Here is a 55132-nt window from a genome sequence, read left to right as displayed (position 1 = left end):
CGAACGCGCGGTGCGGATAGAGATCGACGAGCGCGTTCGCGAGGGCGTCGGCGTAGGCCGGCGTCAGCTCGGTCAGCATCACCACATCGGCCGGCTGCGCGCGCAGCCAAGCCGCCAGAGGCGCGGGATCGCGGTTCGCGAGATTCACGTTCGCCGCGACGATCACCAGCGAAGGCCCTTCGCCGTCGGACGCGGGCAGCATGCGCGTCGCGGTGAACAGCGGCAGCGCGGCGAACGGTGCGAGCAGCAGGTATCGCCGGTCGCGCATCGCGCAGAGCAGGCACAGCGCGAACCACACGACCGCGTACTCCCACTGCCAGTGCGCGGCCAGATCGAGCAGCCAGCCGAGGGTACCCGGGGATGCGGGTTGCAGCCGGTTGAGCAGGGGCAGCATCAGGGCGAATGCGCACGGCCACAGCAGCCAGCGCGCGATCGCGGCGATGCGCCGGGCCGCGCGCGGTGCCCGGCCTGCGGTCATTGCGCGCCGAGCGTGAGTTCGATCGGGGCGTTCGCCGGCAATGCGACGCGCACCGGCTTCGATTCCAGATCGCCGTCCTGGCGCATCGGGTTGCCGCTTGCGGAGATGCGCGCGATCACTTCGACTTCGCGCAGTGCGGACAGCTTTGCGGTCGGCATCGGGCCGTCGGCGTCGTCGAGCGTGATGCGCAACGGCAGATCGGCCACGGTGTGCTTCTCCACCGCGACCGGCATCGGCGGGCCATCGGGGGCGCGTGCGATCACGAACACGGTGGCGTCGCCGCGCAGGCGTACGCGCGCGGCGAAGTCGGGATCGAGCGCGACCTGCACCGTGAGCGCACCGGCCGCGGCCGGTGGCGGTGCATCCGGCAACGCGGGCAATCCGGCGTCGATGCGCGCGGCATCGATTTCGGCGCGCAGGGTGACGGCGTTTCCGGCGTCGATCTCGGCCAGCAACGGCTCCCACGTCCGCGCGGCTTCTGCGGGCTTGCCCTGCTGCCGTAGGGCGATGCCGAGGAAGAACCGCGCGCGCTGGTGGCGCGGGTCGGCCTTCAGCGCGCGCTGCAGATAGCCGACGGCTTCGGCATCGAAGCCGCGCTGGGCGTCGGCCTGCGCGCGCGCTTCCGCGGCGGCGGCGAGCACGTCGGCGTTGTCGGGCGCGCGCTTCAGCGCCTCCCGCCACGCATCGCGGGCCTGCGCGGCCTTGCCGAGACGGCCGTACGCGGTGGCCAGCATCACCCAGCCTTCGTGATCGGGAAATTCGTCGCGCTTGCGTTCCAATTGCGCGACCGCTTCCTCGAGCGTGTCCGGCCGCTCGACCATGGCGGCGTCGAGCGCGACCGGCGTGCCAACGAGGTGATACAGCACCGCCGCCAGCACGCTGAAGCCGGCGAGCAGGGCGGCCGCGGAACGCGGTCGCGCGCGCCACAGCGGGCGCAGCACGAAGCCGAGGGCGACCAGGGTGGCGGTGGCCGCAATCAGGGCGAAGACGAGCGCAGCGGAACCTTGCATCACCACTCCTGGGAATCGTCGCCGTCGACGTTGGCCGGCGGCGGCAGTGCGCCGCGATTGCGGCGCAGCAGGCGCCAGACCACGATGCCGCCGCCCAGCGCGAACAGCAGCGGGCCGAACCACAGCAGCCACGTCTTCGCGGTGATCATCGGCCGGTACAGCACGAACTCGCCGTAGCGCGCGACCAGAAAATCGCGCACTTCCTGATCGCTGCGGCCTTCGCGCATGAGCGCGAGCACTTCGCGGCGCAGATCGACCGCGATCTGTGCGTTGGAATCGGCCAGCGACTGGTTCTGGCACATCACGCAGCGCAGTTCGGCGACGAGGTCGTGGAAGCGCTGTTCTTCGGCGGTGTCGTGGAACTGCAGCGGCGTGCCGTCGACCGCCTTCTGCGCGAAGGCCGCGCCGCAGCACAGCGCCAGCAGCAGCGCGCAGATCGCGATCCGGAGGCGCGTCGCGGTCATCGTTCGCGCTCCAACGCGTCGAGCAGCGGCAGCAGTTCGTCGCGGACGATGTCGTCGGTCATCGCGCCGACGTGTTTCCAGCGCACGACGCCGTTCGCATCGACCAGGAAGGTCTCGGGCGCGCCGTAGATGCCGAAATCGATCGCGGTGCCGCCTTCCTCGTCCGCCAGCACCAGCCAGTACGGATTGTTGAAGCGTTCCAGCCACGCCAGCGCGTCGGCGCGTTCGTCCTTCCAGTTGTAGCCGATCACGCGCACCCGCTTGGTCTCGGCGAAGCGGGTGATGACCGGATGTTCGACCTGGCATTCGGGGCACCAGCTGCCCCAGACGTTGAGCAGATAGGGCTGGCCGCGCAGGTCCTTCGAGGACACGATGCGGTTCGGCTCGTGCAGCACCGGCAGCGCGAATTCGGGCGCCGGTTTGCCGATCAGCGGCGAGGGCAGGGCGTCGCGGTCCGGGCGGCGGCTCATCCACACGCCGACGGCCATCAGCGCGGCGATCAGCAGGAAGACGAGGAAGGGAAGCCAGCGTTTGGCGGACATCAGGCGGTGCCTCCCGTCGCGACAGGCGTCGTGTCGTTCGCGTCGTTCGCGCTCTTCCGGCGGAACCGTCGATCCAGCGCGGTCACGAACCCGCCCAGCGCCATCAGCACCGCGCCCAGCCAGACCCAGCGGATGAAGGGCTTGATGTGCACGCGCACCGCCCAGGCGCCGCCGCCGAGCGGTTCGCCCAGGGCGACGAAGACATCGCGGGTCACGCCGGGACGGATGCCGGCTTCGGTCATCACCTGACCGCCGCTGGCGTATTCGCGCTTTTCCGGGTGCAGCACGGTGACGAGGCGGTCGTCGCGGTACACGTGCACGGTGCCGCGGCTGGCGACGTAGTTCGGGCCCTGCAAGCGCTGCACGCCGTCGAAGCGGACGCTGTCGCGGCCGAGCGTCAGCGTTTCGCCGGGCTTCATCGCGATCTCGCGCTGCTGCACCTGCGCTTCGACCAGCAGGGCGCCGATGAGGAACACCGCGATGCCGCCGTGCGCGAGCACCATGCCGAACATTTCCGCGGTGAGCGGACTGCCGAGCGTGCGCACGCGCTGCCACACGAAGCGCGCGGTGCCGAAGGCGATCCACACCGCGCCGGCCACGCCGGCAGCGGTCTTCAGCGGGCCCTGCGGCGCCATGAAATACGCGATGGCGCCGGCGACCAGCGCCAATCCCGCCCAGGGCAGCAGCAGGCGCAGCGGGCGGCCGAGTTGATCGCGCTGCCAGCGGATCAGCGGGCCCAGCGGCAGCAGCAGCACGATCGGCGTCATCAGCACGATGAACAGCAGCGAGAAATAAGGCGGGCCCACCGAGATCTTGTGCTCGCTGCCGACCGCGTCCAGCAGCAGCGGGAACAGGGTGCCGAGCAGCACCGCGGTGCAGGCCGCGGTGAGGAAGACGTTGTTGATCAGCAGCAGCGCTTCGCGCGAAGCGCCGGCGAAAGGCTTGCCGCCGTCTTCGTCGGTGACGCGCAGCGCATACAGCACCAGCGACGCGCCGATGACGATGCCGAGGAAGATCAGGATGAACAGGCCGCGGCCGGGATCGGCCGCGAACGCGTGCACGCTGGTGAGCACGCCTGAGCGCACCAGGAAGGTGCCGAGCAGCGACAGCGAGAACGCGGCGATCGCGAGCAGCAGGGTCCAGCTGCGGAAGCTGCCGCGCTTCTCGGTGATCGCCTGCGAATGCAGCAGCGCCGCACCGGCCAGCCAGGGCATGAAGGATGCGTTTTCGACCGGATCCCAGAACCACCAGCCGCCCCAGCCGAGTTCGTAATACGCCCACCAGCTGCCGAGCGCGATGCCGAGGGTCAGGAAGGCCCAGGCGACATTCGTCCACGGTCGCGTCCAGCGCAGCCAGCTGGCGACCATCGCCTTCGACGACGATCCGCGGTCCAGCAGCGCGGCGATCGCGAAGGCGAACGGCACCGCGAAACCGACGTAGCCCATGTAGAGCATCGGCGGATGCACGATCAGGCCGAAATCCTGCAGCAGCGGATTGAGGTCGCGGCCTTCGGCGGCGGCCGGCAGCACGCGTTCGAACGGATTGCTGGTGAAGATCAGGAAGGCGAGGAAGCCGAGGCTGACCACGCCCATCGTGCCGAGCACGCGCGCGACCACCGCGTCCGGCAGGCCGCGCGAGAACGCCGCCACCGCCGCGGTCCACACCGCGAGGATCAGCGCCCACAGCAGCAGCGAGCCTTCGTGCGCGCCCCACACCGCCGAGTAGCGGTACACCATCGGCAGCAGCGAATTGGAATTCTGCGCGACGTAGCGCAGCGAGAAATCCTGGGCCACGAATGCCCAGGTGAGGATGGCGAACGCCACGCCGACCAGCGCCAGCTGCGCCCATGCCGCGGGCCGCGCCACCGCCATCCACGGCGCGAGGCCGCGATGCGCGCCGATCAGCGGCAGCGTCGACTGCAGGCACGCCACCAGCAGCGCGAGGATCAGGGCGATCTGGCCGAACTCCGGAAGCAGATGCATGCGGATCAGCGCTCCGGCACCGGTGCGGCCGTCGCGGCCTCATCGCCTGGGGCCGGCGCGCCCGCGGAAGGCATGTCCGTGGCAGGCAGGCTCGTCGTCTGCACGTTGTGCTTCTTGTGCGCCAGACCCATCTTGTCCGCCACTTCCTTCGGCACGTAGGTCTCGTCGTGCTTCGCCAGCACCTGCTCGGCCATGAACACGCCGTCGCGCATCCGGCCCGTCGCCACCACCGCCTGCTTCTCGCGGAACAGATCCGGAAGAATCCCGGTGTAGCTCACCGGCAGTTCGGCATCGCCGTCGGTCACCCGGAACCGCGCCTCCATCGAACCTTCGGCGCGCTCGAACGAATCCGCCGCCACCATCCCGCCCAGCCGGAACATCACGTCGCCGGTCATCACCTTCGCGCCGGCATCGCCGCCCAGCACTTCCCGCGGCGTGTACAGATAGGCGACGTTGCGCTGCAGCGCCAGCGTCACCAGACCGGTCGCGACCACCGCCGCGGCCAGCACCGCCAGCACCAGCCACATGCGCCGTTTGCGCGAAGGATTCATCGTTGCAGCTCCGGAGGAAGAGGGGCGTCCTTCGCCGCCGCGCGTCGCGCGCGAAGACGCACGTTGCGCAGCACCCGGCGGATGCGCAGCAGCGGCGCGGCCAGATCCCACAGCAGCACCACCGCGAACACCGCGTAGGCGGCGACGACGTAACCGAGATAGGTCATGCCGGTGGCATTCATCGTGCGGACGCCTGCGCCGCGGCGCGCTCGCGCACCCAGTCCTTGCCGGCCTCGCGCTCGAGATTGTCGGCGCGCGCGCGCAGCAGCAGCGAACCGAGGAACCAGAACTTGGTGCCGATCACCATCGCGATCAGCGGCGGCAGCATGCTCGGGTCCATGCTCGACTCGCCGAACACCTTGATCGTCTGGCCCTGGTGCAGCGAGTTCCACCATTCCACCGAATAGCGGATCACCGGCAGCAGCGCCACCCCGACGATCGCCAGCAGACCCGCCGCGCGCGCCGCGTTGCGGCGGTCGTCGATCGCCTGATACAGACCGATCACGCCCAGATACAGGAACAGCAGCACCAGTTCGCTGGTCAGCCGCGGGTCCCATTCCCACCAGGTCCCCCACATCGGCTTGCCCCAGATCGAACCGGTCGCCAGCGTGATCACCGTGAACCCGGCGCCGATTGGCGCGCAGGCCATCGCCAGGATCTCGCACAGCTTGATCCGCCAGATCAGCGCGATCGCCGAATAGAACGCCATCAGCGCGAAGATGAACATGCTCATCCACGCCGACGGCACGTGGATGTAGAGGATGCGGAAGCTGTCGCCCTGCTGGTAATCCGCCGGCACCCCGAACAGCGCGCCCCAGATGCCCCAGGCCATGACCAGCAGCGCCAGCCCGAAGCACCACGGCGCCCAGCGCGCGGCGAAGCGGTCGAAATACGGCGGCGAGCCGAGTTGGTGGAACCAGCGGACGACCGGATTCATGGGTGGGTATCGCGTGTCTTCGTCGGGGTGGCGGGGTGGAAGGCGTGCAGGATTGTCGTCGCGGGGGGAATGCGGGGCATTGACCTGTCTCAAGCGCGTCGCGATGCGCTCAGTTCACCGCGATCCGGATCGCCGCCGCCGCGGTCAGCGGCGCCAGCACCATCGCGACGACCAGGCCCGCCGCCAGCAGCAGCATCGGACCGACCGCGTCGAGCCCCTGCGCGCTGGCGGCGACGCTGCCGGCACCGAACACCAGCACCGGCACGTACAGCGGCAACGCGAGCAGTCCCACTAGGATACCGGAGCGGCGCATGCCCACGGTGAGCGCCGCCACCACCGCGCCGATCAGGCTCAGCAGCGGCGTGCCCAGCGCCAGCCCGGTCATCAGCACCGGCAACTGCGCGTGCGGCAGATGCAGCAGTTCGGCCAGGAAAGGCGTGGCCAGCAGCAGCGGCCACGCGGTGGTGGCCCAGTGCATGAACGTGCGCACCGCGACCAGCCACGCCAGCGGCACCGGCGCCAGCATCCACTGTTCCAGCGAGCCGTCCTCGGCGTCGCCGCGGAACAGCGTGTCCAGCGCCAGCAGGCCGGCCAGCAGGGCCGCGACCCACAGCACGCCGGCGGCGACCTGCGCCTGCAGCTTCGGCTCGTTGCCCAGCGCCAGCGCGAACAGCACCACCACGATCAATGCGAACAGCGCGGGCTGCAGGGCATCGCCGCGGCGGCGCCACAGCAGGCGCAGATCGCGGGCGAGCAGGGCGCGGGCGGACCGCAGCAGGGATGGCGGGTGGCCGGCGATACCCATGCGCGGCGGAGGCGACGTGTCGTTCATGCCGCACGCCTCAGCAAGAGCTCGCGGGTGCGCACCGGCGGCGCGGCGTAGGCGCCGTGGGTGGTGACCAGCGCGGCGCCGCCCTCGCGCAGATGCGCCTGCACCATGCGGTTGACCAGTTCGATGCCGTCGAGGTCGAGATTGGCGTAGGGCTCGTCCAGCAGCCACACCGGTGCCGGCGACAGCCACATCCGCGCCAGCGACAGCCGCTTCTTCTGCCCGGCCGACAGTTGGCGGGCCAGCGCGTCCTGGTAACCGTCCAGGCCGACGATGCGCATCGCCGCCTCGGCCGACTGACCTTCGCGGCGACCGTGCAGACCGCAGAGGAATTCGAGATTTTCGAGTGCGCCGAGGTCGGCCTTCAGCGCCGGCAGGTGGCCGAGATAGGCCAGGGCGCGGGTGCGTTCGGGCGTGACGGTGGCGTGGCCGTCGATCTCGATGCGCCCGTCTTCCGGTCGCAGCAGGCCGGCCAACACCCGCAACAGGGTGGTCTTGCCGGCGCCATTGTCGCCGCGGATCAACAGCGCTTCGCCGGCATCGACCTCGAAATCGAGCGGTCCGAACACCGGTTCGTCGTTGCGCGCGAAGCGCAGGCCGCGGGCTGACAGAAGCGGCACGGAAGGGGAAGGCGCGGTCATCGCGCCGATTTTACGGGCTGGCGGCCGGCTTTGCTGCGATCGTGCCGTCGCGCCGGTCGATCTGCGGATGCGGCGCCGCGACGCCGGGGCACCGGGCGCTTCAGCCCCGAAGCCAGTCGATCGCGGGATGTTCGGGAAACGCGGCGGGCCGCGCGGCGTCCACCCGCATCCGCACCGGCGCTTCGGCGTTCCAGTACAGCGTGGCCAGCTGGCCATAACGGCGCGACAGCGCATCGAATTCGGCCGCCGCCATGTCCACCACCAGCCAGCTCGGTTCGCGCCAGGAGCGGTTGGCGGCCGATGAAAACGCCGGCCGGAAGATGCGCCGGCTGTCCAGCAGATCGTCCTGCAGCGCGTCGTCGGCATCGCGGTTGACCGATTCGGGGCGCTGGATCGAAAACGGGTCCCAGGCCGAGAGCAGGCCGAAGCGGGTCGCGTCGGGATAGCGGCGCGCGACCTCGGTGGCCGGCGTGCCGATCCGCAGATTCAGCCACTCGCCGTCCAGCTCCCAGCGGTATTCCGCGACGAGGTACGCCCGCACGAGTTCGGCGATCCGGGCCTCGCCGGCGGACAGAAGGGACGGTTGCATCATGGGCGACAGGTTTAACCCGGACGCGCGGCCCCGTAAACTCTGGCGCCCGCCGCGAAGGATGTGCTAGGCCAGCGTCGAATGCGCCGTCGCACCGTCTTCGCCTCCCCCCCGCGTCATCGCCGCCCATTCCACGGATCCCCGCATGCAGCACAGCAAGTTGCCCAAGGTAGGCACCACCATCTTCACCGTGATGTCGCAGCTCGCGGCCGAACACGGCGCGATCAATCTCGGCCAGGGCTTTCCCGATTTCCCGGTGCCGCAGCGGCTGGTCGACGAGCTCGACAAGGCGATGCGCGCCGGCCACAACCAGTATTCGATGATGACCGGCATTCCCGCGCTGCGCCGCGCCATCGCCGACAAGACCGAACGGGTCTACGGCGTCCGTCCCGACGAGAACGCCGAGATCACCGTCACCAGCGGCGCCACCGAGGCGATCTTCAACGCGATCCATGCGGTGGTGCGCGCGGGCGAGGAAGTGATCGTGCTCGATCCCTGCTACGACTGCTACGAGCCGGCGATCGACCTGGCCGGCGCGCGCGCCGTGCACATCCCGCTCGACCCGCAGACCTTCGCCCCGGACTGGCAGCGGGTGCGCGACGCCATCGGCCCGAAGACGCGGATGCTGATGATCAACAGCCCGCACAACCCGTCCGGCGCCATGCTCGGCGAGGACGACATGCGCACGATCGCGGAGATCCTGCGCGACACCGGGATCTGGCTGCTGTCCGACGAGGTCTACGAGCACATCGTCTTCGACGGCGCCCGCCACGAATCCGCGCTGCGCTACCCGGAACTGCGCGAACGCGCCTTCGTGATCTCCAGCTTCGGCAAGACCTATCACTGCACGGGCTGGAAGGTCGGCTACTGCATCGCGCCGCCTGCGCTGAGCACCGAGTTCCGCAAGGTCCACCAGTACAACGTGTTCTGCACCTTCCATCCGGCGCAGCACGCCTTCGCGGCGATGATCGACGCCGAACCCGAGCACTACGAGCAGCTCGGCGCCTTCTACCAGGCCAAACGCGACCGGTTCCGCGCGCAGTTGCTCGATACGAAGCTGGTGCCGGTGCCGGTGCCGGGCGGCTACTTCCAGCTCGTCGACTACTCGGCGGTGAGCGGTCTGGACGATCTCGAATTCTGCCGCTGGCTGACCATCGAGAAGGGCGTGGCCGCGATCCCGCTGTCGCCGTTCTACGAGACCCCGCCGGCCGGCCAGCGCCTGGCGCGGTTGTGTTTCGCCAAGAACGAGACGACGCTGGACGCCGCGATCGAACGCCTGATGAGGCTCTGACATGGAAGACTTGCGCATCACTCTCGTCCAGGGCGCCACCCGCTGGCACGATCCGGCCGGCAACCGCGAGTACTACGCCCATCTGATCGCCGGCCTGCGCGGCACGACCGATCTCGTGCTGTTGCCGGAGACCTTCACCAGCGGCTTTTCCAACGAGGCCGTCGCCCAGGCCGAGACGATGGACGGGCCGACGGTCGCGTGGATCCGCGAACAGGCGCATGCGCTCGATGCCGCGATCTGCGGCAGCGTGCAGCTGCGCGACGGCGACCGGGTGTTCAATCGGCTGCTGTTCGCCACGCCCGACGGCGATCTGCGCACCTACGACAAGCGCCACCTCTTCCGCTACGGCCGCGAGCACGAACGTTACGCCGCCGGGCGCGATCGATTGATCGTCGACTGGCGCGGCTGGCGAATTTGCCCGCTGGTCTGCTACGACCTGCGTTTTCCGGTGTTTTCGCGCAATCGTTACGACGTGGAGCGCCCGGGGCAACCCGATTACGACCTGCTGCTGTATGTCGCCAATTGGCCGTCGGCGCGCGCGTACCCGTGGAAGACCCTGCTCCGCGCGCGCGCGATCGAGAACCTGTGCTACGTCGGCGGCCTGAATCGCGTCGGCACCGACGGCAACGGTCTGCACTATTCCGGCGACAGCGCGGTGATCGATTTCCTCGGCCAACCCGTGAGCGAATGCGGCGAGGAGGAAGTGGTCGTCACCACCACGCTGCAGGCGAAGGAACTCGCGGCGCACCGCGAGCGCTTCCCCGCGATGCTGGACGCGGACGCCTTCGAACTGCGCTGAGTCGCGCGTCGCGCCGGCGCATGCCCGCGACCGGAGTCTTCGGCGAGGGCAGGGGCGACGCCATCACGCCGCATGTCTCCGCCCGAAGTAGATGTGCTCCGCCGCCCAGCGCATCGGCGCGGAGCCCAGCATCAGGTCGAACGGCCAGTCCATCTGCGCATGATCGAAGGCCCAGCGCAGGGCGCGTTTGATCCGGTAGCGCGGTGCCGCGCGTTCGACCACGCGCTCCGGCGACGGGCCGCCGTCGCGCAGATGGCGGGCGACCGCCTCGCCGGTGGCCCAGCCGTGCTGCCAGGCCGAATGGATGCCGCCGGCGGTGACCGGCGAGACGATGCCCGCGGCATCGCCGGTCAACAGCACGCCGGGCTGCGCCAGCGGAGACACCGGGCCGCCGCAGGGAATCAGGCCGGCGCGGATCGCGCTGGGCGTCAGCGCGTCGGCGATGCCCAGCGCGTGGCCCACGCGCGCGCGCAGCGCGTCGATGTCCGGCGCGCCGCTGCGCGAAGGGCGATGCCGGAACGCGAGGCCGAACTGCACGCCGGTGGGGTTCTGCGTCGCCCAGCCGATGTAGCCGGGCGCCAAGCGTTTGTCGACGAAGCAGTGCAGGGCATCGGGTTCGCGCAATTCGAGGCCCGCGAACTCGTATTCCACGCCGTAGAGGAAATCGCGGACGTGGCCCAGACCGAAGCGCTGCGCGACCCGCGATTTCGCGCCGTCGGCACCGACCAGCCAATGGGTGCGACCGATCCCCGGCAGATGCCAGCGGCCGCGGCGCGCATCCGGTTCGCGCGAGGCGTGCAGGAACGACTGCGACAGGCGCAGGTCCACGCCCTGCGCACGCATTTCGTCGGCCAGCCAGCGCATCAGGTTCGGCGTGTCGGTGGTCAGGAAGTAATAGTCCGGCACCTGCAGCGCGACGTTGCGCAGGTTCGGCGCGTACAGACGCACGCGTTCGACCCGGCGCACGAGATCCGCCGGCATCCGGTTCAGCCAGGTGCGTTCCGCGGCTTCCTTCACGATGATCCCGGTGGTGTGCAGCTTCAGGCCGGGGTCGCGCTTGCGCTCCAGCACGCAGACGCGCAGGCCGTACTGCGCCGCGGCGATGGCGCAGGCGGCGCCGGCGAAACTGGCGCCGACGATCAGTAGATCGTATTCGCGTTCGGGGACTGCGGCCATGCGGGCTCCTGCGGGGAAGTCGGGCGCAGTCTGGGCGGCCGGGGCGGGCGCAGGATGGCGTCTGTGTGAAGTCGGGGTTCACACGGCGTTTCCGATGGGCATCGATGCGGGTCGGCTGGCGCCGCATCGTTTCCGCATGCGCCGGCGCCGCGCGTTCGCGGATGCCATCGTTCTGACATCTGCCGCTGTTACAAGCTTGCGGACCCATTTGCATGGACGATGACGATGCGCGTGTTCCAGATTCCGGTGTTGGCGGTGTGCGCGATGCTCTGCACGATGGGTTCCGCGACGGTCTCCGCGTTCGCGGCGACGCCGCGGTCCGGCTGGGTGGTGTCCGAGATCTACGCGTACAACCATCCGTATGCGGCCGCCGCAACCGGCGAACTGGAAACCAAGATGGCGACGATGGCGCAGAGCGCCTACGGCTTCTATCGCGGGACCGATCATCTTTTCTTCCGCGACATGACGACGATGCCGGCGTCGGCCTATGCCACCAGCCAGACCGGATATGCCTGGATCGGCGGCGACACGCACCTGGGCAATTTCGATGCCTCGCGCGACAGCGGCGGCAAGGCCGTATTCGCGGTCTCGGATTTCGACGAAGGCCAGCTCGGCCAGTACGTGTGGGACCTGCGGCGGCTGGCGGTCGGCATGGTGTTGGCCGGGCGAGAGAACGGTCTTGCGGATACCGACATCCGTACCGCGATCGAGACCCTGGTCGGCGCGTACGCCGACAAGATGAGCGATTTCAAGGGTTCCGGCGCCGAGCTGAGCTTCCAGCTCACCCCGGGCAATACCACCGGCGTGGTGGACGACACCATCGTCGAGGCCGACGGCAAGACCCGCGCCGCCCTCTTGTCGAAATACACCCGGCTCAGCGGCAGCGCGCGGTCTTTCCAGGACCTGCCGAACCTCGTGCCGGTGCCGGCAGCCACCTACAGCGCCATCGTCGGCGCGGTGGGCGGTTATGTGAATTCCATCGCCGCATCGAAGCGATATGCCGCGAGTTATTACGCGGTCAAGGATATCCGTCAGAAACTCGGGTCCGGCGTCGGCAGCCTCGGAAAACTGCGCTACTACGTGCTGGTGCAGGGGGCGTCGACGGCTACCACCGATGACGTGATCCTGGAAATGAAGCAGGCGTCGACCAGCGTGGTGGCGATCGCGAACGGTGGCCGGTTGCCAGCGTCGTCCTATGGCGCCCACGAAGGCGCGCGGGTGGCGAAGACTGCGAAGGCGCAACGCATCAACGCGGATGTGCTGATCGGGCACGCGAGCGTCGCCGGCAGGCCGTACTACGTGCACGAGAAATCGCCGTATCAGGAAGACTTCGATTACACGCTGCTGAGTACCGCCGGCAGGATGAATACCGCCGCGACCTATTTCGGGCAGGCCCTGGCGTCCGCGCACGCCATCTCCGATCAGGATTACGACGCGACGATCGTCACCTACAGCATCGACAAGCAGGTCGCCGATGCGATCACCAGCAAGAGCGGCCTGAAGGCGGAGATCTCCGCCTTCGCGTTCGAATACGCCGCGCAGGTGCAACTGGACTGGCAGGCATTCGTCGTCGCCTACGACAACGGCACGCCGCTGTACTGACGATGCGCGGCCGGCGGCCGCGCATCGGTGGCTTTCAGCCGGCCAGTCGCCCCCGCAACGAATTGCTCATCGCTTCGGTGACGACCACGTCGACGAACTGTCCGATCAGGTTCGCGCCGACGGGCGCCGGAAAATTCACGAAGCGCATGTTTTCGGTGCGGCCGGTAAGCTCGTTCGGATTCTTCTTCGACGGGCCTTCGACCAGCACGGTCTGGGTGGTGCCGACCATCGCCTGCGCGATCCGCTTCGCGTTGTCGTTGATCGCGGCCTGCAGCCGCGCGAGGCGCGCGTGCTTCTCGTCGTTGCTCACGGTGTCTTCGATGTCGGCCGCGGGCGTACCCGGGCGGCGCGAATAGATGAAGGAGAAACTCTGGTCGAAACCGACGTCCTCGATCAGTTTCATGGTCTTCTCGAAATCGGCGTCGGTCTCGCCGGGGAAGCCGACGATGAAGTCCGAGCTGATCGAGATGTCGGGGCGCACCGCGCGCAGCTTGCGGATCTTCTGCTTGAACTCCAGCGCGGTGTAGCCGCGTTTCATCGCCGAGAGGATGCGATCGCTGCCGGACTGCACCGGCAGATGCAGGAAATTCGCGAGCTTGGGTACGTCGCGGTAGGCCTCGATCAGCGAGTCGCTGAATTCGAGCGGATGCGAGGTGGTGAAGCGGATGCGTTCGAGGCCGTCGATCTCGGCGAGGGTGCGGATCAGCAGGCCGAGGTCGGCGATCTCGTTGTCTCCGTAAGGCCCGCGATAGGCGTTGACGTTCTGGCCGAGCAGGGTGACTTCGCGCACGCCCTGGGCGGCGAGCTGGGCCACTTCGACCAGCACGTCCTCGAACGGCCGGCTGACCTCTTCGCCGCGGGTGTAGGGCACCACGCAGAAGCTGCAGTACTTCGAGCAGCCCTCCATGATCGAGACGAACGCGGTGGGGCCTTCGGCGCGGGGCTCGGGCAGGCGATCGAACTTCTCGATCTCCGGGAAGCTGATGTCGACCTGCGGTTTGCCGGTCTCGCGCTTGGCGCGGAGCAGGTCGGGCAGACGGTGCAGGGTCTGCGGGCCGAACACCAGATCGACGTACGGCGCACGCTTGATGATGGCTTCGCCTTCCTGGCTGGCGACGCAGCCGCCGACGCCGATCACCACCGGTCGCTCGCGGCCCTTCAGCGCGCGCCAGCGGCCCAGCTGGCTGAAGACCTTCTCCTGCGCTTTTTCGCGGATCGAGCAGGTATTGATCAGGATCACGTCGGCTTCGTCGGCGTTCTCCGTCATCACCATGCCTTCTTCGGCGCCCAGGACTTCGGCCATCTTGGCCGAGTCGTACTCGTTCATCTGGCAGCCGTGGGTCTCGATGAAGAGTTTTTTCGGAGCGGTTGCGGTGGCCGGCGCGGCGGCCTGCGAAGCGGGAGTGTCGGTCATGGCGGTGTCCGGGGCGCGGCGGTGATTCCGGGCCGGAGTCGTGAAAGGGCGCACAGTGTAGCCGCGGCCGGCGGCGGTCGGCGGCGATGGCCGGAATCGATGCGGCTGCCGCGTTCGTCGGCTCAAGCCGATCAAGGACTTGGCAAAGCTTTCGAATCCGGGGACACTCCTCGGCCATGACCCGGGGCTCCGTCATTCTCTTTATCGGCATGCTGATGGCGGCGACGCTGGCGGCGCCCGCGGCGCATGCCGGCACGGTCTATCGCTGCGAGAGCCCGGACGGCAGCCGCACCTACGCCAGCAAGCGGGTCAAAGGCGCCAAGTGCACCGTCGTCAGCAGCTACACGCCATCCACCGCGGCCGCGCGCAGTGCGCCGTCGTCGGCGAGCACCGCGCGCTCGGCCAGCGAGCCCATGACCGCCGCCGTCCTGCCTGCGCCCGCGATCGGCGCGATCTCGACGCCGGTCGCCGGGGTTGTCGGCGCTCCGATCGCACCCGCCGTCCCGCTGCAGCCGATCGCACCGCCGCCGGCCGCGCCTCGGCAGGGCACGACCCGGCGGGTGGAAGGACAGGTCTATTCGTATATCAAGGATGGCGTGCGCCACTACACCAGCAAGCCGCCGCGCGGCGTGGCCGGCGCCACCGCCGTCCGCTCGATCCGCTACAGCTTCCTCGAGACCTGCTATGCCTGCGCCCCGCTGCCGGGCGTGAATTTCGGCACCCTGCGCCTGAACATCGACGCCTACGCCGCCGAGATCCGGGCCGCCGCCACCCGGCACGGGGTCGACGAGGCCATCGTCCGCGCCATCATCCACGCAGAATCCTCGTTCAACCCGAACGCCCGTTCGCGGGTCGGCGCGGAAGGCCTGATGCAGTTGATGCCGCCGACCGCACGCCGCTTCGGGGTCGGCAATTCCTACGATCCCGCGCAGAACATCCACGGCGGCGTCCAATACCTAGCTTGGCTGCTCAAGCGCTACAACGGCGATCTGACCCTGGCCGCCGCGGGCTACAACGCCGGCGAAGGCGCGGTCGACCGTTACAAGGGCGTTCCTCCCTACAGCGAGACCCGGCGCTATGTCGAGCGCGTCCGCGTTCTCGCCGAGCGCTACCGGGGCGTGCTCGGCGGCCGCGGCTGACCGGTCTGTCCGGCCCGCCGTCACCGGCGGCCGACGCTTTTTCGCCCGCATCCGCGGCCCTTTCCCGGCCCTCGGCCCCGCCCGCGTCCGGCGCGGCCAAGCCAAACATTGTCGGCCGATTCAGCGTTCCGTTACACTTTGTCGTCTTTGCCGGCCGGCTTCGGAAACGGACCCTGCCCGCAACCCAAGTATCCCAATGCTTTCGCGGAGTGCCGGATGGCAACAAAAGTCGTAGGCGGGTCGGATCACCAGCATGGTGACGGCGCGCAACCGGTTGACGCGGGTCGTCGCCGCTTCCTGACCGCCTCCACCGCCGTGGTGGGTGCCGTCGGTGTCGCCGGCGCCTCGGTCCCCTTCATCAAGTCCTGGTTCCCGAGCGCCCGCGCGAAACTCGCCGGCGCCCCGGTGATCGCTGACATCAGCGGGCTGCAGGAAGGCCAGCGCCTGATCTTCGAATGGCGCGGTCAGCCGATCTGGATCGTCAAGCGTTCCAAGGCGACCCTCGACGCGCTGCCGACGCTCGATGGCGAACTGCGCGATCCGAAGTCCGAGAACCTCGATCAGCAGCCGTCCTACATCAAGGGCGAGTTCCGCTCGATCAAGCCGGACATCTCGGTGCTGGTCGGTCTGTGCACCCATCTGGGCTGCTCGCCGGAAATGAAGGCCGAAATCCGGCCCGAGCCGTTCGATCCGGCGTGGAAGGGCGGTTACTTCTGCCCGTGCCACAAGTCGAAGTTCGACATGGCCGGTCGCGTCTTCCAGGGCGTGCCCGCGCCGACCAACCTGCCGGTGCCGCCGCACCATTTCTCCGACGACAACACGATCGTGATCGGCGTCGATCCGGAAGGGAGCGCGTAAGCCATGGCGAACATCCTGACCCGCACCGCCAACAACGCGATGGACTGGTTCACCTACCGGGCGCCGGCATTCATGCCGTTCTACCGGAAGCACATGACCGAGTACTACGCGCCGAAGAATTTCAACCTGTGGTACATCTTCGGCATCTTGGCCACGGTCGTCTTGGCCAACCAGATCGTCACCGGCATCTTCCTGACGATGCACTTCAAGCCGAGCGCTGCGGAAGCCTTCGCCTCGGTCGAATACATCATGCGCGACGTCGCCGGCGGCGACACCATCCGCTACATGCACAGCACCGGCGCGTCGATGTTCTTCATCGTCGTCTACCTGCACATGTTCCGCGGCCTGATGTACGGCTCGTACCAGAAGCCGCGCGAGCTGGTGTGGATCCTCGGCATGCTGATCTACCTCGTGCTGATGGCCGAAGCCTTCATGGGCTACGTGCTGCCGTGGGGCCAGATGTCGTTCTGGGGCGCGAAGGTGATCATCTCGCTGTTCGGCGCGATCCCGAAGATCGGGCCGGCGCTGACCGAATGGATCATGGGCGACTACCTGCCCAGCGACGCCACCCTCAACCGCTTCTTCGCGCTGCACGTCATCGCGCTGCCGCTGGTGCTGCTGCTGCTGGTCGTGCTGCATCTCGGCGCGCTGCATGAAGTGGGTTCGAACAATCCCGACGGTGTCGAGATCAAGAAGGGCCCGAAGGGCAACCGCTGGTCGCCGACCGCACCGGCCGACGGCGTCCCCTTCCATCCGTACTACACGGTGAAGGACACGTTCTTCGTCGGTTGCTTCCTGCTGATCGCGGCCTTCATCGCGTTCTTCGCGCCGGCCTTCGGCGGCTGGTTCCTCGAGCACGACAACTTCACCGAGGCCAACCGCCTGGTGACGCCGGCGCACATCAAGCCGGTGTGGTACTACACCCCGTACTACGCGATGCTCCGCGTTGTGCCGCACAAGCTCAGCGGCGTGATCGTGATGTTCGCGGCGATCGCGATCCTGTTCGTGCTGCCGTGGCTGGATCGCGCCAAGGTCAAGTCCTACCGCTACCGCGGCAAGCTGTCTTGGGCGATGCTGCTCATGTTCGCGATCAGCTTCGTGTGGCTGGGCAAGATCGGCGCCGGTCCGGGCACCGATCCGGTCGAAACCATCATCGGTCGGGTCCTGACCGTCTACTACTTCCTCTTCTTCCTCACCATGCCGGTGTGGACGAAGATCGACAAGACCAAGCCGGTGCCGGAACGGGTGACGATGCATGACTAAGCCAGCCTCCTTCCGGACTTCCATGGGCCCGACCGCCACGATGAAGACTTCGATCCTCAAGCGCGCTTCGACCGTCCTCGCCGGCATGCTGGTGTCGTTTTCGGCGCTGGCCGCCGAGGGCGGCGCCCTGCAGCACGCCGGGACCGACATCGAAGACAAGGCCTCGCTGCAGCGCGGCGCGCAGCTGTACATGAACAACTGCGTCGGCTGCCATTCGCTGAAATACATGCGTTACTCGCGCATCGCGGACGATCTCGGCCTGAGCGAAGACCAGGTGATGAACAACCTGAACTTCACCGGCGCCAAGTTCGGCGAGCACGTGATCAGTGCGATGCCGGTCGCGCTCGCCGAGAAGTCCTTCGGCAAGGCGCCGCCGGACCTCAGCCTGATCGCCCGCGTCCGCGGCAGCGACTGGGTCTACACCTACCTGAAGTCGTTCTATCTCGACGAATCGCGCCCGCTGGGCTGGAACAACCAGTTGTTCCCCAACGCCTCGATGCCGAACCCGCTGTGGGAGATGCAGGGCCTGCAGCGCGCGGTCTACGGCAAGAAGGACGAGAAGACCGGCGAAGCCCCGGTCGAACGTCTCGAAATCGCCCAGGCAGGCACCCAGAGCGCCGAGGAATTCGACCGGACTGCGCGCGACATCGCCGCGTTCCTCGAATACGTCGGCGAGCCGGGCGCGCTCAAGCGCCAGCAGACTGGCGTGTGGGTGGTGCTGTTCCTGGCGTTCTTCACGTTCATGGCGTGGCTGTTGAAGAAGGAATACTGGCGCGACGTGCATTGATGGCGCAGCGCTGCCTTCGATCGACGACGATCACACGCAGGGCGGCCGGCTCGTCCGGTCGCCTTTCGTCTTAATGAAGATGGATGGCGAGTTCGCGTATGCGTAATGCTCTGACCCTGTTTTCCTCCGTCGACGATGTGCTGTGCCACCGGGTTCGCCTGGTCCTGGCGGCGAAAGGCGTGACCTACGATCTGGTGCCGGTGGATCCGCAGAATCCGCCCGAAGACCTGATCGATCTGAATCCCTACCACTCGGTGCCGACCCTGGTCGAACGCGACCTCGTGCTGTATGCGGCCTCCGTGGTCAGCGAGTACCTCGACGAGCGTTATCCGCATCCGCCGCTGATGCCGATCGACCCGCTGTCGCGCGCGCGTCTGCGGCTGGCGATGCTGCGGATCGAACACGACTGGGTGCCGCAGGTGCAGGCGGTGCAGTTCGGCAACCGCCAGCAGGCCGAAGCCGGGCGCAAGCGCCTCAAGGAACTGCTCACCGCCGCGGTGCCGCTGTTCAAGGCGAGCAAATTCTTCCTCAACAACGAAATGAGCCTCGCCGACTGCGCGATGGCGCCGATCGTGTGGCGCCTGCATGCGCTCGATGTGCCGCTCCCGAGCGACGGCAAGGCGATCGAGGATTACGGCAATCGGATTTTCCGCAACCCCGGTTTCGTCCGCAGCCTGACCCCGCAGGAAAAAAGCCTGCGCGACCTGCCGGCCTGATCGGCCTCGCATTCTTGCCGGACGATCCCGGGAGTACACTCCGGCCATGAGCGAAGGCCCGTCGACACGCATGACCAGCCACCGTCCGTACCTGCTGCGGGCGCTCTACGCCTGGATCGCCGACAACGGCATGACTCCGCACCTCATGGTGGATGCGGGCCGCCCGGGCGTGCAGGTGCCCGCGTTCGCCGTGAACGAAGGCAAGGTCGTGCTGAACATCGCCGAGCGCGCGGTGGTCGGGCTGGACATGGGCAATGAGCTGATCACCTTCACCGCGCGCTTCGGCGGCGTGAGCCACCCGGTACGCGTGCCGGTCGGCGCGGTCATGATGATCTACGCCCGCGAGACCGGGCAGGGCATGGGACTGCCGGAAGAACCCGTCCTGCCGGCCGAGGAAGCCCCGGGGCTGGACGAAACGCACGCGGACGACGACGATGGCGGCGACGGCGGCGACGATCTCGCGCCGCCGCCGAAACGCGGCGGGCATCTGCGGGTGGTCAAATAACGCGACGGCTTCGTGCCGGCGTACGGGTTCCGGGGGGGAAGCCATGCGATCGATCCAGCAACGCAGGAACGGCGACGTTCCGTCCAGCATGCTTCAGTCCAGCATGACCCGCGAGGCCGAGGCCACCGGGCCGCTGAACGACACCAGACGCTCGCCGTGCAGCACCAGCCGGGCGATGTGGCGGTCGGTGCCGTCCTCCGAATACTCGAAGCGGAAGCTGCGCTCGAAACCGAGCCGGCCGTCTTCGCCGCGGCGCAGGCGCAGCCCGGTCGCGTGTACGGTCTGGTCGATCAGTTGCACGCCGGCGGCCTGGCAGGCCTCGCCGCCGAGGCGCACGGCCCGTTCCGCAGCGGCCCGCGACGCGCTCCAGAATGCGAACACCATCGCACCCAGAATCATCAGGATCAGTAAAGTCGGCATTCCTCCAATGTGCGGTCGTCGCGCATCGGATGCAATCCCTCCACCGGAGCAAGATCGCCCATGAAGCTCGTGTTCGCCGCCGGCGAATTTCCGCCCACCCTGCTGCAGCAGGGCGTCAAACGCATCGGCTCGGCGATCGATGCCGATATCGGTCTCAGCGGGCCCGACATCCTGCCCCAGCACTGCGAACTGCAGGTCACGCCGCAGGGCGTGCGACTGAAGATCGCGCCGGGCGCCGTGGTGACCGTGAACCAGCGTCCGGTGGATGGCCTGATCGCATTGCGCACCGGCGACCAGATCGCGTTCGGTGGCGTGCAGGCATCGCTGCTCGCGCTGGACGCGCCGCGTCCCGCGGGCGCCGCGCCGTCGCCTGATGCCGACGATGTGGGCACCACCACCGTCCGCGCCGCATTGCCGAAATACGCGCTGCGCGCGCAGAGCGGGCGCATCCTCGGCCGCAGTTATCCGCTCACCGGTGCGACCATCGTCGGCCGCGCGCCGGACTGCCAGCTGCGCCTCGAAGACACCAGCCTCTCGCGCAAACACGCCAAACTCATTCCGACCAACGAAGGCGTGGTGATCGAAGACCTCGGTTCCACCAACGGCAGCTTCCACAACGGCAAGCGCGTGCAGCGCGCGGTGGCGTTGCCGGGCGACGAGATCGGTTTCGACACCGTGCGTTTCCAGTTGCTGGAACTCGGCCAGGATGCCATCGGTGGCGCATCATCCGCGCCGGCCGGCGCCGGTGCCGGCGCGCCGCGCTGGTTGTGGCCGGTCTTGGCGCTCGTCGTCGTGGCGATCGTGGTGGCGGTCCTGCTCTGACGTGAGCCTCCTGGCATGAACCTCGCGATATGAACCTTGTGACATGAACGCCGTGATATGAACCAGCACGATCCCACGCTCAAGGCGGCGCACGACCGCTCCAGTCTGCATCGCGCGGAAGTGCTGGCCAGCGTGATCTGCGGATGTTTCTACTGCCGCAGCACCTTCGAACCCGGCGATATCGGCGAATGGGTCGATGCCGCCGAGGATGGCGACGGTCTTGGCCAGACCGCGCTGTGCCCGCACTGCGGCGTGGACTCGGTGCTGGGTTCGCAGTCGGGCTATCCGATCACGCCGGAATTCCTCGCGACGATGCACCAGTACTGGTTCGGTTGACCCGCGACTTCCCGGGCAGCGGCGCCGCGCGATCAACCGCCCGGCGGAGGCCCGAGTTTCAAGGACAGATCGATCGCGCGCACGTGTTTGGTCAGGCCGCCGATCGAGATGCAGTCGACGCCGTCTTCGGCGATGCCGCGCAGCGTGGTCATGTCGACGCCGCCGGAGACTTCCAGCGGAATGCGCCCGTGCCAGGGCGCGGACTTCGCGATGCGCACGGCCTCGCGACGTGTGGCCGCATCGAAGTCGTCGATCAGGATGCGGGTGCAGCCGGCGTCCAGCGCTTCGCGCAGTTGCGCGAGCGTTTCCACCTCCACGATCAGCGGCAGCGTCGGATGCAGGGCGCGCGCGGCCTGCACGGCGCCGCCCAGCGAGCCGTAGGCGCGGATGTGGTTTTCCTTGAGCATCACCGTGTCGTACAGGCCGATGCGGTGGTTGTCGCCGCCGCCGACGCGCACCGCGTATTTCTGGGCGATGCGCAGGCCGGGAATGGTCTTGCGGGTATCGAGAATCCTCGTGCCGGTGCCGCGGACGGCGGCGACATGGTCCGCGGTGATGGTCGCGGTGCCGCTGAGCGTCTGCAGGAAATTCAGCGATGCGCGCTCCGCGCTCACCAGGGCGCGGCTGCGGCCGGCGAGGGTGGCGACGACCGTGCCCTTGGCGATGCGGTCGCCCTCGGCGATACGCCAGTCGATGCGCACGTCGGGATCGAGCGCGCGATGACAGGCGTCGAACCACGGACGCCCACAGATCACGGCGTCTTCCTTGCACAACAGATAGGCGATGTCGGGGCCATCGGGCAACAGCGCGGCGGTGACATCGCCGCTGCCGAGATCCTCGGCCAGCGCCGCGGTCACGTTGGCGGCGACCACCTCGACCGGCGGCGCCGGGACGTTGGCGACCTGTGCGCTCACAGGCCGTGCACGGATGCGACCGGGATGCCCTCCTCGATCAACAGCACCGGGATGCCGTCGTCGATGCGGTAGAGGGTCTTGCGGTCGCGGGTGATCAGCGCCTCGCGCACCGTTTCGGTCTGCGGTGCGCCGTCCTCGCGGGTCACGCCGCCCGCGGCGATGGCCGCGTTCAGCGCTTCCAGGCCGGGCTTGTCCAGCAGCGCGAGCGGTTGGCGGGTGGCGGGGCAGACGAGCAGATCGAGCAACTTGCGGTCCATTCGATGAAGCCGGGGTGGGTTGCCGCTAGAATACCGTTTTGCAGCAGGCGTGACGCCGCAGGGTGCAGTCATGGCAGGAACGAACGCGGGCGCCACCGGCCAGCCGCTGGTCGGGATCGTGATGGGGTCGCGCTCCGACTGGGAGACGATGCAGCACGCCGCCGCGAAGCTCGAAGCGCTGGGCGTGCCGCACGAGGTGCGCGTGGTCTCCGCGCATCGCACGCCGGATGTTCTCTTCGAATACGCCGCCACCGCGCGCGACCGCGGGCTGCGCGCCATCGTCGCCGGCGCCGGCGGCGCGGCGCATCTGCCGGGCATGCTCGCGGCCAAGACCGCGGTGCCGGTGCTCGGCGTTCCGGTGCAGAGCAAGGCGCTGAACGGCATGGATTCGCTGCTGTCCATCGTGCAGATGCCCGCGGGCATCCCGGTCGCGACCTTCGCCATCGGCAATGCCGGCGCCGCCAACGCCGCGCTGTTCGCGGCTGCGCTGCTGGCGCACGAATTCCCGCAGATCGGTGCCGCGCTCGATGCGTTTCGTGCGAAGCAGACGCAGGATGTCGTCGGCAACGACGATCCACGGAGCTGATGCCGCCATGACCACGGTCGGCATCCTCGGCGGCGGACAACTGGCGCGCATGCTCGCGCTCTCCGGCGCACCGCTCGGTTTGCGTTTCCGCGTCCTCGACACCGTCGCCGACGCCTGCGCGGGGCAGTTCGCACCTCTGATCGTTGGCGATTACCGCGACGAAGCGGCGCTGGCGGAATTCGCCGCGCAGGTCGATGTCGCCACCTTCGATTTCGAGAACGTGCCCGCGGAGTCCGCGCGTTGGCTCAGCGAACGCGTGCCGGTGTTCCCCAACCCGCGCGCGCTGTCGATCGCGCAGGATCGGCTCGCGGAGAAGACGTTGTTCCGCGAACTCGGCATTCCGGTGCCGGCGTTCGCCGATGTCGCCGATCGCGCTGCGCTCGACGCCGCCGTCGCCGTCATCGGCACGCCCTGCATCCTCAAGACCCGCCGCCTCGGCTACGACGGCAAGGGCCAGTTCCGGATCAAGTCGCCGGCCGATGTCGACGCCGCATGGGACGCGCTCGGCGCGCAGGCCGCGACCGTCGGCCTGATCCTCGAAGCGTTCGTGCGCTTCGAGCGCGAGCTGAGCGTGGTCGCGGTCCGCGGTCGCGACGGCGAATTCCGCGCCTGGCCGCTGACCGAAAACTGGCATGTCGACGGCGTGCTGTCGGTCAGTCTGGCGCCTGCGCGCGTGGACGCGGATCTCGCCGCGCAGGCCGACGCGCATGCGCGCGCGCTGGCGGAAGCGCTGGATTACGTCGGCGTGTTCGCGCTGGAACTGTTCTGCCGCGACGGCGTGCTGCTCGCCAACGAGCTCGCGCCGCGCGTGCACAACTCCGGGCACTGGACGATCGAGGGCAGCGAAACCTCGCAGTTCCAGAATCATCTGCGTGCGGTGCTCGGTCTGCCGCTCGGCGACACCCGCATGCTCGGCCACGCCTGCATGCTGAACTGGATCGGCCATCTGCCCGACGCGGAGCCGGTGCTGCGCGAACCCGGTGGTCACTGGCACGACTACGGCAAGGAACCGCGCGCCGGCCGCAAGGTCGGACACGCCACGCTGCGGGCCGACTCGCCTGCGGAACTCGCCGCCGCGATGGCGCGTGTCGGACGCGCCCTGGGGCGCGACGACATCGTCGCGCACGCCGCCGGCATCGATTGACGGAGCGCCGACATGGCAGGCAAGACGACATGGCTCGCGATCGCAGGTGTTTTGGCGGTCGGCATCGCGGGTGGCGTGTACTGGTTTTCGGGTCGCGATGCCTCGCCAGGCGCGACCGCATCCGGTGCGATGGGCGAGGCGTCGGCGAACATCGGCGCCAGGGCCAGCGGAAGCGCCGGCGTTGAAGGCGCCGCGCAGGGGCGCAACGCGCGCCCCGCGCCGCTGTCGTCCGCGCCCCTGCCGCCCCTCGACGCGCCGCTGGCGACGGTCGTGCGCGAGCTGAAGCCGCGTGCGCAGGCCGGCGATGCCCGCGCCCTGTGCAGGCTCGCGGTGGAATACCGCTACTGCGCCGAACTGCAGGGGCGCATGCAAATGATCGAAAGCGGCGTCGCGCGCGCGCAGGAGCGCATCGAGCAGGGCGGTCAACAAGGCGGCGAGGGCGGCCAGGGCGATCGTCGCGGCGGCTGGCGTTCCACAGAACGCATGGCCTCGGCGTTCGAACAGACCAGCGAGTTGTACCGGCATTGCGAAGGTGTGGACGTGCCGAAATCCAGCGACATCGTGCGCTATATGCGCGAAGCCGCGGTCGCGGGGCATCCGCAGGCGGCCGGCCAGTACGTGTCCGGCGAACTGTTCACCGGCAGCGACATGCTCGACAACCTGCCGGAGCTCGCGCTGTACCGCGACAACGCCGAATCGATGGCGCTCGCCGCGGTCGCGCAGGGCGATCTGCGCACCGCATGGAAGCTCGCCGAAGCCTATGCCAGCGAACCCGGCGACCGCCGCCGCACGCTGCTCGCGCAGGCGGTGGAATCGCAGCCGGCGCGCGCGCTGTCGCTGTTGTATGCGCTGCGCACCGCCGTCGGCGATCAGGCGACGGCGTCTGCGACAGGGAACGATCCCGCCCAGGCCATCGTGGCGCGCCTGCAGCAGCGGATCGCATCGCTGGAGCGTCGCCTGCCGTCGGCGGATGTCGCCCGCGCGCGCAGCGAACCGGCGGAGATCGGCGTCGGCGCGGGCCCGGCCCGTGCCGACGCACTGCAGCGTTTGTCCGGCGCGATGGCTTCACGCGGTCGCGACGACTGGTCGCGCGATATCTGCGATTGACCGCGCGCTGCGCCGCTCAGCGGCAACGGCCGTAACGATCCGGCGACGCGCCCGGACCACCGCGCCAGCCCGGCGGATTTTCCCAGTTGGTGCCGCGACCGCCCACCGGGCCCGGCGGATTGCGGTCGTTGTCGCGCCAGCAGCGCTTGGCCTGGTTCCAGAAACCGTAGCGCGGGTGCCAGTAGCCGTAGCCCGGATGGAAGTAATAGCCGCCGTCGCGCACGACGAACCGGTAGCGCGTGCCGTTGTGCTTGTAATAGCGGTGATCCGGCGAGGCGCCGGGGCCGCCCTTCCATCCGGGCGGATTCTCCCAGTTGGTGCCGGGGCCACCGGCCGGACCGGGCGGATTGTGGTCGCGATCGCGGGCGGACGCGTGGCCGGCGACGGCGAGCGTGAGCAATGCGGCGGACAGCAGGGACACGAGCGGTTTCATCGGTGACTCCGGTTGCGGGAAGACGACCGGTGAATGCCTGTGCGGGCCGCTGCGTTGACGCTCCCGGCGGCGGCGTTCACATCGCAGACGGTTTGCCGCCGCGGACGCGAGCGATGCGCAAAAACGAAAACGGCCGGGTTTCCCCGGCCGTTCCAATACATGCGGTGCCGCTGCGATCACTTCATCTGCGAAGCGACGAAGTCCCAGTTGACCAGGTTCCAGAACGCCTCGACGTACTTCGGGCGCGCGTTGCGATAGTCGACGTAGTAGGCATGTTCCCACACGTCGCAGGTCAGCAGCGGGGTGTCTTCGCCGGTCAGCGGGGTGGCGGCGTTGGAGGTGCTCACCAGCGCCAGCGAACCGTCCGGACGCTGCACCAGCCAGCCCCAGCCCGAACCGAAGGTGCCGACGGCGGTCTTGGTGAACTCTTCCTTGAACTTGTCGAAGCTGCCGAACGCCGCGTTGATGGCGTCCGCGAGTTTGCCGGCGGGCGCGCCGCCGCCGTTGGGCTTCAGGCAGTTCCAGTAGAACGTGTGGTTCCAGACCTGCGCGGCGTTGTTGAACATGCCGCCCTGCGACTTGCGGACGATCTCCTCCAGCGACAGATCGGCGAATTCGGTGCCCGCGATCATGTTGTTGAGGTTGGTGACGTAGGTCTGGTGATGCTTGCCGTAATGGAAATCGATGGTTTCGGCGGAGATGTGCGGTTCCAGACCGGTGCGGTCGTAGGGCAGGGCTGGCAGCTCGATGGCCATGGGGGCGGGCTCCTTGACGTTGGGTGGACGCGCCGGGCAGGTCCCGGGCCGCGCGAAGGCTTACAATGGACGACCATTCTAACCTCACCGCCGTTGCGACGCTCCGCCGTCGCCGGCCTCGTCCCAGGAGACAGACCATGCCGGTGTTGGAACGCATCCAGTCCGAGATCGAAGCCCATCCGATCGTGTTGTTCATGAAAGGCACGCCGCAGTTCCCGATGTGCGGTTTCTCCAGCCGCACGTCGCAGGCGCTCAAGGCCGCTGGCGCCAACGGTTTCCACAGCATCAACGTGCTGGAAGACCCCGAGATCCGCGCGAATCTTCCGCGCTATTCGAATTGGCCGACCTTTCCGCAGTTGTTCATCAACGGCGAACTCATCGGCGGCTGCGACATCACCCTGGAGCTGTACGAGTCCGGCGAACTCGCGCGCATGATCGCCGAGGCCCAGAAGGCCTGATGCCCGAGGCGATGACGATGTCGTCGACGACCGTCGCCGACGCGCACGACGCGTCGCGCGCGCTGGAAGGCCGCACGGTGCTGATCGTCGGTGCGCATGGCGCGCTCGGCCAGGTCGCCGCGCGCGCCGCCGCGGCCGCGGGCGCGGCCGTCGTGCTGCTGGGTCGCAAGGTGCCGAAGCTCAATCGCGTGTACGACGCGATCGTGCGCGAGGGCGGCAAGGCGCTGCTGTATCCGCTCGATCTGGAGGGCGCCACGCCCGACGATTACGCCGAGTTGGCCGCGCGCATCGAATCCGGTGCCGGTCGTCTCGACGGCGTGCTGCACTGCGCCGCCGATTTCCCGGGACTGACGCCGCTGGAGAACACCGACCCCGGCGCCTTCGCACGCGCGCTGCACGTGAATCTCACCGCGCGCTGGTGGCTCACCCAGGCCTGCCTGCCCTTGCTGCGCCGCGCGCCCGACAGCGCGGTGGTCTTCGCCATCGATGATTCGGCCGGACGCGGGGGCGCGTACTGGGGCGGTTATGGCGTCGCACAATCGGGCCTGACCACGCTGGTGTCGATGCTCCACGCCGAACTGGCGAATTCGCCGGTGCGCGTGTCCGGCCTCGCCCCCGGTCCGATGCGCACGCCGCTGCGCGCGAGGGCCTTCGTCGAAGAAGGCGATGTCGCCCGCGAGCCCGCGGAGTTCGGCCCGGCCTGCGTGCATCTGTTGTCCCCCGCCGGCATCGAGCGCCGCGGCGGGGTGTGGTCGCCGTGACCATCGCGTCGGCCGCGCTGCTGCTGTTCCTGATTCTCGACCCGCTGGGGAACATCCCGGTGTTCCTGAGCCTGCTGCGGACCCTGCCGCCGCAGCGGCAGCGCATCGTGCTGGCCCGCGAACTCCTGATCGCGCTCGGCGTGCTGATGGCGTTCCTGTGGGCGGGCAAATACGCGCTCGAACTGATGCACCTGCGCCAGGAATCGGTCTCGATCGCCGGCGGCATCGTGCTGTTCCTGATCGGCATCCGCATGATCTTTCCGCCGCCCGAAGGGCTGATGGGCGAGATCCCCGACGGCGAGCCCTTCATCGTGCCCATGGCCATCCCGCTGGTGGCCGGGCCGTCGGGCATGGCGGCGGTGATCCTGATGGGCAGCAACGAACCCGCACGCCTCGGCGACTGGAGCCTGGCCCTGTTCATCGCCTGGGCCGCCACCGCGGCGATCCTGTTTTCCGCGACCTACCTCTACAAATGGCTGGGCCAGCGGGTGCTGACCGCGGTCGAGCGACTGATGGGCATGCTGCTGGTCGCGATCTCGGTGCAGATGCTGATGGACGGCATCGCCACCTACCTCCACGTGCAGGGCCCTTGAGCGGGCACCATCGCATCTCCGTTCGCTGCCGCAGGGTGAAGAACCCTTTGCGAGCTGACATTCAAGTGATCCATGAGGAATGTTCAGTCAATGATTTCAATGGCTTACGCTGGCGCAAGCCGTCATTCCACTGTCATCTTCAAGCTCTATCGTGTTAACCTATAGTTAACCCCGACCTATTTGGTTGTACAGGTGGCGGTTCCAATCTCCCCCGATCACCGATCGCGGCGCCGAGGCGTTCGCGATCCTTCCGTACGATCCAACGCATCGTTTTCTCCATCGAGGCCCAGAGCATGAACCACAGCAACCGTCTCCGACTTTCGAAACTGTCGATCGGACTGATCGTCGCCCTCGCCGCGGCGCCGGCATTCGCCCAGAACACCACGGCCGGCCTCAGCGGTCAGGTCGTCGGTGCGGATGGCCAGCCGGTCGTCGGCGCCGAAGTGACCATCCTCCACACCGAGTCGGGCACGGTCAGCCGCGTCGTCACCGACGGCAACGGTCGCTACAGCGCGCGCGGCCTGCGCGTCGGCGGTCCGTACAAGGTGACCGCGAACAAGGAAGGCGCCGGCACCCAGACCGAGAGCGACGTCTACCTCGCCCTCGACCAGGTCTCGCAGATCGACATCGCGATCGGCGGCCAGGAACTCGACACCATTTCCGTGATCGGCAGCGCCGGCCCGACCGTGTTCAGCCCCGACAAGATGGGCGCCGGTACCGCCATCAGCCGTCAGGACCTCGACAACTACGCCTCCGTCCAGCGCAATCTGCAGGACTACGTGCGTTTCGATCCGCGCATCTCGCAGACCGACAAGGAGCGCGGCGAAATCTCCGCCGGCGGCCAGAACTCGCGCTACAACAGCATCACCATCGACGGCGTCGCCACCAACGACACCTTCGGCCTCGAAGCCAATAATCTGCCGACCGCCAAGCAGCCGATCTCGATCGACGCGATCCAGTCGGTGCAGGTCAACATCTCGAACTACGACGTCACCCAGAAGGGTTACACCGGCGCCAACATCAACGCCGTGACCAAGTCGGGCACCAACGACTTCAAGGGTTCGGTCTACTACATCTACCGCGACGACCGCGGCGCCGGCCGCCGTTTCAACCGCACCACCGGTGCCTATTTCGACGCTCCGGAATTCGAGGAAGACACCAAGGGCATGACCTTCGGCGGTCCGCTGATCAAGGATCGCCTGTTCTTCTTCGCCGCCTATGAAGAACTGACCAGCAGCCGCAGCACGCCGGAATTCGGCCCGCTCGGCAGCTCGCGCACCAACGTCGCGATCACCCCGACCGCCATCAGCGGCGCCCAGGGCATCGCCAGCACCAACTACAGCGTCGACATCGGCACGGTCGAAGCCGCCGCGTCCGAGCTCGAAGTCACCGACGCCCTGATCAAGCTCGACGCCAACATCGGCGAGAACCACCGCGCCAGCCTGCGCTGGAGCAAGACCGAGCAGACCGATCCGATCTTCCCGACCTTCTTCAACAACGCCATCTCGCTGAGCTCGCACTGGTACAACCAGGACAAGACCATCGAGACCTACGTCGGCGAACTGTTCTCCGACTGGAGCGACAAGTTCTCGACCGAGTTCAAGGTGTCGTACCGCGACTACGTCAGCGCCCCGGTCAACAATTCCGATCTGCCGCAGATCCGCCTGAACTTCGCCGGCGCGCTGCCGCCGGGTTCGCCGGCCGTGTCCAGCACCAACGCCGGTCTGGTGTTCGGTACCGAGCGCAGCCGTCACTTCAACGATCTCGCCACCGAGACCTGGAACTTCTACGCGGCCGGCAACCTGTTCCTCGGCGACCACACCATCAAGTTCGGTGCGGACTACGACGACAACACCGTCTACAACGCGTTCCTGCAGGACACCAAGGGCAATTACACCTTCGCCTGCATCAACGGCGCCGCCGGCTTCTATCAGTTCACCGCCAGCGCCATCAACTGCAACACCGCGACCCGCGCCCAGAACGAAGCCGCCGTGCTCGAGAACTTCCGCCGCGGCCGTCCCACCAGCTATCAGGTGCAGATCGGCGCGCCGGGCTTCACCCTCGATGACGGCGTGGCCAACTGGGACTACCAGAACCTCGGCCTGTTCCTGCAGGACACCTGGGTCGTCAACGAGAGCCTGACCCTGACCGCCGGCCTCCGCGTCGACCGCAAGGGCATGGGCGAAAGCCCGCTGCTGAACACCGCCGCCGCCGCCGCGACCGTGCCGGGCACGATCACCGGTTCCACCAATCCGCAGAACGGCACGATCACCCGCGCCACCGGCGGTTTCGGTCGTCGCAACGATGTCACCCTCGACGGCAACAACCTGTTCCAGCCGCGCCTGGGCTTCAACTACACCTTCGCGTGGGATCGTCCGGCGCAGCTGCGCGGCGGCGTCGGCCTGTTCGAAGGCGCGGCCGCCAACGTGTGGCTGTCGAACCCGTACTCCAACACCGGCATCGCGACCCGCATCATCGGTTGCGGCATCGCCGGCTTCGCCGCCTGCCCGACCACAGACGGCCTGTTCACTCCGAACACCGGCGCGCAGCCGACCAGCTTCAGCGGTTCCACGCCTGCCGCGAACGTCGACTTCCTGTCGAGCGATCTGCGTCAGCCGTCGGTGTGGAAGGCCAACCTGGCGTTCGAACATGAGCTGCCGTGGTGGAACATGGTCGCGGGCATCGAATACATCCGCACCCAGGTCAAGGACGGCATCTACTACCGTCACCTCAACCTCGGCAATGCGACCCGTCAGGGCACCGACGGCCGCAACCTGTACTACACCCCGCAGGGCTACAACGGCGCCTGCTGGAACGCCAACGGTTCCAACAGCACGACGGGCGCCTGTACCGGTTTCCGCAACCGCGCCCTCAGCAACGCGAACTTCGCCAACGTGCTGCTCGCCGAGCGCACCAGCAAGGGTTACGGCGACAACCTGACCCTGTCGCTGAGCGGCAGCTTCCTGGAAGATTGGCGCTGGGGTCTGGGTTACTCCTACACCCGCGCCAAGGAAGTGAGCCCGCTGACCTCGTCGGTGTCGAACTCCAACTGGAACTCGGTGTCGGTGTTCAACCCGAACGAAGATGTCGCCGCCAACTCGGCGTACCTGGTGAAGGATCGTTTCGTCGGCCAGCTGACGTGGGAACACAAGTTCTTCGGCGACAACAAGACCAGCTTCGGTCTGTTCTATGAAGGCCGCGCCGGCAAGCCGTACAGCTGGATCTACAACAACGACCTCAACGGCGACGGCATCACCAACGATCTGATGTACATGCCGAGCGGCTTCGGTTCGGGTGAAGTGGTGTTCCGCGACCTCAACGCCAACGGCAGCGGCGCCGACGAAGAAGCGTTGTTCTGGCAGATCGCCAACGCCAACGGCCTCAACCGTTACGCCGGCGGCGTGGTCGAGCGCAACAGCGCGTTCGCCTCGTGGACCAACAACTTCGACGTGCGCGTCAGCCAGGAATTCCCGGGCTTCTTCGAAGGCAACAAGGTGCTGCTGTCGCTCGACATCATCAACGTCGGCAACCTGCTGAACAAGAAGTGGGGCCGCATCGACGAAATCGCGTTCCAGTCGAACGGTGGTCTGGCCCGCAGCTTCGTGAACTACCAGGGCCTCGACGCGCAGGGTCGCTACATCTACGGCGTCAACGGTCAGGTCGAAGACTTCGTGACCCGCCAGCAGCGCGGCGAATCGCAGTGGGCCGCCCAGCTCACGCTGAAGTACAGCTTCTGATCCATCGGTCCGAAGCGTGATGCAAGGCAAACGGCCGGGGAAACCCGGCCGTTTGCGTTTGCCCGGGCGTTGTTCCCGGAGCCCGGGCTGGGATACAGTCCCGCAGACACAGACGAAGACAGAGCAAGCAAGCGATCCCATGAACGATTCCGACCAATCCATCCTTCCCACCGTCGACGCGCACATCTATCCGCGCGGTGCGCTCGACGTGTTGTCCCGCGACGAGGTCGCGCGCCTGCGCGACGCCTCCATCGGCGGCATGCACGAACTTCTCCGCCGCTGCGCGCTGGCGGTGCTGACCAGCGGCAGCGCGTCCGACGACCCGCGCGCTGCGCGCGAGCTGTATCCCGATTTCGACATCCAGGTGCTGCAGCAGGACCGCGGCGTACGCATCGATCTGGTGAAGGCGCCGGCGATGGCCTTCGTCGACGGCGACATCATCCGCGGCGTGGCCGAGTTGTTGTTCGCGGTGGTCCGCGATCTGGCCTACACCGCGATCGAGCTGCGCGAAGGCCACGGCAGCCGCGATCTTTCCACGTCCGAAGGCATCACCGATGCGGTGTTCGGCCTGCTGCGCAATGCGCGCATCCTGCATCCGATCGATCCGAACCTCGTGGTCTGCTGGGGCGGCCATTCGATCAATCGCGACGAGTACCTCTACACCAAGCAGGTCGGCTACGAGCTGGGCCTGCGCGGCCTGGACATCTGCACCGGCTGCGGCCCGGGTGCGATGAAAGGCCCGATGAAGGGCGCGACGATCGCGCACGCCAAACAGCGCCACCGCCGCATGCGTTACATCGGCATCACCGAGCCGGGCATCATCGCCGCGGAATCGCCGAATCCGATCGTCAATCATCTCGTGATCATGCCGGACATCGAGAAACGTCTCGAAGCGTTCGTGCGCATGGGCCACGGCATCATCGTGTTCCCGGGCGGCGTCGGCACCGCGGAGGAGATCCTGTATCTGCTCGGCATCCTGCTGCGCGAGGAAAACGCGGGCCTGCCGTTCCCGCTGATCTTCACCGGCCCGCAGGCTTCGGCCGCGTATTTCGAGCAGATCGACAGGTTCCTGCGGCTCACGCTCGGCGAAGCCGCGACCTCGCGCTATCGCATCATCGTCGGCGATCCCGCCGCGGTGGCGAAGAAGATGGCCGCCGGCATCCGCAAGGTCCGCGAATACCGCATCGCCGAAAAGGATTCGTTCTACTTCAACTGGTCTCTGGAAATTCCGCTGACGTTCCAGCAGCCGTTCGTGCCCACGCACGAGGCGATGGCCGCGCTCGACCTGCACCATGGGCGCAAGCCGCACGAACTCGCCGCCGATCTGCGTCGCGCGTTCTCGGGCATCGTCGCCGGCAACGTGAAGGAAGACGGCATGCGCCGGATCGAAGAGCACGGCCCGTTCAAGATCCACGGCGACACCGACATGATGCAGTCGCTCGACGCGCTGCTGCGGGCGTTCGTCGAGCAGCGCCGGATGAAGATCTCGGGCGCGTATCGCCCCTGCTACGAGGTCGTCGCCTGATCCGCCTGCCGGCGGCGGCCTGTCAGGCCTTCGCCGGCAGTTTCACCGTCACCAGGAAGCGGCCGTCGCCGGCGGTCGCTTCGACGCTGCCGCGGCCTTCGGTATAAGCCTCGATCTGCGCGAGCGACGCGGGCAGGCCGACGTTGTGGCCGGTCGAATGGCCCGCGGGTTCCGCGGGCATCGGGTTCGAGATCGCGATGATCACACCACCGGCATCGTCGCCCTGAACGTGGATGTCGATGTCGCCGCCGCTCGGGATGCGCTCGATGCCGTGCTTGATCGCATTCTCCACCAGCGGCTGCAGCGACAGCGTGGGCACCAGGATCTCGGGCATGGGTTCGGGCAGGCGCCAGCGCACGCGCAGGCGCTCGCGGAAGCGCAGCGATTCGATTTCCAGATAACGCTCGATCAGCGCGAATTCCTCGCGCAGCGGAATTTCGCGCGCGCCACCGAGCGCTGCGCGGAACAGGTCGGCCAGATCCAGCAACAGCTCTTCCGCTTCGTCCGGTCGATGATGTACCAGCGCCGCGCCGGTGTTGAGGGTGTTGAACAGGAAATGCGGTCGCACCCGCGCCTGCAGTGCGGCGAGCTCGGCCTGCTTGGCGCGCACCGCGAGCTGGCGCAGGCGCCAGTGGTTCTGGAACGCGGCCAGCGCCAGCCAGCCCACCACCAGCACGATGCCGGTGACGCGCAGGAAGACGTCCCAGCGCGCCGAGGCTGGAATCCGCCAGAGTTCGCCCAGCAGCAGATCGCTCACGCCCAGGACCGACCAGCTGCTCATCAGCAACAGGCCCAGCGCGAGCCACGCGATGCGTTGCGGACGGGTGTCGCGCAGACGTTCGCGCAGGAGATACAGGCCGCCGAGGGTCAGTAGCGCCACCCATTGCACCATCAGCGACAGCAGCCCGAAGCGGATCCAGCGCCCGGAGGGTGCCTCGCCCGCGAGCGTCAGCACCGCCGCCAGACCTTCGGCGGCGAGCACGACCCAGATCACCGCGCGGCCCTGCCACAGACTGTCCAGCGGCGCGCCGCTGCGGGCGGCGACGGGGGCGCGCGATGCGGGGGCGGGCGTGGTCATCGCGCCATGATGCCCGCCCGGGGCATCGTCGGGCAGGGGGGGACCGCTCATGCGGCCGTGCCGGCCGCCCATCGGCCATCGGCTGGTCGCCTCCTGAACGAACGCTATGCTGCCGCCATAGACCCAGGAGGCGAAATGCGACTCTTCCCCCGACGCAGACATCCTTCGCCCGGCGAATGCGCCACCGGCGCCCGCATCGCCGCCGGACGGGCCGGCGCAACCGGCTTCACGCTGGTCGAAATGGCCATCACCGTTGTCGTGCTCGCGGTGCTCATCGGCATCTCCATTCCCCTCTTTACCGGCCTGATCAACGGCAGCCGCCTGACCGGCAACGCCAACGAACTGGTGGCCGCGCTGCAGATCGCGAGGACGGAAGCCATCCGTCGCAACGTCCGCACCACCATCTGCCAGAGCGCCGACGGCCTCACCTGCACCAACGTCTCGCCGTGGCGGGGCTGGATCATCTTCGCCGACGACGATGGCGATGGCGTGGTCGATGCCGGCGAGATCGTGCGCACCGGCGTCGTCGAGCAGCCCGTGCAGGTCCTGCCGAGCCCCACCGTCACCGCCAGCAACAATCGCATCGTCTTCCGTGCCGACGGTCTGGCCTATGCCGGTAATGCGCTGCTGGAGGCGAACATGCGGGTCTGCCTGCCGGTCGCCAATCCGAACCTCAACGTGCGCGACGTGAACATCGCCATCGGCGGTCGCGTCGCGGTCCGCGCTCCGATCAACGCCGCGGGCGCCTGTCCCGCACCGGGGAATACCTGATGGGCATGCTTTCCTCTCATCTCCGTCCGCGCGCCGGGCTGCGCCGCCGCGCGCCGCGCCGCGCCGCGTCCGTTCGCGGCGTGGGCCTGATCGAAGTGCTGGTCGCGGTGCTCGTGCTCGCGATCGGTCTGCTCGGCGTGGCCGCGATGCAGGCCACCGCCCTGCGCAACAGCCAGAGCTCGCTGGAGCGCAGCCAAGGCGTGATGCACGTCTACACCATCCTCGACGCGATGCGCGCGAATCCCCAGGCGGCCCGCGCCGGGGGCTACAACATGGGCATGACCTGCGTTCCGCCGGCGGCCGGCACCCTGATCGGCAGCGACCAGAACGCATGGATCTCGACCCTGCAGCAGAACCTCGGACCGACCGCATGCGGCCAGGTGGCCTGTGCCGGCCCCCTCTGCACCATCAGCGTCCGCTGGGACGATTCGCGCGGCACCGCCGGCATCGCGACCCAGACCTTCACCGCCACAACACGGATATGACCCCCATGAACACGCTTTCGGGACGCCATTCCGTCCGCGGCCGCAGCGCGCGCAGCGCCGTCGGTGGCCTGACCCTCGTCGAGCTGATGATCGCCATGATGCTGGGCCTGCTGGTGGTGGGCAGCGCGACCGCGATCTTCATTTCCAATCGCCAGACCTATCGCGCCACAGAGGGTCTGGGTCGCGTCCAGGAAAACGGGCGCATGGCCTTCGAACTGATGGCCCGCGATCTGCGCGAAGCCGGCGGCAATCCCTGCGGCAATGCCGACCGCAAGGAGCCGATGAAGATCGTGAATGTCATCAACAATCCGGCCACGCGATGGTGGACCAACTGGAACGAGGGCATTCTCGGCTACGAGGCGGCCATCGCCGTCGCGCCGCCCGCGAACCGCTTCACGGGCGCCGACGCTCTCGATCTGATGGCCGGCGACAGCTCCACCAGCGCGATCGTTTCCAGCCACGACACCGGAACCGCGCGGGTCACGCTGAACCGTGCCGATCACGGCCTGGCCGTCGGCGACCTCGCGATTCTGTGCGACTGGAGCCAGGCCTCCCTGTTCCAGGTCACCAACGTCAACGCCAGCGTCATCGAACATGCCAACGCCGGCAGCCCCGGCAACTGCTCCAGAGGTCTGGGCTATGCCAGGCCCGCGGTGTGCACGCCCGTGGGGCGGATCAAGCAATATGGCCCGATTCCCACCGAGACCAACGCGAGCGCCACGATCATCCGCATGCAGCCGGTGCGGTGGTACGTGGGCAACACTGCCGGCGGCGGTCGATCGCTGTTCCGCAGCGCCGTCGTCAACAACGGTGGCGTATTGCAGGTGCGCGAGCAGGAAATCGCCGAGGGCGTGAACGACATGGAAGTGCAGTACCTGCTGCAGGGGGCCGCCAACTACGTCGACGCCACGGCCGTGCCCGCCAATCGCTGGAACGATGTGACCGCGGTCCGGGTCACGCTCGACATGCTCAGCGCGGATCGCGCCGGCGTCGGTGGCGCGCAGCTCGCGCGCCGCATCGCCCATACCGTCACTCTCCGGAATCGCATGGAATGAACCGTCGCACACGCCATCCCGTCGCGCCCGCCCGCCGGCAACGTGGCGCCACCCTCGTGGTGGTGCTGATCCTGTTGCTGGTGATGACCCTGCTCGGACTCGCCAGCCTGCGCAGCACCGTGCTCGAAGAGCGCATGACCGCAAACCTGCTCGACCGCAGCCTGGGCTTCCAGGTCGCCGAGGCCGGTCTGCGCGAAGCCGAGGCCACGCTCGATCCGCTGCCGGTGTTTCCCGCCGCCGGCTGCAACGCCAACGGTCACTGCGCCCGTCCCAATCCGACGGCGATGGAGCGCTGGCTCGACCCGGGCTTCAATGCGTGGCGCACCGGTTCGGTGTTCGACGCCACCACCGACGCACCGCAATTCATCATCGAGGAAATGGGCGAGGGGCCGAACTGGCGCGACTGCGACCGTCTCTCGCCGATCCACCCGCTTTGCCTGACCCAGCGCTATCGCGTGACCGTGCGCAGCCAGCAGAACGGACGCGCGTCCGTGCTGCTGCAAACCATCTATGCCGGTAAATAAGACCGAGGCCGCCGTGAACACCACTTCCCGCACCGTCCACGCCCGCAGCGCGCGCCCGTCGCGTCTTGCGCCCATCCTGGCCTGTCTCGTGACCGTGCTCGGCCTGCCCGTGCATGCCGGCGTTTCGCTGCCCGATACGCCGATGCAAACCAACAACGGCGTGCCGCCGAACATCTGGTTCATCCTCGACGACTCGGGTTCGATGGGCAGCGACTTCATGCCCGATTCGGTCCCGGCGACCACGCCGACCAACATCGCGTCGCAGGCCTACACCCGCAACACGATCCACTACAACCCCACCGTCACCTATCGTCCGTGGCAGAACGCGGACGGCAGCTACATGGCCGATACGCCTTACACGACGGTTTCGGACAACGACGACATCCTCACCGACATCATCAATCTCAGTGACGCCACCAGGACTTTCTACGTCCCGCTGCCGACGATCACCGACATCGCGGATGCCCGCCAGTACACGCGCTACCAGTTCCTGACCAACGGCACCGCAACCGCCTGCACCTGGCGCACCACGCCGGCGCCGACGGGCTTCAACATCTGTCTCCCGGTGGTCGCCTTCACCTGGCCCGGGCCGATCGTCCGTACGCTCGCGCAGGAAAAGGCCAACTACGCCAACTGGTACACCTATCACCGTACCCGCATGAAGGTCGCGAAGGCCGGCGCCAGCTATGCCTTCAACGATCCCAGCGTGTTCAACGACGACAACGATTACCGGGTCGGCTTCACCACCATCTGGCAGCGCAACGAATTCCGCATTCCGGTCGGCAACAACAGCGGTCTGTTTCGCGGCAACAACACCGGCGAAAACCGGCGGGTGTGGTTCGACCGTCTGTTCGCGGCGAGAAATGGCGGCAGAACGCCGCTGATCCCGGCACTGACCCGCGCCGGCAATTATTTCTCTGAAGCCGGCAACACCGGTCCCTGGGGCCCGCAGGCCAACGGCTCGCAGTACGAGTGCCGCCAGAACTTCTCGATCCTGACCACCGACGGCTACTGGAACGAAGGCGCCGCCGCCGTCGGCAATTCGGACAACACCAACGGTGCGTCCATTTCGCGTCCGGATGCCGGGCCCTACCAGTACACCGCCGCCGACCCGTATCGCGACGCCTGGACCAACACGCTCGCCGACGTGGCGATGCATTACTGGAAGAACGATCTCCGTCCGGAAGCCCAGATGGAGAACATCGTGCCGGCGTCGGCGTCGAACCCGGCGTTCTGGCAGCACATGGTCACCTTCGGCATTTCGATCGGCCTGCAGGGCACGCTCGATGTGGAAGACACCCTGGTCCTCGTCAGGAGCAACCAGGCGGTCGCGTGGCCGAACCCGATGGATGCGGAGAACCTCGATCGCATCGACGATCTGTTCCATGCGTCGGTCAACGGTCGCGGCTCGTTCGTGGCCGCGGGCAATCCGACCCAGTTCGCCGAAGGTCTGGGCAACGCGCTGCGCGCGATCGCGGCGCGCAAGGGCTCCGGCTCCAATGCCACGGTGACCGGCACGTCCACGTCCGCCGGCAACAAGGTCTTCCAGGCCAAGTACTTCTCTTCGAAGTGGTACGGCGAACTGCAGGCCTTCAGCGTCACCGCGACCGGCGTGAACACCACCACGCCGCTGTGGACCGCGAGCATCCCCGCGGGTATCCGCAGCAACATCTACACCCACAACGGTTCGTCCGGCACGACGTTCCCGACCGCGGCGCAGAGCCTGACGCTGACGCCGACGATCGCGAACTATCTGCGCGGCGACCGCAGCCTCGAATTGCCCGGAACGGGTCGCCTCTACCGCGAACGTTTCTCCCTGCTCGGCACCGTCGTCGACAGCTCGCCGACCTACGTGAAGACCTCGAACACGGTGGACACGGTCTACGTCGGCGCCAACGACGGCATGCTGCATGCGTTCAATGCCGCGGACGGCGTCGAGCGCTTCGCCTACGTGCCGCGCGGTATCGATCTGAACGATCTGCGCGACTTCAGCGATCCCGACTACGGTCACCGCTTCTTCGTCGATGGCCCGATCATCACCTCGACCAGCCGCGAACTGGCCGCAAAGACCGTGCTGGTGGCCACCCTGGGCCGCGGCGGCAAAGGTCTGTTCGCGCTGGATGTCACCAATCCGGTGGCGTTCAATTCGACCAAGGTGCTCTGGGACCACGACGGCTCGTTCGATTCGGACATGGGCCAGATCCTCGGCAAGCCGCTGATCGCCAAGCTCAACGACGGCAGCACCGCGCTGCTGGTGCCGAACGGCCTCAACAGCAACAACGAACGCGCCGTGCTGTTCGTCATCGATCTGGAAACCGGCGTGAAGATCGCCGAAATCGATACCGGCGTGGGCTCGTCCAGCGCCACCAACGGCCTGTCCTCGCCGCGCGGCTGGGATGCCGACGGCAACGGTACGGTCGACGTCGTCTACGCGGGCGACTTCCGCGGCAATCTGTGGAAGTTCGATCTGAGCAGCACGAACAAGTCGTCCTGGAACATTCCCGGCAATCGTCCGCTGTTCGCGCCGGCCACGCCGGGTGCGCAGCCGGTCACCGGCGGCGTGACCATCGCCGTGGATCCGTCCACCGACAAGCGCTGGGTCTTCTTCGGTACCGGTCGTCTGCTCACGCCTGCCGACATCACCGATACCTCGCGTCAGACCTGGTACGGCGTCATCGACGATGAGGCCGCCACGTCCTCGGTCACCCGCACCGGCATGACCGCGCGCAACATCGCCCAGTTCGATTCGGCGACGCGCAACCGTGCCTTCGAGCCCTACGCTGCGCTGCCCGTCAACAGCAAGGGCTGGTACATCGATCTCGATCTGCCCCCGTCCAACACCCTGGAAGGTGAACGCATGGTCGGCGATCAGCAGGTGGTGAAGAACGCGCTCATCGCCGCCAGCGTCATTCCCAGCACCAACAATCCCTGCAAACCGGGACGCGGTTACATCAATGCGATCGACGCCTTCACCGGCACGAGTCTGGAGAGCGGTCTGTTCGACGCGAACCGCAACGGGACCTTCGGCGATGCCGGCGACAAGATCGGCGGCAATGCAGTCGGCTCCATCGATCTGGGCGTGGGCATGGTCACCGACCCGGCGCTGCTCGACAAACTGCTGGTCGCGGGCGGTTCGCTGGCGACCCTCGCATCCACGCCGCTGGATCCGACGCTTTACGGCGGTCGCATCTCCTGGCGCGAAATCATCCGGAGGTGATGTCCATGAGTCTCGATCGTCCCGCCCGCAATCGTTCCAGGCACGCCATCGCACGTCACCCGGCCAGGGGCTTCACCCTGGTCGAGGTCATCATCGTGGTGCTCATCATCTCGGTGCTGGCGGCCATCGCCTATCCGGCCTACCAGGATTCGGTGGTGAGAACCCGCCGCAACGCCGCGAAGGCCTGCCTGTCCGAAGCCGCGCAGTTCATGGAGCGCTTCTACACCACGAATCTGCGCTACGACCAGACCGGCGCCGGCGTGGGGGTCGTGCTGCCGCCGTGCGCGGCCGGTGTCGACGTCACCAATCACTACAACGTCACCCTGGCCGCGGTCGCGCGCACCACCTACCGCCTCCAGGCCGCGCCCATCGGCCTGCAGGCGACCAAGGACACCAAGTGCGGCATCCTCGGACTGAACAACACGGGTACCAAGACCAAAACCGGCACCGAGAGCGTCGACATCTGCTGGTAAAGCCATCCGGTCGTACCGAAAGACGAAAGGCCCGCTCGATGAGCGGGCCTTTCCGTTTGCGGCGCATGCTTCCCGTCGATCCGCATTTCATCGAAGCAAAAGAAAACCCGCGACTCGCGTCGCGGGTTTTCAGGATCTGGCGCCCGAAGTTGGACTCGAACCAACGACCCCCTGATTAACAGTCAAGTGCTCTAACCGGCTGAGCTATTCGGGCGGGGCTGCATATCGTAATGGCCTCGCCCGGCGCGATCAAGCCGCCAAGTGTTCATTCTTTCCGTCGGCGACCGCCGTCACAGGCCCGCGGCACAGGTCGCGGCCGCCGCCGGGGTGGGCTGATCGCTGCGGAGGCGGCCGCCGTTGGAGAGGATCAGCGCCTGCGCATCGCGCGGGCCGCGGCGGTCGCAGAGGGTGAAGGTGATGTTCGAGCCGGCGTTGCCGCCGTTGGGCTGGAAGACGATGCGCGGCCTCCCGGCGCTGCCGAGCAGGCGGATGCGTTCGGGCAGCGCCGATTTGCGGCGGATAAGCTGCTCGCCGGGCCCCCGCATGCGGTCGCCGTCGCGGTCGATGAAGGCGATCCAGCCCTCGCTCCAGTCGCGACCACCGACGCACTGGTCGGCGGAGGCCGGGCAGACCACGATTTCCTGACCGAGCACGGTGGCATGGCGCAGGGCATCGAACAGGGTCGTGGTGAGGTCGGAGCGGGTCGAGCCGGCCTGGATCCGGGCCACGGTGTTCTGATAGGCGGGGATGGCGATGCCGAACAGGATGCAGGCGATGGTCATCGCGATGAGCAGATCGAGCAGGGTGAATCCGCGCAGCGAATGCCGGCGAGGCGAGGGCTTGCAGAATGGGGCGAGGGACATGGCGATCTCCGGTGGCGTGAACGTGCGTTCAGTCTCGGGATCGGCGCCGACCGGCGGCATCGGCCGGTCGCCCGCCACGGGGTAGGAAAACCCCGCGCCCGGCGCCATGTCTCGGTAGACTTTCCTGCTTGGCCCGACGAAGGCCCGCCAGACGATTTCCAGCGATGAACGAACGCACCCTCTCCGATGCCGCCTTCCAGCTCGTCGCGCCCTATGCGCCCGCCGGCGACCAGCCGCGCGCGATCGCGGCGCTGATCGACGGATTCGAAAGCGGGCTGGCGAAACAGACGCTGCTGGGCGTCACCGGTTCGGGCAAGACCTACACCATCGCCAACGTGATCGAGGCGGTGCAGAAGCCGACTCTGGTGATGGCGCACAACAAGACTCTGGCCGCGCAGCTGTACGGCGAGTTCAAGGCATTCTTCCCGCACAACGCGGTCGAATATTTCGTCAGCTACTACGATTACTACCAGCCCGAAGCCTACGTGCCGTCCAGCGATACCTTCATCGAGAAGGACAGTTCGGTGAACGAACACATCGAGCAGATGCGGCTGTCGGCGACCAAGGCGCTGCTGGAGCGGCGCGACGCGATCATCGTCTGCACGGTGTCGGCGATCTACGGTCTGGGCGATCCGAACGAATATTTCAAGATGGTGCTGCACATGGTGCGTGGCGAGCGCATCGACCAGCGCGAGCTGATCCGCCGGCTCACCGAAATGCAGTACAGCCGCAACGACACCGAACTGCGGCGCGGCACCTACCGCGTGCGCGGCGAAGTGATCGACGTGCATCCGGCCGAGTCCGACGCCGAAGCGCTGCGGATCGAGCTGTTCGACGGCGAGATCGAGCAATTGACGCTGTTCGACCCGTTGACCGGCGAGAGCGTGCGCAAGTTGCCGCGCTACACGATCTATCCGAAGTCGCATTACGTGACCACCCGACGCACGGTGCTGGACGCGATCGAGGCGATCAAGGTCGAGCTGCGCGAACGGCTGGAGCAGCTGTACGCCGCGAACAAGCTGGTCGAGGCGCAGCGGTTGGCGCAGCGCACCCAGTTCGATCTGGAAATGATGGCCGAGGTCGGCTTCTGCAGCGGTATCGAGAACTACTCGCGCCATCTCACCGGACGCATGCCGAACGAGGCGCCGCCGTGCCTGTTCGATTACCTGCCGCCGGACGCACTGCTGGTGGTGGACGAATCGCACGTCACCGTCCCGCAGATCGGCGCGATGTTCAAGGGCGACCGCGCGCGCAAGGAAACGCTGGTGGAATTCGGGTTCCGACTGCCGTCGGCGCTGGACAACCGGCCGCTGCGGTTCGAGGAGTGGGAGGCGCGCTCGCCGCGCACCATCTTCGTGTCGGCCACGCCGCGCGAGTACGAAGTCGAGAAGTCGCAGGGGCAGGTGGTCGAACTGGTGGTGCGTCCGACCGGTCTGGTCGATCCCGAGGTGGAAATCCGTCCGGTCGGCACCCAGGTCGACGATCTGCTGGGCGAGATCTCCGAGCGCGTGGCGATGGGCGATCGCGTGCTGGTGACCACGCTGACCAAACGCATGGCCGAGAACCTCACCGAGTATCTCGGCGATCACGGCGTGCGCGTGCGCTATCTGCACTCGGACATCGAGACCGTCGAGCGCGTCGAGATCATCCGCGATCTGCGTCTGGGCAAGTTCGACGTCCTGGTCGGCATCAATCTGCTGCGCGAAGGCCTGGACATGCCCGAGGTGTCGCTGGTCGCGATCCTCGATGCCGACAAGGAAGGCTTCCTGCGTTCGGCCGGCTCGCTGATCCAGACCATCGGCCGCGCCGCGCGCAACGTGCGCGGCAAGGCGATTCTCTATGCCGACACGATCACGCGTTCGATGCAGGCGGCGCTGGACGAAACCGCGCGTCGCCGCGAGAAACAGCTGGAATACAACGCCGAGCACGGGATCGTGCCGACCTCGATCGTGCGCGAGATCATGGACGTGATGGAAGGCGCGCGCAGCGAGCCGGCGCCGGGCGAGAAGCGCGGTCGCGGCAAAGCGTCGCGCGTCGCCGAACCCGCCGAGGATTACGCCGCGCTGCCGCCCGCGCAGATGGCGGCGCGGATCGCCGCGCTGGAGCAGACGATGTACCAGCACGCGCGCGATCTCGAATTCGAGGACGCCGCGCGCGTGCGCGACGAGATCCGCAGGCTCAAGGAGGCCAGTCTCGGATGAGCGCGACGGCCGCCGGGTCCGCGGATGCGCGCTTCCCGCGCCTCGGCTGGCTCGGTGCGCTGTGGCTGCTGATCTATCTGCCGACCTACCACGTCGCCTACGGTGCACTGAATTTCCTGTTCCTGTGCAACATCGGCGTGATCCTGACCGCGATCGGACTGATCGTCCGCAGCCGCCTGTTGTTGTCCAGCCAGGCGGTCGCCGCGCCGGTGATCGCGCTGGCCTGGGCCGTCGATGCCGCGTGGAAGCTCGCCACCGGCGAGTTCCTGTACGGCGGCACCGCGTACATGTGGGACCCGGCGTTCCCGTTGCCGGCGCGGCTGTTGTCGCTGTATCACCTGGCGTGGCCGCTGCTGCTGTGGTGGGTGCTGCGCAGGATCGGCTACGACCCGCGCGGCTGGCCGTTGCAGGCGATCATCGCCGCGCTGGCGATGATCGCCGGGCGGCTGCTGGCGCCGGCGCTGGACAACGTCAATTTCGCCTGGACGGACCCGTTCCTCGGCCGCCAGTTCGGTCCGCCCGCGCTGCATCTGCTGATCTGCTGGGCGCTGCTCTGCGCCGTGGCCTACGGTCCGACCCACGCCCTGCTGCGGCGTGCGTTCCCGCTGCGCTCCGGTCCGCTGGCGGGTTCCGTACCGCGTTCCGGAGTGTTACCATAGCCGCCCTTCCGGGGGCCGACACGGACTCGATGGGCGGTTAGCTCAGCGGTAGAGCACTACCTTGACATGGTAGGGGTCACAGGTTCGAACCCTGTACCGCCCACCACTCGCAAGTGGTCGAACGGCGTAGCATTCACATGCTGCGCCGTTTTGTTTTGCGGTCCCGGGAAAACGCAGGGTCGCCATGCGGTCGCGCTGAGCGTTCGCAATGAATCGCCGCAAACGAATGGCCGCATCCGCGGCGGCTCCGACGCCGTCGCCGCCGACAGAGGACGTCCGATGCTGTTCCGCCCCTTGCTGCCGAGCAACGTGCTGGTCGCCGAAATGGCGCCGGTCGATGCCGACCCCACCTGCCTGCCGTCGCGAGAGCGAGCCCTGATCGAACGCGCGGTGGCGCAGCGGTGCCGCGAGTTCGCGGCGGGCAGGACCCTGGCGCGCGGCCTGCTGCGAGACGCCGGGGCGGACATCGACGCTCTGCTCAGCGATTCCGACCGCGTGCCGATCTGGCCACAGACGGTCTTCGGTTCGATCACGCACTGCGGCAGTCTCTGCGCCGTCGCCGTGGTGCCCGTCGCGCACGCCGACGGCATCGGCCTGGATGTGGAGCCGGCCGTGCCGGTCCCCGAATACCTGTTGCCCCGGATCGTGCGCGATACGGAGCGCGCGCAGCTGGCCGCGCTGCCGTCCGCGCTGCGTCCGCTCGGCGGCCTGCTGGTCTTTTCGATCAAGGAAGCGGTGTACAAGGCGATCTACCCGCAGTGCCGGGTGTTCCTCGATTTCCATCAGGTCGAGATCGCGTTCGAGGGCGACGATGGTTTCGTCGCCGATGTCCTGGTGCCCGCGGCCGCGCCGCCGGCGCATGCCCGCATCCATGGACGTTTCCGCATCGCCGACGGCCACGTCGCCAGCGCGGTCGTGCTGCCGCGACGCTGAGGCTCAGTCGACCCGGATCCGGAAGCCGCGCAGGCGCTCGTACACCGGTCGGCAGGCGTCGGCCACGGCCAGGGCTTCGCCCGTCAGTCGATCCTCGCGCGCGCGCCACGGCTCGAAACAGGTGGATTTCCACACTGCGTCGTACCAGTAGGGCGCCCACACGCCATCGCTGTCGCGCGGCCCGGCGGGCCACGCCAGCATGCGCGGCGTGAACGCGATGCCCAGACGCGCACACAGCGCGCGCAGATGCGCTTCGGGCGCGCGCAGGAAGTCGCCGGCATCGATCACCGGCGGGGTTTCGCCCAGCCGATCGCGCAGCAGATCGAACAATCGTCCCTGCTGCGGCAGGCCGATGTCGTCCGGCGTCACCGTCGCCCGCGATTTGAGATACGACGCGACCACTTCGGCGGGATCGCGGATCAGGAAGACGTTGCGCAGCCCCAGCACCCAGTCGACCGTCATCTCCGGCAGCAGGTGATGGCTCATGTGTTTCTGGTACCAGATCGGTGCGCCGTGCGGCGCCGGGCCGAGCAGGGCGTCGATCACGCGCCGCCAGTCGGTCTCGCCGGCGGCGATGACCGCATCGCGGCCCGGATGGTCCAGTCCGGTCATGGCGAGATACGCCGCGTACAGCGGTTCGTCGCTCACCGCGCAGTCGCCGCGGTTTTCCCACGCGCGCATCATCGCCGTGGAGATGTTGCGCGGGCCGCTCCACATCGCGATTCGCAGGGTCATGCCAGGCGCACTCCGGCGCGGAAGGCCACGTCGCGCGCGATCAGATCGCGGTACAGCGCCCGCAGTCGCGCGGTCATCGGGCCGGGCAGGGCGCCGCCATCGCCTGACGCATCGTTCCCGATCCGGCGGCCGTCGATCTCGCGTACCGGCGCCAGGCCCGCGAATGTGCCGGTGGTGAACGCTTCGTCGGCCGAATACACCTGGGTCAGGCTGAAGTTCTTCTCGAAACAGGGAATCCCGGCTTCCCTGCATGCGCGCAGCACGTTGGCGCGGGTGATGCCGCCGAGGCAGTAATCGCCGGTCGAGGTCCACACCTCGCCCTTGCGCACGATGAAGAAATGGGTGGAATTGCAGGTCGCGACGAACCCGTGCGGATCCAGCATCAGCGCTTCGTCGGCGCCGGCCTGGGTGGCCTGGATGCAGGCGGTGATGCAGTTGAGCTTGCTGTGGCTGTTGAGTTTCGGGTCCTGCACATCGGGATATCCGCGGCGCACGTGTACGGTGAACAGCTTCAGGCCCGCGGCGAGCGTTTCGGGTTTTGCGACCTTGAACTCGGGAATGATCACGATGGTGGCCGGACCGACGGTGACGCGCGGGTCCTGATAGGGCGTGCGCTTCACGCCGCGCGACACCATCAGCCGCAGGTGGACGCCGTCGCGCATGCCGTTCGCATCGAGCGTGTCGTAGATCGCGCGGATCAGCTGCGCGCGGTCCAGGCCGATGTCCAGCGCGATGGCCTTGGCGCCTTCGAACAACCGCTCCAGATGTTCGTCGAGGAAGACCGGATGGCCGTCGATCACCCGCAGCCCTTCCCAGACGCCATCGCCCAATACGAACCCGCTGTCGAACACCGAGACGGTGGCCTCGGCACGCGGCTTCAGCGTGCCGTTGATCCAGATGCGGATGTCCGCGTTGCGCGGGTCGTCGTGGAAGTCGTGGATGCTCTGCGCCATCGCCGGCCCTCGTTCGCCTGCGTCCCGAAGAGACCCGAGTGTAGAGCCTGCCGCCGATCCGCGGGAACCGCGCCCGCGACCCCGTCGCGAGGGCGCCGGAACCGGCTGTATTCGTTGACTTTCGCCCCACCGAGGCCTAACTTTGCCGCATCCGCGACAGAACCGAGGTGGCCCCGGGAAACCGGCGCCGAGCGTGCGACATGAGCACTACCATCCGCCCCTGATCGATCCGCCCGAGGCTCGCGAACACGCGAAAGCGCCTTCGGGGCGCTTTTTTGTTGCCTTCCCATTTCTGCGGCGCGCCGAGGCGTGCCCCATCGACCACATACCGAATCCCCATGATCGCCATCACGCTCCCCGACGGCAGCCGCCGCGAATTCGAATCCGCTCCCACGGTCGGCGAGGTCGCCGCCTCGATCGGCGCCGGTCTGGCCAAGGCCGCGCTCGCCGGCAAGGTCGACGGCCAGCTCGTCGACACCAGTTTCCGCATCGAACGCGACGCCTCGCTCGAGATCGTCACCGACAAGCACCCCGATGCGCTCGACATCCTCCGCCATTCCACCGCCCACCTGCTGGCGCAGGCCGTGCAGCGTCTGTTCCCGGGCGCGCAGGTCACCATCGGCCCGGTGATCGACAACGGCTTCTACTACGACTTCGCCTACGAGCGTCCGTTCACGCCGGAAGATCTGCCGGCGATCGAGGCCGAGATGCAGAAGATCGTCAAGGAAGCGCATCCGGTCGGCCGCAGCGTGAAGTCGCGCGACGATGCCGTCGCGTTCTTCAAGGGCATCGGCGAGGCCTACAAGGCCGAGATCATCGAAAGCATTCCGGCCGATCAGGATCTGTCGCTGTATTCGCAGGGCGAATTCACCGACCTGTGCCGCGGCCCGCACGTGCCGGCGACCGACAAGCTGCGCGCGTTCAAGCTGATGAAGGTCGCCGGCGCCTATTGGCGCGGCGATTCCAACAACCAGATGCTCAGCCGCATCTACGGCACGGCCTGGTTGAACGACAAGGATCTCAAGGCCTATCTGACGCAGTTGGAAGAAGCCGAGAAGCGCGACCATCGCAAGATCGCCAAGGCGCAGGATCTGTTCCACCTGCAGGAAGAAGGCCCGGGCCTGATTTTCTGGCATCCGAAGGGCTGGGCGATCTGGCAGGTGGTCGAGCAGTTCATGCGCAGGGTCTATCGCGACAGCGGCTATCAGGAAGTGCGCTGTCCGCAGATCCTCGACGTGTCGCTGTGGCAGAAGTCCGGCCACTGGGACAACTACAAGGACAACATGTTCTTCACCGAGTCGGAGAAGCGCACGTATGCGCTGAAGCCGATGAATTGCCCGGGCCATGTCCAGGTCTTCAACCAGGGCCTGCACAGTTACCGCGATCTGCCGATCCGTTACGGCGAGTTCGGCGCCTGCCATCGCAACGAGCCGTCGGGCGCGCTGCACGGCATCCTCCGGGTCCGCGGCTTCACCCAGGACGACGGCCACATCTTCTGCACCGAGGGCCAGATCGAATCCGAGGTCCGCGCCTTCCACGAGCAGGCGCTGCAGGTCTACACCCACTTCGGTTTTTCGGACATCCAGATCAAGATCGCCCTCCGTCCCGAATCGCGCCTCGGCGACGACGCCACCTGGGACAAGGCCGAGGACGCCCTGCGTTCGGCCCTGCGCTCGGCCGGGGTGGCCTGGGAAGAACTCCCGGGCGAGGGCGCCTTCTACGGCCCGAAGATCGAATATCACCTCAAGGACGCCATCGGCCGGACCTGGCAGTTGGGCACGATGCAGGTCGATTTCATGATGCCCGGCCGCCTCGGCGCCGAGTACGTGGACGAGCACAGCCAGCGTCGGCACCCGGTCATGCTGCACCGCGCCATCGTCGGTTCGATGGAGCGTTTCATCGGCATTCTGATCGAGCACCACGCCGGCCAGTTGCCCGCCTGGCTGGCCCCGATCCAGGCCGTGGTGATGAATATCACCGATGCGCAGGCCGATTATGTTGAGCAGGTCCGGAAAACCCTTATGAATCAAGGCCTCCGGGTTGCGGCCGATTTGCGGAACGAGAAAATCGGCTATAAGATTCGCGAGCACACGCTGCAGCGGGTCCCGTACCTGCTCGTGATCGGCGATCGCGAGCGCGACAACGGCCTGATTGCGGTGCGTACACGGGGCGGGGAAGATCTGGGGTCCATGACCATCTCCGATTTCGTTGCGCGCATCGCGGCCGAACCGGCTGCGGCATGATGTGAATCCCGTCCGGCGCGCCAGCCGGGCGGATCCTTTCCCTTTGGAGACAGCGATATCAGTACCCCCCAGGACAAGCAGAACCGCAAGAATCACGAAATCCGCGTGCCTCGCGTGCGCGTGATCGGCAGCGACGGCGAAATGATCGGCGTGCTGTCGCGTGATGAGGCGTTGGCCAAGGCCGAGGAAGAAGGCCTCGACCTCGTCGAGATCCAGCCCAACGCCGATCCGCCGGTCTGCCGGATCATGGACTTCGGCAAGTTCAAGTTCGAACTGCAGAAGAAAGCCTCGGCCGCCAAGAAGAAGCAGAAGGTCGTCGAGATCAAGGAAGTCAAGTTCCGTCCGGTCACGGACGAAGGCGATTACCAGATCAAGCTTCGCAAGATGCGCGAGTTCCTTGCGGAAGGCGACAAGATCAAGGTCAACATCCGGTTCCGCGGCCGTGAGATGAGCCACATGGAACTGGGCCGCGAAATGGCCAATCGCATCGAGGCCGATCTCGGCGAAGACATCGTGATCGAATCGCGCCCGCGCCTCGAAGGCCGGCAGATGGTGATGATGATCGCGCCGAAGAAGAAATAAGCGTTCGCGGCGGGTCGTCTGACCCGCATGTCGAACCGCGCCGTCGCCCGCTTCGATCGCGGGCGCACGGACGCGAATAGGAGGGCGCTGCGGCGCCCTTCGTTTTGGTCGCGATCCCGTTCGCGCCGCCGCGTTTGCGCCGCACGAACGCCCATGCTATTCATGCCGTCGACCCACGCAGCGGCCTGCCGGCCCGTGCACAAGGAGGCGCAGCATGTCCGTCGTCGAAACACCCGTGTCGCCCCGCGACATCTTCCCCGATCCCCGTGCCGCCGACCTGGCCGAGGCGCTTGTGAATGGCGATCCCGGAAAGGTGCGTGCGCTGGCCGCGACCAGCGATCTCGCCGTGCACGGCGACCAGCGCATCACGCTGCTGCAGTGGGCGCTGCTCAACCGCAATCTCGAGGGCATGCAGGCCCTGCTCGATGCCGGCGCGGACCCCGCGCAGCCGGGCATGGATGGCGATACCGTCGTCCACTTCGCGGCGATGTTCGACGACCCGCGATTCCTGGAAACGCTGCTGGCGCGTGGCGCCGATCCCGATACCGCCAACGGCGACACCGGTGCGGTTCCGCTGCGCTCGACCCTCGTCGCCGATCGCGAAACGCAGTTCCGCATGCTGCTGTCCGCCGGCGCCGATCCCGACCGCGCCGACGTCATGGGCAACACGCCGTTGCATGTCGCCGGTCTGGTCAATCAACCGCAGCGTGTGCTCGCGCTGCTTGATGCCGGCGCCGATCCCGCGCGCCGCAATGCGCAGGACGTGACGTTCCAGCGTTATCTGTTCATGCCGCGTCCGGATCTGCTGGAAGCGGAGGCCAGCCGCGCCTGGGAATCCGTGCTGAGCTGGCTGTTCGCGCACGACATCCCGCTGGACACCGCGCCGGTCTGAAATCGCCCCATGCAGGCGCGCGCGCCGTCGCACGATCCTGCGCCATCCATCGCCGCATCGGAGGAGCCTCGTCATGGAAAAAACGCCCGGTGAGACCAGTCCCGGTCTTTTCAGTTTTCTCTCGTCCTACATGCGGCCGCATCTGCCGGCGCCCCGCACCGAACCGATCCGCGCGGAAACCATGGCCAGGATCGCGGACGACACCTACGATCGCGGCGGCGAACGGCCTGCGCAGATCGACGGTTTCACGCGTATGAGCGAACAGGCGCTGCGCGACAGGGGCGTCGACCCGTCGCTGCTGCACACGCCGAGCGGCATGCATGCCGATGTCTATCGCGACGAACGCGACGGTCGCACCGTGCTGTCCTTCCGCGGGACCGACATGCCCAAGGTCGATGTGGTGACCCGGCCTTTCGAGGGGCCGTCGGGGCTCGACCCGGAAATCGACATGATGAACGCGCTGCGCGGCACCGAGCAGTCGCTGCGGGTCACCGGCGTCGCGCAGTCCGGTCGCGACTGGATGACCAATTTCCGCCAGGGCCTGGGTTTCGAGACGCAGCAGCACAACGACACCGTGGCGCTGGCGAAGCAGTGCGATGTCGCTTTCGGGGACAAGCTTGCGCTGACCGGTCATTCCAAGGGCGGCGGTCAGGCCGAACTGGCCAGCGTGGTCCTCGGCCGGCCGGCGATGACCTTCAACCCTGCCGGCGTGCACGACGAGACGATGCGCCGGTTCGGCATCGATCCCGAGCGCGGGCGCGAACTGGCGCATGAGCGGATCACCAGCGTCATCACCAAGGGCGAAGCCGTCGACTTCATCCAGGGCCGCGAATTCATGGGGGTGAGAACGCCGGTTTCGCTGGGGCAGCGGGTCGAGATCGTCCCCGCCGACGAATCCCTCGGCAAGGTGCCCAGACATCTGATGACGCCCGGCGTGCTTCCGCAGCTCGACCAGCTGGAAGGTCGCCAGGTCGAATTGCCGCGGCGCGAGACATTCGTCATGCCGATGCTGCAGAACACGATGTTCGGGCCCGGCGCCAGCGGGCTTGGGCTGGCCGATCCTTTCCGGTTCCCGCTGCATGGCAATTTCGGCTCGGCGCTGGCGCTCATGCGCGAACCGCCGGCCATGACTCTCGACAACGAGCGGCACCCGGCGCACGCGCTCTACGGCCAGATTCTGGATCACGTCAAAGAGGCGTCGGAGGTGGACCGCCGCGCGGCCGGACTCGTCGATGTGGGCAGCGCCAAGAAGCTGGCGGGTGCGCTGACGGTCGCGGCGCTCGATGCGGGTGTCGAGCGGGCCGATCACGTGGTCTTCGGGGCCGGAGGCAAGAACGCGTTCGTCGTCCAGGGCGATGTCGAAACCAGCGGCCTGCGTGCGCGCGTCGACACCGCGACCGCCGTGCAGACGTCGTTCCAGGAGAGCAGCCGCCGGGCGGCGGACATCATCGAGCAGCGCCCCGATCCGGCGCTCGAACCGCAGTCGCCGAAACAGGAGCGGGGCGGCTGCGCGATCATGTAACTGTGGCGCGCTCGCGCCCGCGAAGCGGCCGGTGTAGGATCGAACCCGGTCGGTCGCGAGCGAAAACCGCGGCCCCGCCCAATTCCCAAGGGGTGTCATGTCCAGCCTTCCGGCTCGCGCCAGCGTTCTCGCCGCATCGCTGATCATCGCGATGTGTGCGGTCATCCCAGCCTGCGCAATGGAGAAATCGATGTCCGCTACAGCTCAAGCCCGTGCCGTGGATGCACGTGAAGTCTTCTCCGACCCGCGCGTCGCCGAGTTGGCCGAAGCGGTGGCCCGGGGCGACGAAGCCCGGGTTCGCACGCTCGCCGCCGGTGCCGATCTTTCGATCACCGGCGACAAGCACGTCACGCTGCTGCAATGGGCGCTGCTCAACCAGCGACTCGACAGCATGAAGGCCCTGCTCGATGCCGGCGCCGATCCGCGGCAACCGGGCATGGACGGCGACAGCGTCGTGCACACCGCCGCGATGGCCAACGATCCGGCCTATCTCACCGAACTGCTCGCGCGTCGCGCCGATCCGAATGTTCCGAACGGGACCACCGGCGCCGGCCCCCTGCGTTCCGCGCTGATGGGCGAGCGCGAAGAACAGTTTCGCGCCCTGCTGGCCGCCGGCGCCGATCCGGACATGCCGGATCGCATGGGCAACACGCCGCTGCATGTGGCGGGCCAGATCAACGAACCCGCGCGTGCGCTGGACCTGCTGGACGCCGGCGCCGACCCGCAGGCCCGCAACGCCCAGGGCGTGACGTTCCAGCGTTATCTGTTCATGACCCGGGCAGCGTTGCTCAACGCCGAGACCCGCCGCGATCGCGAAGCGGTCGAGGCGTGGCTCAAATCCCACGATATCCCGCTCGAAGGCGCGCGCTGATCGGCCGCTCCGACGTTCCATGCATGCAACGGCCGGTCGTCTCCCGGCCGCTCGACCCGATCAGCGGAGGAAACACGGATGAGTGCACAGTTCGACCCCAACAATGCGCAGGGCGGCCGCCAGACGACCGACCCGCTGACCGGCAACACCTACACCCGTCCGTCGTTCGCGGATGAAGTGCGTGGCCCGGCACCGAAAGACATCGATCTCACGCTCGCGCGGCTGGCGCAGGATGCCTACCGTTCCGACGATCGCGGGCGTGGCGAAGTCGCCGGCTGGAAACCGCTGACCGACGAGCAGTTCCGCCAGGTCGGCATCGACCCGGCCCTGCGCACCAATGCCGCCAGCGGCTTCGACGCCGACATCTACACCGACGGCAAGGGACGCTATGCGTTGGCCTATCGCGGCACCGACGCCGGCAAGGACTGGGGTACCAATCTCGGTCAGGGGCTGGGGTTCGAGACCGCGCAGTACAACCAGGCCATCCAGTTGGGCCGGCAGGCCAAGGTCGCATTCGGCGATGAGCTGGTGATCACCGGTCATTCCCTGGGCGGTGGCCTGGCCGCGGTCGGCGCCGCCGCTGCGGACGCTCCTGCGGTGACCTTCAATGCCGCGGGCGTGAAGGACAAGACGCTGGAGCGGATCGGTCTCGATCCCGCCGCGGTCCGGGAAGAAGCGGAGCGCGGTCAGATGCGCCGCTATGCGGTCGACAACGAAATCCTGACCGAACTGCAGGAAAAGAAATTCCCCACCAAATACCTGATGCCCGATGCCATCGGGAACAAGATCGAACTGCCGGACCCCGATCCGCTGAGCTTCTGGCAGAACCTCAATCCGGTGAAGTCCATCAAGCACGGTATCGAGATGCACATGATGGACTCGGTGATCCGTGCGCAGGAGCGAGCGTTCGGCCACGGCATCGGCGAGAATGGACTCATGTCGCACCAGGATCACCCGTTCAATCCCCAGTACCAGCGCATCTTCGACCAGTTGCAGCCGCAGCTCGAAGAGCGGGGCATCGGCATCCGCGAAGCCCAGAACGTCGCCGGCGCGCTCGCCGTCGAGGCCCAGCGGACCGGCATCGTGCCCGATCGCATCGTCGCGAACGGCGACCGCGTCTTCGCGGTGCAGGGCACGCAGCCCGAGACCCAGCGTTATGCGCAGGTCGACATGCAGGCGGCGCAGACGCCTCTGGCCGAGAGCAGCCGGCAGTCGCTGAACCTGCTCGCGACACAGGCGCAGCCGGCGCCCGAGCAGGAACAGGCGCCGCAGTTGCGCGCCCGCCTCTAACGACGTGCGTGTGCCGGGCTGCCGGCACGTGAAGCATTTGATTTGCAACGGAAACCGCGGCCGGGCATAATGGCCGGCCCGGTTCGCCGGGCTGTTGTCCGCTTTACCCAGGACCCGCCTTCTGTATCCGCATCGTCATTCGGATCAAGGGCTTACAACCGGCAGGGCAGGACGGAAAGTGTGGCCTCGGCCACCGCCCACGCCAGTACTCGTAACGACCCCAAGGACCATTCCATGCCCAAGATCAAGACCAACCGGGCGGCTGCCAAGCGCTTCCGGAAGACCGCTTCCGGCAAGTACAAATGCGGCCACTCCAATCGGAGCCACCTCCTCACCAAGAAAGCGACCAAGCGGAAGCGCAACC

At 67.5% G+C, this 55132-nt stretch carries 57 protein-coding genes and 2 tRNA genes (2 of these 59 running past the window's edge); 36 read left to right on the top strand and 23 right to left on the bottom strand.

Annotated elements, in window-relative coordinates; genetic code table 11:
* The 11 genes from ABD974_RS02560 to ABD974_RS02510 form a co-directional block, all read right to left on the bottom strand.
* Nucleotides 1–478 carry the 5' end (the start) of an endonuclease/exonuclease/phosphatase family protein gene (locus ABD974_RS02560; protein WP_345301690.1) on the bottom strand. The gene continues 482 nt to the left of window position 1, outside the view, so 478 of the gene's 960 nt are visible here — the first part of the coding sequence; it begins with the start codon at nucleotides 476–478; the stop codon falls past the left edge of the window.
* On the bottom strand, nucleotides 475–1488 hold the full coding sequence (locus tag ABD974_RS02555) for a tetratricopeptide repeat protein (RefSeq protein WP_345301689.1): 1014 nt from the start codon (nucleotides 1486–1488) through the stop codon (nucleotides 475–477). Before ABD974_RS02555 ends, ABD974_RS02560 begins: the two co-directional genes overlap by 4 nt.
* Nucleotides 1488–1952, bottom strand: coding sequence for a cytochrome c-type biogenesis protein (locus ABD974_RS02550; protein ID WP_345301688.1), 465 nt, complete (start codon nucleotides 1950–1952; stop codon nucleotides 1488–1490). Before ABD974_RS02550 ends, ABD974_RS02555 begins: the two co-directional genes overlap by 1 nt.
* Nucleotides 1949–2494 carry a DsbE family thiol:disulfide interchange protein gene (locus ABD974_RS02545; RefSeq protein WP_345301687.1) on the bottom strand — a complete coding sequence of 182 codons (546 nt, stop codon included), beginning with the start codon at nucleotides 2492–2494 and terminating at the stop codon, nucleotides 1949–1951. The genes ABD974_RS02550 and ABD974_RS02545 overlap by 4 nt, the downstream gene beginning before the upstream one ends.
* The gene (locus ABD974_RS02540) at nucleotides 2494–4470 is read right to left on the bottom strand and encodes a heme lyase CcmF/NrfE family subunit (protein WP_345301950.1); all 1977 of its coding nucleotides are present in this window, start codon (nucleotides 4468–4470) and stop codon (nucleotides 2494–2496) included. The genes ABD974_RS02545 and ABD974_RS02540 overlap by 1 nt, the downstream gene beginning before the upstream one ends.
* Before the next feature lie 11 nt (nucleotides 4471–4481).
* On the bottom strand, nucleotides 4482–5027 hold the full coding sequence (ccmE, locus tag ABD974_RS02535; RefSeq protein ID WP_425562617.1) for a cytochrome c maturation protein CcmE: 546 nt from the start codon (nucleotides 5025–5027) through the stop codon (nucleotides 4482–4484).
* Entirely contained in the window at nucleotides 5024–5209 is a 186-nt protein-coding gene (gene ccmD / locus ABD974_RS02530) for a heme exporter protein CcmD (RefSeq protein ID WP_425562616.1), read from the bottom strand. Before ccmD ends, ccmE begins: the two co-directional genes overlap by 4 nt.
* Complete coding sequence (locus ABD974_RS02525; RefSeq protein ID WP_345301686.1) at nucleotides 5206–5964, bottom strand: heme ABC transporter permease; 759 nt, start codon at nucleotides 5962–5964, stop codon at nucleotides 5206–5208. The genes ccmD and ABD974_RS02525 overlap by 4 nt, the downstream gene beginning before the upstream one ends.
* A gap of 109 nt (nucleotides 5965–6073) precedes the next feature.
* Nucleotides 6074–6769 (bottom strand): heme exporter protein CcmB, encoded by a 696-nt coding sequence (ccmB, locus tag ABD974_RS02520; RefSeq protein WP_345301948.1) that lies wholly within the window; start codon nucleotides 6767–6769, stop codon nucleotides 6074–6076.
* A 23-nt stretch (nucleotides 6770–6792) separates the two neighbouring features.
* Entirely contained in the window at nucleotides 6793–7434 is a 642-nt protein-coding gene (gene ccmA, locus ABD974_RS02515) for a heme ABC exporter ATP-binding protein CcmA (protein ID WP_345301685.1), read from the bottom strand.
* Nucleotides 7435–7534: 100 nt separating this feature from the next.
* Nucleotides 7535–8026 (bottom strand): DUF3293 domain-containing protein, encoded by a 492-nt coding sequence (locus tag ABD974_RS02510; protein ID WP_345301684.1) that lies wholly within the window; start codon nucleotides 8024–8026, stop codon nucleotides 7535–7537.
* A gap of 142 nt (nucleotides 8027–8168) precedes the next feature.
* Here ABD974_RS02510 and ABD974_RS02505 point away from each other — a divergent pair, with 142 nt between their 5' ends.
* Together ABD974_RS02505 and ABD974_RS02500 are read left to right on the top strand one after the other, a co-directional pair.
* Nucleotides 8169–9314, top strand: coding sequence for a pyridoxal phosphate-dependent aminotransferase (locus tag ABD974_RS02505; RefSeq protein WP_345301683.1), 1146 nt, complete (start codon nucleotides 8169–8171; stop codon nucleotides 9312–9314).
* Nucleotide 9315: 1 nt separating this feature from the next.
* The gene (locus ABD974_RS02500) at nucleotides 9316–10113 is read left to right on the top strand and encodes an amidohydrolase (protein WP_345301682.1); all 798 of its coding nucleotides are present in this window, start codon (nucleotides 9316–9318) and stop codon (nucleotides 10111–10113) included.
* 63 nt (nucleotides 10114–10176) lie between these two features.
* On the opposite strand, the gene ABD974_RS02495 is transcribed toward ABD974_RS02500, so the two are convergent.
* Entirely contained in the window at nucleotides 10177–11289 is a 1113-nt protein-coding gene (locus ABD974_RS02495) for an NAD(P)/FAD-dependent oxidoreductase (RefSeq protein WP_345301681.1), read from the bottom strand.
* A gap of 225 nt (nucleotides 11290–11514) precedes the next feature.
* Here ABD974_RS02495 and ABD974_RS02490 point away from each other — a divergent pair, with 225 nt between their 5' ends.
* Nucleotides 11515–12891, top strand: coding sequence for a DUF2252 domain-containing protein (locus tag ABD974_RS02490; protein WP_345301680.1), 1377 nt, complete (start codon nucleotides 11515–11517; stop codon nucleotides 12889–12891).
* 34 nt (nucleotides 12892–12925) lie between these two features.
* On the opposite strand, the gene miaB is transcribed toward ABD974_RS02490, so the two are convergent.
* Nucleotides 12926–14305, bottom strand: a complete 1380-nt coding sequence (gene miaB / locus ABD974_RS02485; RefSeq protein WP_425562615.1) for a tRNA (N6-isopentenyl adenosine(37)-C2)-methylthiotransferase MiaB — start codon at nucleotides 14303–14305, stop codon at nucleotides 12926–12928.
* Nucleotides 14306–14481: 176 nt separating this feature from the next.
* Here miaB and ABD974_RS02480 point away from each other — a divergent pair, with 176 nt between their 5' ends.
* The 6 genes from ABD974_RS02480 to ABD974_RS02455 all read left to right on the top strand — a co-directional run bounded on the left by ABD974_RS02480 (nucleotide 14482) and on the right by ABD974_RS02455 (nucleotide 19573).
* The gene (locus tag ABD974_RS02480; protein ID WP_345301679.1) at nucleotides 14482–15444 is read left to right on the top strand and encodes a lytic transglycosylase domain-containing protein; all 963 of its coding nucleotides are present in this window, start codon (nucleotides 14482–14484) and stop codon (nucleotides 15442–15444) included.
* Between the two features lie 216 nt (nucleotides 15445–15660).
* Nucleotides 15661–16302 (top strand): ubiquinol-cytochrome c reductase iron-sulfur subunit, encoded by a 642-nt coding sequence (gene petA / locus ABD974_RS02475; RefSeq protein ID WP_345301678.1) that lies wholly within the window; start codon nucleotides 15661–15663, stop codon nucleotides 16300–16302.
* A gap of 3 nt (nucleotides 16303–16305) precedes the next feature.
* Nucleotides 16306–17565: a cytochrome b gene (locus ABD974_RS02470; RefSeq protein ID WP_345301677.1), complete on the top strand. Its 1260-nt coding sequence runs from the start codon at nucleotides 16306–16308 to the stop codon at nucleotides 17563–17565.
* 40 nt (nucleotides 17566–17605) lie between these two features.
* Nucleotides 17606–18352 carry a cytochrome c1 gene (locus ABD974_RS02465; protein ID WP_345301676.1) on the top strand — a complete coding sequence of 249 codons (747 nt, stop codon included), beginning with the start codon at nucleotides 17606–17608 and terminating at the stop codon, nucleotides 18350–18352.
* Nucleotides 18353–18435: 83 nt separating this feature from the next.
* Nucleotides 18436–19068: a glutathione S-transferase N-terminal domain-containing protein gene (locus ABD974_RS02460; protein WP_345301675.1), complete on the top strand. Its 633-nt coding sequence runs from the start codon at nucleotides 18436–18438 to the stop codon at nucleotides 19066–19068.
* 46 nt (nucleotides 19069–19114) lie between these two features.
* Nucleotides 19115–19573, top strand: coding sequence for a ClpXP protease specificity-enhancing factor (locus ABD974_RS02455; RefSeq protein WP_425562614.1), 459 nt, complete (start codon nucleotides 19115–19117; stop codon nucleotides 19571–19573).
* A gap of 93 nt (nucleotides 19574–19666) precedes the next feature.
* On the opposite strand, the gene ABD974_RS02450 is transcribed toward ABD974_RS02455, so the two are convergent.
* On the bottom strand, nucleotides 19667–19993 hold the full coding sequence (locus ABD974_RS02450; protein WP_345301674.1) for a DUF3301 domain-containing protein: 327 nt from the start codon (nucleotides 19991–19993) through the stop codon (nucleotides 19667–19669).
* Between the two features lie 60 nt (nucleotides 19994–20053).
* Between ABD974_RS02450 and ABD974_RS02445 the strand changes: the two genes are divergently transcribed.
* Entirely contained in the window at nucleotides 20054–20815 is a 762-nt protein-coding gene (locus ABD974_RS02445) for an FHA domain-containing protein (RefSeq protein ID WP_345301673.1), read from the top strand.
* A gap of 57 nt (nucleotides 20816–20872) precedes the next feature.
* Nucleotides 20873–21151 carry a cytoplasmic protein gene (locus ABD974_RS02440; RefSeq protein WP_345301672.1) on the top strand — a complete coding sequence of 93 codons (279 nt, stop codon included), beginning with the start codon at nucleotides 20873–20875 and terminating at the stop codon, nucleotides 21149–21151.
* 32 nt (nucleotides 21152–21183) lie between these two features.
* Here the strand turns inward: ABD974_RS02440 and nadC are convergent, their stop codons facing one another.
* Both nadC and ABD974_RS02430 read right to left on the bottom strand, forming a co-directional pair.
* Nucleotides 21184–22065, bottom strand: a complete 882-nt coding sequence (gene nadC, locus ABD974_RS02435; protein WP_345301671.1) for a carboxylating nicotinate-nucleotide diphosphorylase — start codon at nucleotides 22063–22065, stop codon at nucleotides 21184–21186.
* A complete protein-coding gene (locus ABD974_RS02430) occupies nucleotides 22062–22322 on the bottom strand; it encodes a Trm112 family protein (protein WP_345301670.1) in 261 nt (86 codons plus the stop codon). The genes nadC and ABD974_RS02430 overlap by 4 nt, the downstream gene beginning before the upstream one ends.
* Nucleotides 22323–22392: 70 nt before the next feature.
* Between ABD974_RS02430 and purE the strand changes: the two genes are divergently transcribed.
* Genes purE through ABD974_RS02415 form a run of 3 tightly spaced genes read left to right on the top strand, consistent with a single transcriptional unit; the run spans nucleotide 22393 to nucleotide 25159 of the window.
* On the top strand, nucleotides 22393–22908 hold the full coding sequence (purE, locus tag ABD974_RS02425; protein ID WP_345301669.1) for a 5-(carboxyamino)imidazole ribonucleotide mutase: 516 nt from the start codon (nucleotides 22393–22395) through the stop codon (nucleotides 22906–22908).
* Nucleotides 22909–22915: 7 nt separating this feature from the next.
* Nucleotides 22916–24052, top strand: a complete 1137-nt coding sequence (locus ABD974_RS02420) for a 5-(carboxyamino)imidazole ribonucleotide synthase (RefSeq protein WP_345301668.1) — start codon at nucleotides 22916–22918, stop codon at nucleotides 24050–24052.
* Between the two features lie 12 nt (nucleotides 24053–24064).
* The gene (locus ABD974_RS02415) at nucleotides 24065–25159 is read left to right on the top strand and encodes a hypothetical protein (protein WP_345301667.1); all 1095 of its coding nucleotides are present in this window, start codon (nucleotides 24065–24067) and stop codon (nucleotides 25157–25159) included.
* A gap of 16 nt (nucleotides 25160–25175) precedes the next feature.
* On the opposite strand, the gene ABD974_RS02410 is transcribed toward ABD974_RS02415, so the two are convergent.
* Together ABD974_RS02410 and ABD974_RS02405 are read right to left on the bottom strand one after the other, a co-directional pair.
* Nucleotides 25176–25592 (bottom strand): hypothetical protein, encoded by a 417-nt coding sequence (locus ABD974_RS02410; RefSeq protein ID WP_345301666.1) that lies wholly within the window; start codon nucleotides 25590–25592, stop codon nucleotides 25176–25178.
* 176 nt (nucleotides 25593–25768) lie between these two features.
* Nucleotides 25769–26347, bottom strand: a complete 579-nt coding sequence (locus ABD974_RS02405; protein ID WP_345301665.1) for a superoxide dismutase — start codon at nucleotides 26345–26347, stop codon at nucleotides 25769–25771.
* Between the two features lie 137 nt (nucleotides 26348–26484).
* Between ABD974_RS02405 and grxD the strand changes: the two genes are divergently transcribed.
* From grxD to ppnN, 5 genes are all read left to right on the top strand, one after another.
* The gene (grxD, locus tag ABD974_RS02400) at nucleotides 26485–26805 is read left to right on the top strand and encodes a Grx4 family monothiol glutaredoxin (RefSeq protein WP_345301664.1); all 321 of its coding nucleotides are present in this window, start codon (nucleotides 26485–26487) and stop codon (nucleotides 26803–26805) included.
* Nucleotides 26806–26822: 17 nt separating this feature from the next.
* On the top strand, nucleotides 26823–27566 hold the full coding sequence (locus ABD974_RS02395; protein WP_345301663.1) for an SDR family NAD(P)-dependent oxidoreductase: 744 nt from the start codon (nucleotides 26823–26825) through the stop codon (nucleotides 27564–27566).
* Entirely contained in the window at nucleotides 27563–28159 is a 597-nt protein-coding gene (locus tag ABD974_RS02390; RefSeq protein WP_345301662.1) for a MarC family protein, read from the top strand. The genes ABD974_RS02395 and ABD974_RS02390 overlap by 4 nt, the downstream gene beginning before the upstream one ends.
* A gap of 293 nt (nucleotides 28160–28452) precedes the next feature.
* Complete coding sequence (locus ABD974_RS02385; RefSeq protein ID WP_345301661.1) at nucleotides 28453–31896, top strand: TonB-dependent receptor; 3444 nt, start codon at nucleotides 28453–28455, stop codon at nucleotides 31894–31896.
* Between the two features lie 139 nt (nucleotides 31897–32035).
* Entirely contained in the window at nucleotides 32036–33421 is a 1386-nt protein-coding gene (gene ppnN, locus ABD974_RS02380; protein ID WP_345301660.1) for a nucleotide 5'-monophosphate nucleosidase PpnN, read from the top strand.
* A 22-nt stretch (nucleotides 33422–33443) separates the two neighbouring features.
* On the opposite strand, the gene ABD974_RS02375 is transcribed toward ppnN, so the two are convergent.
* Complete coding sequence (locus tag ABD974_RS02375) at nucleotides 33444–34550, bottom strand: sensor histidine kinase (protein ID WP_345301659.1); 1107 nt, start codon at nucleotides 34548–34550, stop codon at nucleotides 33444–33446.
* 84 nt (nucleotides 34551–34634) lie between these two features.
* Here ABD974_RS02375 and ABD974_RS02370 point away from each other — a divergent pair, with 84 nt between their 5' ends.
* The 6 genes from ABD974_RS02370 to ABD974_RS02345 are packed head-to-tail and all read left to right on the top strand — an operon-like array spanning nucleotide 34635 to nucleotide 41024.
* On the top strand, nucleotides 34635–35270 hold the full coding sequence (locus ABD974_RS02370) for a GspH/FimT family pseudopilin (protein ID WP_345301658.1): 636 nt from the start codon (nucleotides 34635–34637) through the stop codon (nucleotides 35268–35270).
* Nucleotides 35270–35755 carry a type IV pilus modification protein PilV gene (gene pilV, locus ABD974_RS02365; protein WP_345301657.1) on the top strand — a complete coding sequence of 162 codons (486 nt, stop codon included), beginning with the start codon at nucleotides 35270–35272 and terminating at the stop codon, nucleotides 35753–35755. Before ABD974_RS02370 ends, pilV begins: the two co-directional genes overlap by 1 nt.
* A gap of 5 nt (nucleotides 35756–35760) precedes the next feature.
* The gene (locus tag ABD974_RS02360) at nucleotides 35761–36810 is read left to right on the top strand and encodes a PilW family protein (RefSeq protein WP_345301656.1); all 1050 of its coding nucleotides are present in this window, start codon (nucleotides 35761–35763) and stop codon (nucleotides 36808–36810) included.
* On the top strand, nucleotides 36807–37334 hold the full coding sequence (locus tag ABD974_RS02355) for a pilus assembly PilX family protein (RefSeq protein ID WP_345301655.1): 528 nt from the start codon (nucleotides 36807–36809) through the stop codon (nucleotides 37332–37334). The genes ABD974_RS02360 and ABD974_RS02355 overlap by 4 nt, the downstream gene beginning before the upstream one ends.
* 13 nt (nucleotides 37335–37347) lie before the next feature.
* Entirely contained in the window at nucleotides 37348–40551 is a 3204-nt protein-coding gene (locus ABD974_RS02350) for a pilus assembly protein (RefSeq protein WP_345301654.1), read from the top strand.
* 5 nt (nucleotides 40552–40556) lie between these two features.
* Nucleotides 40557–41024 (top strand): type IV pilin protein, encoded by a 468-nt coding sequence (locus tag ABD974_RS02345; RefSeq protein ID WP_345301653.1) that lies wholly within the window; start codon nucleotides 40557–40559, stop codon nucleotides 41022–41024.
* A gap of 137 nt (nucleotides 41025–41161) precedes the next feature.
* On the opposite strand, the gene ABD974_RS02340 is transcribed toward ABD974_RS02345, so the two are convergent.
* A tRNA-Asn gene (locus tag ABD974_RS02340) sits at nucleotides 41162–41238 on the bottom strand.
* A 76-nt stretch (nucleotides 41239–41314) separates the two neighbouring features.
* Entirely contained in the window at nucleotides 41315–41887 is a 573-nt protein-coding gene (locus ABD974_RS02335; protein WP_345301652.1) for a GspH/FimT family pseudopilin, read from the bottom strand.
* Between the two features lie 164 nt (nucleotides 41888–42051).
* Between ABD974_RS02335 and uvrB the strand changes: the two genes are divergently transcribed.
* The 4 genes from uvrB to ABD974_RS02315 all read left to right on the top strand — a co-directional run bounded on the left by uvrB (nucleotide 42052) and on the right by ABD974_RS02315 (nucleotide 45680).
* A complete protein-coding gene (uvrB, locus tag ABD974_RS02330; RefSeq protein WP_345301651.1) occupies nucleotides 42052–44088 on the top strand; it encodes an excinuclease ABC subunit UvrB in 2037 nt (678 codons plus the stop codon).
* Nucleotides 44085–44747, top strand: coding sequence for a hypothetical protein (locus ABD974_RS02325; protein WP_345301650.1), 663 nt, complete (start codon nucleotides 44085–44087; stop codon nucleotides 44745–44747). Before uvrB ends, ABD974_RS02325 begins: the two co-directional genes overlap by 4 nt.
* A gap of 31 nt (nucleotides 44748–44778) precedes the next feature.
* A tRNA-Val gene (locus tag ABD974_RS02320) sits at nucleotides 44779–44853 on the top strand.
* Nucleotides 44854–45026: 173 nt separating this feature from the next.
* Nucleotides 45027–45680 carry a 4'-phosphopantetheinyl transferase family protein gene (locus tag ABD974_RS02315; protein ID WP_345301649.1) on the top strand — a complete coding sequence of 218 codons (654 nt, stop codon included), beginning with the start codon at nucleotides 45027–45029 and terminating at the stop codon, nucleotides 45678–45680.
* Between the two features lie 3 nt (nucleotides 45681–45683).
* Here ABD974_RS02315 and ABD974_RS02310 read toward each other — a convergent pair whose 3' ends face one another.
* Nucleotides 45684–46415, bottom strand: coding sequence for a sulfotransferase-like domain-containing protein (locus tag ABD974_RS02310; RefSeq protein WP_345301648.1), 732 nt, complete (start codon nucleotides 46413–46415; stop codon nucleotides 45684–45686).
* Complete coding sequence (locus tag ABD974_RS02305; protein WP_345301647.1) at nucleotides 46412–47368, bottom strand: aminotransferase class IV; 957 nt, start codon at nucleotides 47366–47368, stop codon at nucleotides 46412–46414. The genes ABD974_RS02310 and ABD974_RS02305 overlap by 4 nt, the downstream gene beginning before the upstream one ends.
* A 338-nt stretch (nucleotides 47369–47706) precedes the next feature.
* Between ABD974_RS02305 and thrS the strand changes: the two genes are divergently transcribed.
* The 7 genes from thrS to rpmI form a co-directional block, all read left to right on the top strand.
* On the top strand, nucleotides 47707–49611 hold the full coding sequence (thrS, locus tag ABD974_RS02300; RefSeq protein ID WP_345301646.1) for a threonine--tRNA ligase: 1905 nt from the start codon (nucleotides 47707–47709) through the stop codon (nucleotides 49609–49611).
* Nucleotides 49612–49668: 57 nt separating this feature from the next.
* Entirely contained in the window at nucleotides 49669–50193 is a 525-nt protein-coding gene (gene infC / locus ABD974_RS02295) for a translation initiation factor IF-3 (RefSeq protein ID WP_345301947.1), read from the top strand.
* Nucleotides 50194–50407: 214 nt separating this feature from the next.
* Nucleotides 50408–51085 carry an ankyrin repeat domain-containing protein gene (locus ABD974_RS02290; protein WP_345301645.1) on the top strand — a complete coding sequence of 226 codons (678 nt, stop codon included), beginning with the start codon at nucleotides 50408–50410 and terminating at the stop codon, nucleotides 51083–51085.
* Between the two features lie 73 nt (nucleotides 51086–51158).
* The gene (locus ABD974_RS02285) at nucleotides 51159–52607 is read left to right on the top strand and encodes a Tle-like phospholipase domain-containing protein (RefSeq protein ID WP_345301644.1); all 1449 of its coding nucleotides are present in this window, start codon (nucleotides 51159–51161) and stop codon (nucleotides 52605–52607) included.
* A 190-nt stretch (nucleotides 52608–52797) separates the two neighbouring features.
* A complete protein-coding gene (locus ABD974_RS02280; protein ID WP_345301643.1) occupies nucleotides 52798–53478 on the top strand; it encodes an ankyrin repeat domain-containing protein in 681 nt (226 codons plus the stop codon).
* A gap of 78 nt (nucleotides 53479–53556) precedes the next feature.
* Nucleotides 53557–54768 carry a Tle-like phospholipase domain-containing protein gene (locus tag ABD974_RS02275; protein WP_345301642.1) on the top strand — a complete coding sequence of 404 codons (1212 nt, stop codon included), beginning with the start codon at nucleotides 53557–53559 and terminating at the stop codon, nucleotides 54766–54768.
* Nucleotides 54769–55002: 234 nt separating this feature from the next.
* Nucleotides 55003–55132, top strand: the 5' portion of a protein-coding gene (gene rpmI, locus ABD974_RS02270; protein WP_345301641.1) for a 50S ribosomal protein L35. It continues 68 nt past the right edge of the window; 130 of the gene's 198 nt are visible here — the first part of the coding sequence; the start codon lies at nucleotides 55003–55005; its stop codon lies off the right edge, out of view.

This window comes from Lysobacter hankyongensis, from assembly GCF_039543145.1.
GTDB lineage: Bacteria > Pseudomonadota > Gammaproteobacteria > Xanthomonadales > Xanthomonadaceae > Lysobacter_I > Lysobacter_I hankyongensis.
Note: the sequence above shows the minus strand (reverse complement) of the source record. Positions and strands in the feature narration are given on the sequence as shown.

Coding starts and splice junctions, on each gene's coding strand:
- ABD974_RS02555 (WP_345301689.1), bottom strand. CDS start 1,488: ATGCAAGGTTCCGCTGCGCTCGTCTTCGCCCTGATTGCGGCCACCGCC.
- ABD974_RS02550 (WP_345301688.1), bottom strand. CDS start 1,952: ATGACCGCGACGCGCCTCCGGATCGCGATCTGCGCGCTGCTGCTGGCG.
- ABD974_RS02545 (WP_345301687.1), bottom strand. CDS start 2,494: ATGTCCGCCAAACGCTGGCTTCCCTTCCTCGTCTTCCTGCTGATCGCC.
- ccmE (WP_425562617.1), bottom strand. CDS start 5,027: ATGAATCCTTCGCGCAAACGGCGCATGTGGCTGGTGCTGGCGGTGCTG.
- ccmD (WP_425562616.1), bottom strand. CDS start 5,209: ATGAATGCCACCGGCATGACCTATCTCGGTTACGTCGTCGCCGCCTAC.
- ABD974_RS02525 (WP_345301686.1), bottom strand. CDS start 5,964: ATGAATCCGGTCGTCCGCTGGTTCCACCAACTCGGCTCGCCGCCGTAT.
- ccmB (WP_345301948.1), bottom strand. CDS start 6,769: ATGGGTATCGCCGGCCACCCGCCATCCCTGCTGCGGTCCGCCCGCGCC.
- ccmA (WP_345301685.1), bottom strand. CDS start 7,434: ATGACCGCGCCTTCCCCTTCCGTGCCGCTTCTGTCAGCCCGCGGCCTG.
- ABD974_RS02510 (WP_345301684.1), bottom strand. CDS start 8,026: ATGATGCAACCGTCCCTTCTGTCCGCCGGCGAGGCCCGGATCGCCGAA.
- ABD974_RS02505 (WP_345301683.1), top strand. CDS start 8,169: ATGCAGCACAGCAAGTTGCCCAAGGTAGGCACCACCATCTTCACCGTG.
- ABD974_RS02500 (WP_345301682.1), top strand. CDS start 9,316: ATGGAAGACTTGCGCATCACTCTCGTCCAGGGCGCCACCCGCTGGCAC.
- ABD974_RS02495 (WP_345301681.1), bottom strand. CDS start 11,289: ATGGCCGCAGTCCCCGAACGCGAATACGATCTACTGATCGTCGGCGCC.
- ABD974_RS02490 (WP_345301680.1), top strand. CDS start 11,515: ATGCGCGTGTTCCAGATTCCGGTGTTGGCGGTGTGCGCGATGCTCTGC.
- miaB (WP_425562615.1), bottom strand. CDS start 14,305: ATGACCGACACTCCCGCTTCGCAGGCCGCCGCGCCGGCCACCGCAACC.
- ABD974_RS02480 (WP_345301679.1), top strand. CDS start 14,482: ATGACCCGGGGCTCCGTCATTCTCTTTATCGGCATGCTGATGGCGGCG.
- petA (WP_345301678.1), top strand. CDS start 15,661: ATGGCAACAAAAGTCGTAGGCGGGTCGGATCACCAGCATGGTGACGGC.
- ABD974_RS02470 (WP_345301677.1), top strand. CDS start 16,306: ATGGCGAACATCCTGACCCGCACCGCCAACAACGCGATGGACTGGTTC.
- ABD974_RS02465 (WP_345301676.1), top strand. CDS start 17,606: ATGAAGACTTCGATCCTCAAGCGCGCTTCGACCGTCCTCGCCGGCATG.
- ABD974_RS02460 (WP_345301675.1), top strand. CDS start 18,436: ATGGCGAGTTCGCGTATGCGTAATGCTCTGACCCTGTTTTCCTCCGTC.
- ABD974_RS02455 (WP_425562614.1), top strand. CDS start 19,115: ATGAGCGAAGGCCCGTCGACACGCATGACCAGCCACCGTCCGTACCTG.
- ABD974_RS02450 (WP_345301674.1), bottom strand. CDS start 19,993: ATGCCGACTTTACTGATCCTGATGATTCTGGGTGCGATGGTGTTCGCA.
- ABD974_RS02445 (WP_345301673.1), top strand. CDS start 20,054: ATGAAGCTCGTGTTCGCCGCCGGCGAATTTCCGCCCACCCTGCTGCAG.
- ABD974_RS02440 (WP_345301672.1), top strand. CDS start 20,873: ATGAACCAGCACGATCCCACGCTCAAGGCGGCGCACGACCGCTCCAGT.
- ABD974_RS02430 (WP_345301670.1), bottom strand. CDS start 22,322: ATGGACCGCAAGTTGCTCGATCTGCTCGTCTGCCCCGCCACCCGCCAA.
- purE (WP_345301669.1), top strand. CDS start 22,393: ATGGCAGGAACGAACGCGGGCGCCACCGGCCAGCCGCTGGTCGGGATC.
- ABD974_RS02420 (WP_345301668.1), top strand. CDS start 22,916: ATGACCACGGTCGGCATCCTCGGCGGCGGACAACTGGCGCGCATGCTC.
- ABD974_RS02415 (WP_345301667.1), top strand. CDS start 24,065: ATGGCAGGCAAGACGACATGGCTCGCGATCGCAGGTGTTTTGGCGGTC.
- ABD974_RS02410 (WP_345301666.1), bottom strand. CDS start 25,592: ATGAAACCGCTCGTGTCCCTGCTGTCCGCCGCATTGCTCACGCTCGCC.
- ABD974_RS02405 (WP_345301665.1), bottom strand. CDS start 26,347: ATGGCCATCGAGCTGCCAGCCCTGCCCTACGACCGCACCGGTCTGGAA.
- grxD (WP_345301664.1), top strand. CDS start 26,485: ATGCCGGTGTTGGAACGCATCCAGTCCGAGATCGAAGCCCATCCGATC.
- ABD974_RS02395 (WP_345301663.1), top strand. CDS start 26,823: ATGTCGTCGACGACCGTCGCCGACGCGCACGACGCGTCGCGCGCGCTG.
- ABD974_RS02385 (WP_345301661.1), top strand. CDS start 28,453: ATGAACCACAGCAACCGTCTCCGACTTTCGAAACTGTCGATCGGACTG.
- ppnN (WP_345301660.1), top strand. CDS start 32,036: ATGAACGATTCCGACCAATCCATCCTTCCCACCGTCGACGCGCACATC.
- ABD974_RS02375 (WP_345301659.1), bottom strand. CDS start 34,550: ATGAGCGGTCCCCCCCTGCCCGACGATGCCCCGGGCGGGCATCATGGC.
- ABD974_RS02370 (WP_345301658.1), top strand. CDS start 34,635: ATGCGACTCTTCCCCCGACGCAGACATCCTTCGCCCGGCGAATGCGCC.
- pilV (WP_345301657.1), top strand. CDS start 35,270: ATGGGCATGCTTTCCTCTCATCTCCGTCCGCGCGCCGGGCTGCGCCGC.
- ABD974_RS02360 (WP_345301656.1), top strand. CDS start 35,761: ATGAACACGCTTTCGGGACGCCATTCCGTCCGCGGCCGCAGCGCGCGC.
- ABD974_RS02355 (WP_345301655.1), top strand. CDS start 36,807: ATGAACCGTCGCACACGCCATCCCGTCGCGCCCGCCCGCCGGCAACGT.
- ABD974_RS02345 (WP_345301653.1), top strand. CDS start 40,557: ATGAGTCTCGATCGTCCCGCCCGCAATCGTTCCAGGCACGCCATCGCA.
- ABD974_RS02335 (WP_345301652.1), bottom strand. CDS start 41,887: ATGTCCCTCGCCCCATTCTGCAAGCCCTCGCCTCGCCGGCATTCGCTG.
- uvrB (WP_345301651.1), top strand. CDS start 42,052: ATGAACGAACGCACCCTCTCCGATGCCGCCTTCCAGCTCGTCGCGCCC.
- ABD974_RS02325 (WP_345301650.1), top strand. CDS start 44,085: ATGAGCGCGACGGCCGCCGGGTCCGCGGATGCGCGCTTCCCGCGCCTC.
- ABD974_RS02315 (WP_345301649.1), top strand. CDS start 45,027: ATGCTGTTCCGCCCCTTGCTGCCGAGCAACGTGCTGGTCGCCGAAATG.
- ABD974_RS02310 (WP_345301648.1), bottom strand. CDS start 46,415: ATGACCCTGCGAATCGCGATGTGGAGCGGCCCGCGCAACATCTCCACG.
- ABD974_RS02305 (WP_345301647.1), bottom strand. CDS start 47,368: ATGGCGCAGAGCATCCACGACTTCCACGACGACCCGCGCAACGCGGAC.
- thrS (WP_345301646.1), top strand. CDS start 47,707: ATGATCGCCATCACGCTCCCCGACGGCAGCCGCCGCGAATTCGAATCC.
- ABD974_RS02290 (WP_345301645.1), top strand. CDS start 50,408: ATGTCCGTCGTCGAAACACCCGTGTCGCCCCGCGACATCTTCCCCGAT.
- ABD974_RS02285 (WP_345301644.1), top strand. CDS start 51,159: ATGGAAAAAACGCCCGGTGAGACCAGTCCCGGTCTTTTCAGTTTTCTC.
- ABD974_RS02280 (WP_345301643.1), top strand. CDS start 52,798: ATGTCCGCTACAGCTCAAGCCCGTGCCGTGGATGCACGTGAAGTCTTC.
- ABD974_RS02275 (WP_345301642.1), top strand. CDS start 53,557: ATGAGTGCACAGTTCGACCCCAACAATGCGCAGGGCGGCCGCCAGACG.